Origin of the sequence: Mesorhizobium sp. LMG17149, assembly GCF_024518695.1 — a bacterium.
GTDB lineage: Bacteria > Pseudomonadota > Alphaproteobacteria > Rhizobiales > Rhizobiaceae > Mesorhizobium.
The window spans coordinates 112,420-168,541 of the sequence record NZ_JANIFL010000012.1; the positions used below are offsets into that span (position 1 = coordinate 112,420).

The 56,122-nt window shown below is 61.4% G+C and carries 61 protein-coding genes (1 of these 61 cut by a window edge); 40 read left to right on the forward strand and 21 right to left on the reverse strand.

Annotated features, from left to right (window positions below; genetic code table 11):
• The 4 genes in view from NP945_RS25745 to NP945_RS25760 are tightly spaced (at most 10 nt apart) and all read left to right on the forward strand, a layout consistent with a single transcriptional unit that may run on beyond the window.
• Positions 1-393, forward strand: partial view of a Gfo/Idh/MocA family protein gene (locus NP945_RS25745; protein ID WP_127271524.1) — the 3' portion only. 630 nt of this gene lie to the left of the window's left edge; the window shows 393 of its 1,023 coding nt (coding positions 631-1,023); the start codon falls outside the window, past its left edge; it ends in the stop codon at positions 391-393.
• A gap of 10 nt (positions 394-403) precedes the next feature.
• Complete coding sequence (locus tag NP945_RS25750) at positions 404-1,378, forward strand: ABC transporter permease (RefSeq protein ID WP_256747905.1); 975 nt, start codon at positions 404-406, stop codon at positions 1,376-1,378.
• Positions 1,375-2,181, forward strand: coding sequence for a creatininase family protein (locus tag NP945_RS25755; RefSeq protein WP_256747906.1), 807 nt, complete (start codon positions 1,375-1,377; stop codon positions 2,179-2,181). The genes NP945_RS25750 and NP945_RS25755 overlap by 4 nt, the downstream gene beginning before the upstream one ends.
• Complete coding sequence (locus tag NP945_RS25760) at positions 2,181-3,707, forward strand: aldehyde dehydrogenase (RefSeq protein WP_256747907.1); 1,527 nt, start codon at positions 2,181-2,183, stop codon at positions 3,705-3,707. Before NP945_RS25755 ends, NP945_RS25760 begins: the two co-directional genes overlap by 1 nt.
• Before the next feature lie 43 nt (positions 3,708-3,750).
• On the opposite strand, the gene NP945_RS25765 is transcribed toward NP945_RS25760, so the two are convergent.
• Positions 3,751-5,313 carry a GMC family oxidoreductase gene (locus NP945_RS25765; RefSeq protein ID WP_256747908.1) on the reverse strand — a complete coding sequence of 521 codons (1,563 nt, stop codon included), beginning with the start codon at positions 5,311-5,313 and terminating at the stop codon, positions 3,751-3,753.
• Between the two features lie 418 nt (positions 5,314-5,731).
• Between NP945_RS25765 and NP945_RS25770 the strand changes: the two genes are divergently transcribed.
• The gene (locus NP945_RS25770; RefSeq protein WP_127268257.1) at positions 5,732-6,250 is read left to right on the forward strand and encodes a ferritin-like domain-containing protein; all 519 of its coding nucleotides are present in this window, start codon (positions 5,732-5,734) and stop codon (positions 6,248-6,250) included.
• Between the two features lie 135 nt (positions 6,251-6,385).
• Here the strand turns inward: NP945_RS25770 and NP945_RS25775 are convergent, their stop codons facing one another.
• Complete coding sequence (locus NP945_RS25775; protein WP_013530427.1) at positions 6,386-6,583, reverse strand: hypothetical protein; 198 nt, start codon at positions 6,581-6,583, stop codon at positions 6,386-6,388.
• A gap of 268 nt (positions 6,584-6,851) precedes the next feature.
• On the opposite strand from NP945_RS25775, the gene NP945_RS25780 reads away from it, so the two are divergent.
• From NP945_RS25780 to NP945_RS25790, 3 genes are all read left to right on the forward strand, one after another.
• On the forward strand, positions 6,852-7,250 hold the full coding sequence (locus NP945_RS25780; protein ID WP_245463656.1) for a GNAT family N-acetyltransferase: 399 nt from the start codon (positions 6,852-6,854) through the stop codon (positions 7,248-7,250).
• A 150-nt stretch (positions 7,251-7,400) separates the two neighbouring features.
• The gene (locus tag NP945_RS25785; protein ID WP_256747909.1) at positions 7,401-7,655 is read left to right on the forward strand and encodes a DUF982 domain-containing protein; all 255 of its coding nucleotides are present in this window, start codon (positions 7,401-7,403) and stop codon (positions 7,653-7,655) included.
• A gap of 69 nt (positions 7,656-7,724) precedes the next feature.
• Positions 7,725-8,051, forward strand: coding sequence for a hypothetical protein (locus NP945_RS25790; protein WP_256747910.1), 327 nt, complete (start codon positions 7,725-7,727; stop codon positions 8,049-8,051).
• A 29-nt stretch (positions 8,052-8,080) separates the two neighbouring features.
• Here the strand turns inward: NP945_RS25790 and NP945_RS25795 are convergent, their stop codons facing one another.
• The 8 genes from NP945_RS25795 to NP945_RS25830 all read right to left on the reverse strand — a co-directional run bounded on the left by NP945_RS25795 (position 8,081) and on the right by NP945_RS25830 (position 11,623).
• Positions 8,081-8,413, reverse strand: a complete 333-nt coding sequence (locus NP945_RS25795) for a hypothetical protein (protein WP_256747911.1) — start codon at positions 8,411-8,413, stop codon at positions 8,081-8,083.
• A 2-nt stretch (positions 8,414-8,415) separates the two neighbouring features.
• A complete protein-coding gene (locus tag NP945_RS25800; RefSeq protein ID WP_128307633.1) occupies positions 8,416-8,775 on the reverse strand; it encodes a hypothetical protein in 360 nt (119 codons plus the stop codon).
• Positions 8,775-9,995: an NRAMP family divalent metal transporter gene (locus NP945_RS25805; RefSeq protein ID WP_306283283.1), complete on the reverse strand. Its 1,221-nt coding sequence runs from the start codon at positions 9,993-9,995 to the stop codon at positions 8,775-8,777. Before NP945_RS25805 ends, NP945_RS25800 begins: the two co-directional genes overlap by 1 nt.
• A complete protein-coding gene (locus NP945_RS25810) occupies positions 9,992-10,447 on the reverse strand; it encodes a hypothetical protein (RefSeq protein ID WP_256747913.1) in 456 nt (151 codons plus the stop codon). The genes NP945_RS25805 and NP945_RS25810 overlap by 4 nt, the downstream gene beginning before the upstream one ends.
• Before the next feature lie 157 nt (positions 10,448-10,604).
• The gene (locus NP945_RS25815) at positions 10,605-10,835 is read right to left on the reverse strand and encodes a hypothetical protein (RefSeq protein WP_031212583.1); all 231 of its coding nucleotides are present in this window, start codon (positions 10,833-10,835) and stop codon (positions 10,605-10,607) included.
• 83 nt (positions 10,836-10,918) lie between these two features.
• The gene (locus tag NP945_RS25820; RefSeq protein ID WP_256747914.1) at positions 10,919-11,137 is read right to left on the reverse strand and encodes a hypothetical protein; all 219 of its coding nucleotides are present in this window, start codon (positions 11,135-11,137) and stop codon (positions 10,919-10,921) included.
• A gap of 4 nt (positions 11,138-11,141) precedes the next feature.
• The gene (locus NP945_RS25825; RefSeq protein ID WP_127395837.1) at positions 11,142-11,360 is read right to left on the reverse strand and encodes a hypothetical protein; all 219 of its coding nucleotides are present in this window, start codon (positions 11,358-11,360) and stop codon (positions 11,142-11,144) included.
• Positions 11,357-11,623 carry a hypothetical protein gene (locus NP945_RS25830; RefSeq protein ID WP_027036323.1) on the reverse strand — a complete coding sequence of 89 codons (267 nt, stop codon included), beginning with the start codon at positions 11,621-11,623 and terminating at the stop codon, positions 11,357-11,359. The genes NP945_RS25825 and NP945_RS25830 overlap by 4 nt, the downstream gene beginning before the upstream one ends.
• A 297-nt stretch (positions 11,624-11,920) precedes the next feature.
• Here NP945_RS25830 and NP945_RS25835 point away from each other — a divergent pair, with 297 nt between their 5' ends.
• From NP945_RS25835 to NP945_RS25845, 3 genes are all read left to right on the forward strand, one after another.
• Complete coding sequence (locus NP945_RS25835) at positions 11,921-12,706, forward strand: SDR family oxidoreductase (protein WP_256747915.1); 786 nt, start codon at positions 11,921-11,923, stop codon at positions 12,704-12,706.
• Between the two features lie 66 nt (positions 12,707-12,772).
• Entirely contained in the window at positions 12,773-13,951 is a 1,179-nt protein-coding gene (locus tag NP945_RS25840; protein ID WP_256747916.1) for a zinc-dependent alcohol dehydrogenase, read from the forward strand.
• Between the two features lie 162 nt (positions 13,952-14,113).
• Positions 14,114-14,353 (forward strand): hypothetical protein, encoded by a 240-nt coding sequence (locus NP945_RS25845; RefSeq protein ID WP_256747917.1) that lies wholly within the window; start codon positions 14,114-14,116, stop codon positions 14,351-14,353.
• A 20-nt stretch (positions 14,354-14,373) separates the two neighbouring features.
• Here NP945_RS25845 and NP945_RS25850 read toward each other — a convergent pair whose 3' ends face one another.
• Positions 14,374-14,754 (reverse strand): response regulator, encoded by a 381-nt coding sequence (locus NP945_RS25850; RefSeq protein WP_256747918.1) that lies wholly within the window; start codon positions 14,752-14,754, stop codon positions 14,374-14,376.
• The gene (locus NP945_RS25855; protein ID WP_256747919.1) at positions 14,751-17,861 is read right to left on the reverse strand and encodes a CheR family methyltransferase; all 3,111 of its coding nucleotides are present in this window, start codon (positions 17,859-17,861) and stop codon (positions 14,751-14,753) included. Before NP945_RS25855 ends, NP945_RS25850 begins: the two co-directional genes overlap by 4 nt.
• Before the next feature lie 271 nt (positions 17,862-18,132).
• Here NP945_RS25855 and NP945_RS25860 point away from each other — a divergent pair, with 271 nt between their 5' ends.
• Complete coding sequence (locus tag NP945_RS25860) at positions 18,133-18,789, forward strand: response regulator (RefSeq protein ID WP_128307629.1); 657 nt, start codon at positions 18,133-18,135, stop codon at positions 18,787-18,789.
• Positions 18,790-18,896: 107 nt separating this feature from the next.
• On the opposite strand, the gene NP945_RS25865 is transcribed toward NP945_RS25860, so the two are convergent.
• The gene (locus NP945_RS25865) at positions 18,897-19,169 is read right to left on the reverse strand and encodes a hypothetical protein (RefSeq protein WP_256747920.1); all 273 of its coding nucleotides are present in this window, start codon (positions 19,167-19,169) and stop codon (positions 18,897-18,899) included.
• A 208-nt stretch (positions 19,170-19,377) separates the two neighbouring features.
• Here NP945_RS25865 and NP945_RS25870 point away from each other — a divergent pair, with 208 nt between their 5' ends.
• The 9 genes from NP945_RS25870 to NP945_RS25910 all read left to right on the forward strand — a co-directional run bounded on the left by NP945_RS25870 (position 19,378) and on the right by NP945_RS25910 (position 28,602).
• Entirely contained in the window at positions 19,378-20,484 is a 1,107-nt protein-coding gene (locus tag NP945_RS25870; protein ID WP_256747921.1) for an SDR family NAD(P)-dependent oxidoreductase, read from the forward strand.
• A complete protein-coding gene (locus NP945_RS25875; protein ID WP_256747922.1) occupies positions 20,481-21,554 on the forward strand; it encodes an NAD-dependent epimerase/dehydratase family protein in 1,074 nt (357 codons plus the stop codon). The genes NP945_RS25870 and NP945_RS25875 overlap by 4 nt, the downstream gene beginning before the upstream one ends.
• Positions 21,551-22,843 (forward strand): TIGR04295 family B12-binding domain-containing radical SAM protein, encoded by a 1,293-nt coding sequence (locus NP945_RS25880; protein ID WP_127320997.1) that lies wholly within the window; start codon positions 21,551-21,553, stop codon positions 22,841-22,843. Before NP945_RS25875 ends, NP945_RS25880 begins: the two co-directional genes overlap by 4 nt.
• Positions 22,828-23,928 (forward strand): glycosyltransferase family 4 protein, encoded by a 1,101-nt coding sequence (locus tag NP945_RS25885; RefSeq protein WP_256747923.1) that lies wholly within the window; start codon positions 22,828-22,830, stop codon positions 23,926-23,928. Before NP945_RS25880 ends, NP945_RS25885 begins: the two co-directional genes overlap by 16 nt.
• 2 nt (positions 23,929-23,930) lie before the next feature.
• Entirely contained in the window at positions 23,931-25,061 is a 1,131-nt protein-coding gene (locus NP945_RS25890; protein WP_256747924.1) for a glycosyltransferase, read from the forward strand.
• Positions 25,058-26,152, forward strand: coding sequence for a glycosyltransferase (locus NP945_RS25895; protein WP_256747925.1), 1,095 nt, complete (start codon positions 25,058-25,060; stop codon positions 26,150-26,152). Before NP945_RS25890 ends, NP945_RS25895 begins: the two co-directional genes overlap by 4 nt.
• On the forward strand, positions 26,149-27,252 hold the full coding sequence (locus NP945_RS25900) for a glycosyltransferase (RefSeq protein ID WP_127268455.1): 1,104 nt from the start codon (positions 26,149-26,151) through the stop codon (positions 27,250-27,252). Before NP945_RS25895 ends, NP945_RS25900 begins: the two co-directional genes overlap by 4 nt.
• Before the next feature lie 23 nt (positions 27,253-27,275).
• Positions 27,276-28,322 carry a UDP-glucuronic acid decarboxylase family protein gene (locus NP945_RS25905; protein ID WP_027036338.1) on the forward strand — a complete coding sequence of 349 codons (1,047 nt, stop codon included), beginning with the start codon at positions 27,276-27,278 and terminating at the stop codon, positions 28,320-28,322.
• Between the two features lie 94 nt (positions 28,323-28,416).
• A complete protein-coding gene (locus tag NP945_RS25910; protein ID WP_127268456.1) occupies positions 28,417-28,602 on the forward strand; it encodes a hypothetical protein in 186 nt (61 codons plus the stop codon).
• A gap of 9 nt (positions 28,603-28,611) precedes the next feature.
• Here the strand turns inward: NP945_RS25910 and NP945_RS25915 are convergent, their stop codons facing one another.
• The gene (locus tag NP945_RS25915; protein ID WP_256747926.1) at positions 28,612-30,354 is read right to left on the reverse strand and encodes a hypothetical protein; all 1,743 of its coding nucleotides are present in this window, start codon (positions 30,352-30,354) and stop codon (positions 28,612-28,614) included.
• A gap of 156 nt (positions 30,355-30,510) precedes the next feature.
• On the opposite strand from NP945_RS25915, the gene NP945_RS25920 reads away from it, so the two are divergent.
• The 9 genes from NP945_RS25920 to NP945_RS25960 are packed head-to-tail and all read left to right on the forward strand — an operon-like array spanning position 30,511 to position 38,870.
• Positions 30,511-31,614, forward strand: coding sequence for an inositol-3-phosphate synthase (locus tag NP945_RS25920; RefSeq protein WP_256747927.1), 1,104 nt, complete (start codon positions 30,511-30,513; stop codon positions 31,612-31,614).
• On the forward strand, positions 31,611-32,207 hold the full coding sequence (locus tag NP945_RS25925; RefSeq protein ID WP_127270579.1) for a histidine phosphatase family protein: 597 nt from the start codon (positions 31,611-31,613) through the stop codon (positions 32,205-32,207). The genes NP945_RS25920 and NP945_RS25925 overlap by 4 nt, the downstream gene beginning before the upstream one ends.
• Positions 32,208-32,221: 14 nt before the next feature.
• On the forward strand, positions 32,222-33,322 hold the full coding sequence (locus tag NP945_RS25930) for a glycosyltransferase (RefSeq protein WP_256747928.1): 1,101 nt from the start codon (positions 32,222-32,224) through the stop codon (positions 33,320-33,322).
• Entirely contained in the window at positions 33,322-34,125 is an 804-nt protein-coding gene (locus NP945_RS25935) for a sugar phosphate nucleotidyltransferase (protein ID WP_127320162.1), read from the forward strand. Before NP945_RS25930 ends, NP945_RS25935 begins: the two co-directional genes overlap by 1 nt.
• A gap of 2 nt (positions 34,126-34,127) precedes the next feature.
• Positions 34,128-34,889 carry a TIGR04290 family methyltransferase gene (locus NP945_RS25940; RefSeq protein ID WP_256747929.1) on the forward strand — a complete coding sequence of 254 codons (762 nt, stop codon included), beginning with the start codon at positions 34,128-34,130 and terminating at the stop codon, positions 34,887-34,889.
• The gene (locus NP945_RS25945; protein WP_256747930.1) at positions 34,882-35,814 is read left to right on the forward strand and encodes a beta-xylosidase; all 933 of its coding nucleotides are present in this window, start codon (positions 34,882-34,884) and stop codon (positions 35,812-35,814) included. Before NP945_RS25940 ends, NP945_RS25945 begins: the two co-directional genes overlap by 8 nt.
• A 6-nt stretch (positions 35,815-35,820) precedes the next feature.
• On the forward strand, positions 35,821-36,969 hold the full coding sequence (locus NP945_RS25950; RefSeq protein WP_372337989.1) for a glycosyltransferase: 1,149 nt from the start codon (positions 35,821-35,823) through the stop codon (positions 36,967-36,969).
• Between the two features lie 8 nt (positions 36,970-36,977).
• The gene (locus NP945_RS25955) at positions 36,978-37,952 is read left to right on the forward strand and encodes a GNAT family N-acetyltransferase (RefSeq protein ID WP_256747932.1); all 975 of its coding nucleotides are present in this window, start codon (positions 36,978-36,980) and stop codon (positions 37,950-37,952) included.
• A 3-nt stretch (positions 37,953-37,955) separates the two neighbouring features.
• On the forward strand, positions 37,956-38,870 hold the full coding sequence (locus NP945_RS25960) for a class I SAM-dependent methyltransferase (RefSeq protein WP_256747933.1): 915 nt from the start codon (positions 37,956-37,958) through the stop codon (positions 38,868-38,870).
• A 62-nt stretch (positions 38,871-38,932) separates the two neighbouring features.
• On the opposite strand, the gene NP945_RS32020 is transcribed toward NP945_RS25960, so the two are convergent.
• Entirely contained in the window at positions 38,933-39,142 is a 210-nt protein-coding gene (locus tag NP945_RS32020) for a hypothetical protein (RefSeq protein WP_372337990.1), read from the reverse strand.
• Positions 39,143-39,332: 190 nt separating this feature from the next.
• Here NP945_RS32020 and NP945_RS25970 point away from each other — a divergent pair, with 190 nt between their 5' ends.
• Positions 39,333-39,509, forward strand: a complete 177-nt coding sequence (locus NP945_RS25970) for a hypothetical protein (protein WP_256747934.1) — start codon at positions 39,333-39,335, stop codon at positions 39,507-39,509.
• Here NP945_RS25970 and NP945_RS25975 read toward each other — a convergent pair whose 3' ends face one another.
• Positions 39,510-40,073 (reverse strand): sigma-70 family RNA polymerase sigma factor, encoded by a 564-nt coding sequence (locus NP945_RS25975; protein ID WP_127270591.1) that lies wholly within the window; start codon positions 40,071-40,073, stop codon positions 39,510-39,512.
• Between the two features lie 291 nt (positions 40,074-40,364).
• Between NP945_RS25975 and NP945_RS25980 the strand changes: the two genes are divergently transcribed.
• A complete protein-coding gene (locus NP945_RS25980) occupies positions 40,365-42,476 on the forward strand; it encodes a catalase (protein ID WP_256747935.1) in 2,112 nt (703 codons plus the stop codon).
• A gap of 75 nt (positions 42,477-42,551) precedes the next feature.
• Here NP945_RS25980 and NP945_RS25985 read toward each other — a convergent pair whose 3' ends face one another.
• The 3 genes from NP945_RS25985 to NP945_RS25995 form a co-directional block, all read right to left on the reverse strand.
• Positions 42,552-43,043, reverse strand: a complete 492-nt coding sequence (locus NP945_RS25985; RefSeq protein ID WP_256747936.1) for a hypothetical protein — start codon at positions 43,041-43,043, stop codon at positions 42,552-42,554.
• An 87-nt stretch (positions 43,044-43,130) separates the two neighbouring features.
• Positions 43,131-44,513, reverse strand: coding sequence for an Nramp family divalent metal transporter (locus NP945_RS25990; RefSeq protein WP_306283285.1), 1,383 nt, complete (start codon positions 44,511-44,513; stop codon positions 43,131-43,133).
• A gap of 176 nt (positions 44,514-44,689) precedes the next feature.
• On the reverse strand, positions 44,690-45,280 hold the full coding sequence (locus NP945_RS25995) for a LysE family translocator (protein WP_256747938.1): 591 nt from the start codon (positions 45,278-45,280) through the stop codon (positions 44,690-44,692).
• A 226-nt stretch (positions 45,281-45,506) separates the two neighbouring features.
• Here NP945_RS25995 and NP945_RS26000 point away from each other — a divergent pair, with 226 nt between their 5' ends.
• The 8 genes from NP945_RS26000 (at position 45,507) to NP945_RS32025 (ending at position 54,936) form a co-directional block, all read left to right on the forward strand.
• Positions 45,507-46,517, forward strand: a complete 1,011-nt coding sequence (locus NP945_RS26000) for an ATP-dependent DNA ligase (RefSeq protein ID WP_256747939.1) — start codon at positions 45,507-45,509, stop codon at positions 46,515-46,517.
• 107 nt (positions 46,518-46,624) lie between these two features.
• Entirely contained in the window at positions 46,625-48,379 is a 1,755-nt protein-coding gene (locus NP945_RS26005; RefSeq protein WP_256747940.1) for a thiamine pyrophosphate-dependent enzyme, read from the forward strand.
• Between the two features lie 96 nt (positions 48,380-48,475).
• Positions 48,476-49,357 (forward strand): cytochrome c oxidase assembly protein, encoded by an 882-nt coding sequence (locus NP945_RS26010; RefSeq protein ID WP_256747941.1) that lies wholly within the window; start codon positions 48,476-48,478, stop codon positions 49,355-49,357.
• A 223-nt stretch (positions 49,358-49,580) separates the two neighbouring features.
• The gene (gene coxB / locus NP945_RS26015; protein WP_256747991.1) at positions 49,581-50,585 is read left to right on the forward strand and encodes a cytochrome c oxidase subunit II; all 1,005 of its coding nucleotides are present in this window, start codon (positions 49,581-49,583) and stop codon (positions 50,583-50,585) included.
• Positions 50,582-52,522, forward strand: coding sequence for a cytochrome c oxidase subunit I (gene ctaD, locus NP945_RS26020; RefSeq protein ID WP_256747942.1), 1,941 nt, complete (start codon positions 50,582-50,584; stop codon positions 52,520-52,522). The genes coxB and ctaD overlap by 4 nt, the downstream gene beginning before the upstream one ends.
• Positions 52,519-53,121: a cytochrome c oxidase subunit 3 gene (locus NP945_RS26025; RefSeq protein ID WP_128288175.1), complete on the forward strand. Its 603-nt coding sequence runs from the start codon at positions 52,519-52,521 to the stop codon at positions 53,119-53,121. The genes ctaD and NP945_RS26025 overlap by 4 nt, the downstream gene beginning before the upstream one ends.
• 1 nt (position 53,122) lies before the next feature.
• A complete protein-coding gene (locus NP945_RS26030; protein WP_256747943.1) occupies positions 53,123-53,464 on the forward strand; it encodes a hypothetical protein in 342 nt (113 codons plus the stop codon).
• Positions 53,461-54,936 carry a cytochrome c gene (locus NP945_RS32025; RefSeq protein WP_256747944.1) on the forward strand — a complete coding sequence of 492 codons (1,476 nt, stop codon included), beginning with the start codon at positions 53,461-53,463 and terminating at the stop codon, positions 54,934-54,936. Before NP945_RS26030 ends, NP945_RS32025 begins: the two co-directional genes overlap by 4 nt.
• Here the strand turns inward: NP945_RS32025 and NP945_RS32030 are convergent.
• Together NP945_RS32030 and NP945_RS26040 are read right to left on the reverse strand one after the other, a co-directional pair.
• Positions 54,908-55,114: a cytochrome c family protein gene (locus tag NP945_RS32030; protein ID WP_372337991.1), complete on the reverse strand. Its 207-nt coding sequence runs from the start codon at positions 55,112-55,114 to the stop codon at positions 54,908-54,910. The genes NP945_RS32025 and NP945_RS32030 overlap by 29 nt on opposite strands.
• 580 nt (positions 55,115-55,694) lie before the next feature.
• Complete coding sequence (locus NP945_RS26040) at positions 55,695-55,898, reverse strand: CsbD family protein (RefSeq protein ID WP_023809505.1); 204 nt, start codon at positions 55,896-55,898, stop codon at positions 55,695-55,697.
• Between the last annotated feature and the right edge of the window lie 224 nt (positions 55,899-56,122).

The following is a 56,122-nucleotide window of genomic DNA, read 5'->3' on the forward strand; positions in this document are numbered from 1 at the left end:
ATCTTCTCCACCGTCGAGCTGTCGAACGGAATGAGCGGACAGCTCTATTTCGGCTGGACGCTGCCACCGACCGTTCCGACCGGCATCTGGGCACGCACGGAAATCATCGGCACGGAAGGCATGATCGACCTCGACGTGCGCGACCACGGTCTACGCATCCTGTCGCGTGGACAGTGGTCGCAACCCGACGCCCTGCACTGGCCGACCGTCAATGGCCGTATCACCGGGGATCTCTTCGAGGAGGTCCACCATTTCATTTCGGCGGTTCGCGACGACACCCCTTTCGTGATGCCGGTCGGCGACGCCCTGCGCGCCGTCGCCGTCAATGATGCCATCCTGCGCAGCGTCAAATCAGGCCTGCGCGAACCGGTCGAAGATTGGCACATCCGATGAGAGGATCCTCATGACCCGCCAACAGAACATCTGGTGCAGGCGCTTTCTCGACCTCTCGCCGTTGATCCTGCTGGTCATCCTGCTGGCGATCTTCGCGCTCATCGACGCCCGCATCGTTTCAACCGCCAGCCTCATCAACATCGTCGCCCAGGCGACCCCGATCGCCATCCTGGCGCTTGGGGCTCTGATCGTTCTGCTGACGGCGGGCATCGACCTGTCCGCCGGCGTCGGCGTCGCCTTCTGCGCCGTCTTCATCGCCAGCCTGATCGACGGCGGCGCCGGCCTGCCGCTTGCCCTGCTCGTCGGCTTTGCCGTGATGGTGGTGATCGGCCTCGCGAACGGCGCCGTTATCGCATTGTTGAAGATACCGCCCTTCGTGACGACACTGGCCACAATGGTCGCGCTGCAGGGCGCAACGCTTGCGGTTGCCTCCAAAGGCGTCCTGATGCTGAAGGATCCGACGCTTCGCGCGGTCGGCATCGAGCGCAGCTTCGGCATTCCCAATGTCATCTTCGCAACACTGCTGATCGTCGCCGTAGCAGCAATCCTGATGCGGCACAGCCGTTTCGGGCTGCGTACCTATGCGCTCGGGTCGGATGCCGGAGCCGCGGAACTTGCCGGCATCCCGGTGACGAAACACACGATCCTCGTCTATTGCGCCTCCAGTATCTTCGTCTTCCTGACGGCTGTGATCATGATCAGCCGGGTGCATGTCGTGACGCCCAATATCGGCGGTACCTCGCTGCTTCTGGACGCGATCGCCGCTGGCGTGCTCGGCGGCACCAGTATCTTCGGCGGACGGGGAACGGTGTGGGGCGCGGTCGTCGGCGCCCTGATCGTCAGCCTGCTGACGACGGCGCTTCGGGTGTTCGGCACGGACCCGTCCAGCCTCGAACTCTACAAGGGGGCAATCATCATGGTCGCTCTCCTGGCCGATTCCGGCATGACCTACGCCAAGGCCCGGCTTGTCGAGGCAGCACGATGAGCGAGCCAGTTCCGGCATTGCCGATCCCGCCTGGGTCCAGCTTTGCGCTGATGACCTCGCCGGATACGGAAAGACACGCGACAGCCGGCGTGCATAAACCCGTCGTCATTCTGCCGCTCGGCGCTGTCGAGCAACATGGCCCGCATCTGCCGCTCGGCGTCGATTGCTGGCTTGCGGAAGCGGTTGCGCTCGCCGCGGCGGAAGGACAGGCCTCCATGCGTGTCGCCGAACCTATCGCCTATGGCTCGTCCGAGCATCATCGCTCCTTCTCCGGCACCATGAGCCTCAGCCCGCAGACCTTCATCGCCGTTCTCGTCGATCTCTGCACCTGCCTTGCCGAAGACGGCTTCCTGCCGGTCATGCTGAACGGCCATGGCGGAAACCGCGCCGCGATCCAGGTGGCGATCACCACCCTTGGCCAGCGTGGCATCGTCACCGCGGGTTTCTCGTATTTCGATCTCATCGCCGACGTGGCGGCGGAGGCCCTGCCCGATGCCGCTACAGGCACCGGTCACGCTTGCGCGCTTGAAACCTCGTTGATGATGCATGTGCTTGGCGACAGCGTTCGCCGCGATCTCATCCCGCCGGGCGGCACCCCGCCATCCTGGCCGGATCCTCACCTTTACGCCGCGCCGGCCGTCACCGTCTGGCGCCGTTTCGAAGCCATCCGCGGCAACGGCGTCATCGGTACGCCGTCGCAGGCGGGCGCGGAGGCCGGCAGCAGACTTTTCATCGCAGCCGTGGAACGCAGCCGCGCCGCCATTTTGAACATCCAATCCGAATTCGGCCAAAGGAACGCATGATGACAGTCCATTTCAAATCTTCTCTCGAAGGCCCCAACCTGCGCGGCATGGCGATCGTCTCGGAGCCGGAAGCAGCCGCCCGCATCGGCATCAACCGTATCGGCGGCGAGTGGATTGCCGGCAGCTCCGGCAAGTTCCTGAAAATCGACAGTCCGTCGACGGGCGAGCACCTCGGCTATCTCTCACTTTCCACCCGCGCCGATGTCGGCCGCGCGGTGAAAGCCGCCGAAGGCGCACGCGAGGCCATGCGCAAGATGGGAACCTTCGCACGCGCTCAACTGTGCATGCGCATCGCCGACGCGATCGACAGGCGCGCCGAGGAACTCGCGCGCCTGCTCTGCCTGGAACAGGGTAAACCCTTCCACAGCGAGGCAAAGGCCGAAGCATCGGCGGCAGCTCTCGGTTTCCGCAATGCGGCAGAGCAGATGAAGTGGCTGGAGACGGCGGCGTTTCCGCTTGCCGATGCCAACAAGCGCGCCTTCAGCTTCCTGCAGCCGAAGGGTGTCTTTGCCATCATCACACCTTGGAATTTCCCGCTCGCCCTGCCCTGCCTCTATTATCTCGGACCGGCCATCGCAACGGGCAACACCGTCGTCTGGGTGCCGGCGCCGACGACGTCGCTGATTGCCACGGCACTTGTCGAATGCTTCATCGAGGCGGGCCTGCCGGACGGCGCCATCAATCTCGTTCTGGGTGACGGTGCGGAGGTGGGCGACGAGGCGGTCGTTCATCCGGGCACCCATGCCATCGGCTTCACCGGCAGTTCTGTCACAGGCGCGACGATCGCCCGGCGTGGAGCGGGCAAGCCGCTTCTGCTCGAAATGGGCGGCAACGGTCCGACCATCGTGCTGGCCGATGCCGATATCGACATGGCCGCCGCCCGGGTCGGGGCCGGCTGCTTTGCCAATGCCGGGCAGATCTGCACGGCCACCGAACGCGTGCTGGTGCATAAATCCGTCCATGACCGTTTCATCGAAGGTCTCGTGAAAGCGGCCGCGCAGGTGAAAATGGGCGACCCTTTCGATCCCGCGACGACGATGGGTCCGATCAACAATGCGGTGGCCGTCGACAAGGTGCTCAGCCACATCGCGGACGCCCGCGCGCGTGGCGCCGAGATCGTTACCGGCGGCAATGTGGCGTCGGGTTTTGCCACCAATCTCTATTTCGAGCCGTCGATCGTCACAGGACTGACCCGGGAAAGCCTGCTCAATGTCGAGGAATCCTTCGGGCCGATCGCACCCGTGCTGATCTTCGAGACCGATGAGGAGGCGATGGAACTTGCGGCGTCCAGCCCCTACGGCCTGTCGGCCGCGGTCTTCACCAGCACCATCAAGAACGCCTTTGCCTTTGCTGAAAGCCTGAAGGTCGGCATCGTCAACATCAACGAGATGAGCTGCTATTGGGAGCCGCATATTCCTGCCGGCGGCGCCGCCGGGACGCAGAGCGGCCTCGGTCGCACCGGTGGGCGGCACACGCTGATGGAAATGTGCGACCTGAAGACGATTACCGTGGATATCACCCGCTGACATCCAAGGCCCGCGCCTTGTGCGCGGGCTTGCCCTCGAGCTGTCAGATGGACCGGCGCAGGCTGTCGGCCATTTTCTCGCCAATCATGATCGAGGTGAGATTGGTGTTTGCCTGGCAATCGAGCGGCATGATCGACGCATCGATAACCCGCAGTCCTTCCAAACCGTAGACCCGGCATTCCGGATCGACCACGGCCTCGCCGGGCCTTCCCATGCAACAGCCTCCGATCCCATGCTGCGCATCGGAAGACTGCGCCAGCAGGAAATTGTCGACCTCCTCGTCGCTTGCCGTTTCGAGCCATGACAAAGGCAGATCGGAATCCCCCAGCAGGACGCGCTCGGCGATCGCCTGGATCGGCGCCTGCCGGGCAATCTCGCCAAGGTGGCGATAGGCGATACGCATGCGCTGGAGATCCATTGGATCGTCCAGCATGTTCTCTTCCACGATCGGCTGGTCGAAAGGGTTGGCGGAACGCAGTTGCACGGTGCCGCGGCTCTTGGCCTCCATCAGGATCAGATTGACCATGGCCTCGCCGAACTGGGCGCTGTCGGACTCCACGCCGATACCGCCATGGTTCATGGCGACGTAGAGAATGTCGTCGCGCTCAGCGCCCGGCACGCCCGAACTCATCCGCACACAGCAGTTGGTATGCCGCGCGTCGACATCGGTCGCCTTGAATCCCGGCTTCAGCTTCAGTTCGATGCGGCAATAAGGATGGTCGAAGAAACCTTCGCCGACCGGCAGGTCGGCAAGCACCTCGATGTCCTTTCGTTTCAAGAGAGCCGCGGGACCGATGCCCGAGCGCTGCAGGATGACCGGAGAGTGGATGGCGCCGGCCGAGACGATGACCAGCGGCGCCTCGAATTTGCGAACCTGCCCGGCCACGATGGCCAAAACGCCGATCGCTTTCCTGCCGTCGAAAAGCACCTTGTCCACCGTCGCCTGCCCTATGATGGTGAGGTTCGGCCGGTCGCGGGCAGCTTCCAGATAGCCGTCATTGACCGACACGCGCTTGCCGGCTCGACTGTTGATGGGATAGGTGCAAGCCCCTTCGGCATCCGGAGCATTGAGATCGTCATGCCAGGGATGGCCGAGAGCCATCGCGCTTTGGCGCATGGCCTTGTCGACGCTGCCCCAGCTTTCGACAGGCGCGCGGTAGATCGGAATCGGGCCGTCGCTGCCGTGAAAATTGGCCGCGATCGGGTCATCTTCCAGGCGGCAGAAGCAGGGCAGCACGTCGGCTCCCGACCAGCCCTTGCATCCGATTTCCTCCCAGCGGTCGAATGCATGGAGCACACCGCGAATGGCAATCTGCCCATTGACGGCCGTCGAACCGCCAAGCCCCTTGCCGCGCCAGTAGACCCGGTGCTCCTGCCGCTTCGTGCGACGAGCCATCAGGTCGGGATACATGTATTGCTGCTGAAAATGATCGGGAAGCAGCAGGTTGAAGGGATTTGGGCTCGCCATCTCGGCAGGTTGCTCGCCGCTCCGGTAGTCCGGCCCCGCTTCCAGCAAAAGCACGTTCGTGGCAGCATCTTCGGTTAGCCTGGCAGCAAGAACAGCCCCGGCTGCGCCGGCTCCGATAACGATGACATCAAAGGGCATCCGCACTCCCTACATCCGATCAATGCACGGCTTGCTCGACCGCGACATCATGTTGATTTCATTTGCGCACGATCATCTGCTGGCATTCAGGCTCAGCGATGTACGCCGGAACCAACCACCTTAGCCGCGCTGCACGACTGCAAGATCATCATGATTTGTTTTATATGTAAATATGATTTCGTATATGAACTCCCATCTACTCCATATGGCGCGACGAACCCCGGTGCTCTCCGTCACTGCCGGCGATTCTCACACCGTCATCGTCCATCGCCTTTTGATAGCGATCGGCTCTCGACAAAAGCGGTATTTGGCGTGCTGCCCCTTCCGAGTCGCGCCCAGGGAACAACTGCTTCCATGGAAAGTTAGTCCATGGCTACACCGCCGGTGAGCTTTCATGACAATCCAAGGGAGACAAATCATGGCGACTGCAAAAAGAGCGACGACAAAAGGACTGGAGGCTTTGTTCCTCGATGGGCTGAAGGACATTTACTACGCTGAAAAGAAGATACTCAAAGCCTTGCCGAAGATGGCAAAGGGCGCCGAATCCGAGGAGGTGGCCGCGGCCTTTGAGAAACATCGCATGGAAACCGAAGGCCAGGTCGATCGGCTCGAGCAAGTGTTCGAACTTATGGACAAACCGGCCCGCGGCAAGACCTGTCCGGCGATCGACGGCATTCTTGAGGAAGGGTCGGAAATTCTCGACGAATACAAGGGTGACCCGGCGCTGGATGCAGGACTGGTCGGCGCGGCACAGGCCGTCGAGCACTATGAAATCGCGCGCTATGGCACGTTGGTCGCGTGGGCTGAACAGCTTGGCAAGAGCGACGTGGTCAAGCTCCTCAACGAGACATTGAAAGAGGAGGTCGCGACGGACGAAGCGCTTTCCGGGCTGGGCGAAGGCGGTGTCAATGAGCGCGCCCTGCAGCAAGCTGCCTGATTGGGCGTCGTCGCCCCGGCGCCAAGCCGCCGGGCGACTTCGCGACCCGGCCTCGCGGCCTCTTCGTCGGTACCCTTCAGATGCAATCAGACCCACCCCGATACTTCGGGGTGGGTCTGCTGAAATCACACGCGATCAGCGGTTTTTGTGGCTTTGTTCGCCAGCTTTCACATGCTGTTCGTGGGTTCCACCACGCATGCCGGATCCATCGCCCTGCTGCCGTTGCCCACCACCAGCGGCCTGCTGTTGCTGACGATTTTTATTGTCGGCATTCTTGTGGCTCTGCTGGCCTGCCTTCACATGCTGTTCGTGGCTACCACCTTGATTGGGCATTGTTCTTCTCCTTCACAATCCGCGAGGCGACAACCGCCTCGATTGCCTAAGACGAGTCAGGCGCGAACGTTCCCTCACGTAATATTTTGTGAAGACCATCAGACAAAGCCCACGGCGTTCGAAGGCGCCTGAGATGGATGCCGGATTTATTTCTTGGCGTTGGCAACGAGTTCATCTTGGCCGTGACCGACGTTGCCGGCGGATCTCATACCTGTGCCCACCAGGAGGAAAATGCATGTCATTCCGATCCGAGGGATTTACAACCACTTTGACCTATAGCGACGATGAAAGAGCGCAGGCCGCCGCAGCGCTCTATCAATACAACATCGCACAGACCGGGATCGACGACCGAGCTGATATCGGAGCGGAGCTTCGCGACCAGTCAGGAAAGACCTGGGGCGGGCTTTGGGGCAGGACGGAGCTTGGGCTCCTGTTTCTCGACATGTTCTTCCTGCCTGAGCAGTTGCGTGGCCAATCCTTTGGCTCACAACTTCTCACGACGATCGAGGAAGAAGCCATCCGGCGGGGCTGCAAGAAGGCCGTCGTGGAGACGAGCAGTTTCCAGGCGCCGCTATTCTACATGCAGCACGGGTTCGAGGAATTCGGCAAAGTCGAATTCGGGATCCCTGGACATGCCCGAGTCTTCCTTCGGAAAGATCTGCTGTAAGTCTTGGGACAGGGCGCACGGATGGCCATCGGCTAGTTGTTTCAAACGCCAGATGCTCTGGAACAAATCGACGAGTGCGGAGTTAAACGCGTCGCGACGCGCAGTCTTGCAGCGACGTGTCGAATAGAGTGCATCCCGCTGGAGAGGCATGTGCGTACTGGACATTTCAGAAAGCCGATTAGCATTCAACCTGGCCGGATAGACCGCGACAGGGTTGTGGTTTCGGTGTCGGACGCAGCCGAAGTGCTGCTGCGGGACTGGCCAAAGCCGACATCCGAGAGGCGTCTTGCCGCGATCAGAGCGTGCCTTGCCGTCATGCGAGGCGAAAAGCCTACAAGGACCGCACGACAGGCGTTCATCGTTGCGGCCAAGGACGCCAAGATTCTGCTGAGCGAGCAAGTCTGACCGTGGTGGGTCGCCTCGCCGGTGCCTGCAAGTGCGACTCTGCCGAGATTGGTTCGAAAGGGAGAAATCATGATCAAGGTTTCAAGTCCCACGCCTGCCGCGGCCAGAAGCGAAGTTCAGGCAGGAGCAACGCAGGACAAAACGCCGGGGTTCGATCCCGCCATTGCCCCGCTTGAGACAGACGCCGAGGCCGCGGACACGCAAAATTCGGTCGCTGGGACAAGTCCGCCGCGCACTCGCCCAAAATTCGAAAACGATGCCAGCTTTGCCAATGCCATGCGCCCGGTCGAAGGCGAGCCGGAACTGCGGCCCGGCGTCAACTGGCCGGTGTTGGTAATTGCAGCTGTCGTTTTGATAGCAGCCGTGGTTTTCCTGACGGCAGGCATGCTGCGCTGAGAATGATCCCGACGATGCGGCACCACGACCTATTCCTGGAGGTCTGGTGCGCCCTTCATGCCCGAGAGTTCGGTCATTGGGCACAGCAGCCGCGGTCGCGCGGGATCGGAAATGTCGAGCTTGTTCCAAGGGATGCGATATAGACCGCCGCGGCGGCGCAATCGGAAAAGATCCAGCACTGCCACGCCTATGGCCGAGGCCGAGAGGCGCTCGAAAGCGGCGTAGACCCCGACATGGAATTCGGTGACGACGAAATCGTCACCATCCCGTTCGGCGTGGATCTCCTCGATATAGCCGACATTCTTGCCGCGCTGCGAGAGTACGCGTCGCCCAGCCAGATGCTCAAGATTGACGGTGGTCATCATCAAGCTCCCGGAATGCGCCCGATGACATGGTCGCGCAACCAGTCCTGCCAGGCGAAGATCGACGTTTCTCGCACATCGATGTCGAACTCGATATCGATGCCGATATCTTTTACCTTGTGCCAGGCGATCCGATGGGGCTCGCCATGCTGCTTGCCACCCAGCTTGACCGCGAGCCGCGCCATCCACCGCCCAGGCCGTGCGCCGAGGCGACGTGCCAGGGTGATGGAGCCGAGCTCGATGGCAATGATCCGAGGCGGCTTGCCAGGCCGTAACTCCGCCACCAGCCCGTCGACCTTGCCGATCTTGATCTGCTCGCGGTCGACCACCTGCTTGTCGAGGAGATCACGCAGCAACTTCATCATGTGCCTCCGAATATCTGCAGCGGGATGGTCACCACCGCCAGTACGAAGCCGAGCGCGATGATGAAGATGACGGCGGCATTCGACAAAATGCCATTGCGATGCTCGCCGACATAACGTTTGTCGTTCAGCAGAAACAGGAAAGGAACGACCGTCAGCGGCAGGCTGGCTGCCGTCAGCGCCATGGAGAAGATGGTGAGCCTCAGCGGATCGAGACCAAGCGCGATGGGAATAGCCGCCAAAAGCAATGATATCGTGTAGGTGGCGCTGAAACCCGGATCGTCGCGCGGCTTGCGATCCTCGCCCCAATTCCAGCCGAAACCTTGGGCCACAAGATAGGCCTGTTGCAACCCGACCTCTAGTGCGGCGCCGAAGCAGGCAATGGCGAGGGAGGCAACAAACAGCACGAAGCCCCAGAAGCCGAATATAGGTATCAGCATCAACGGCAACTGGTGATAGTCATCCACTTGGGTGACGCCATGCGTGGCGAGCACGAGAGCGGCCACGATCAACACGCCGATCGAGATGGTCCCCCCGAAAGTCATGCCCAACCCCGCTATGGCCCGATTGGCTCCGAGATAGCTTTTGTCCCACCGGTCCTCGATGGCCCCCGAGGAATAGAACATGAAGAGGTAGGGCGATATCGAGGCGCCGAGAATGCTGACCGCCATGAACCAGTAATTGGCGGCATCGTGGACCGGCAGCGAAGGCACGGCGCCCCTTGCGACTGCCGTCCAATCGGGTCTCAGCATCACCGCTCCGACGACGAAACACAGCGTCACCAGACCGAGAATAGATACGCCCTTCTCGATGAAGCCGAACGTGCCTTTCCAAAGCAGCAGCCACGCCAACAAAGCCACCGGCAGTGCCCACCACTGGAAGCCTATGCCGGTGGCAAATTCGAGTGCAATGGCGACGCCGCCGATCTCGGCGGACAGCATCAGGAAATTGACCAGCAGGGCGGCAAGCAACGGCCATAGAAAGACGTTGAAGCCGAATCTCTCGCGGATGCCGTCGGAGATTGTGTGATGGCTCACGGCCGCGAACCGGCCGGACATTTCGACAAGGAAGATGATGCAGATGGTGCCGAGCACCACCGCCCAGATCAACTGGAAGCCAAACATCGCGCCTGCCTGCGCCGCCGTCGCCATGGACCCAACTTCGAGGAAGCCGCCGACGCTGGTGACGACGCCGAGGGATATTTCCATGAGCTTCTTCATGGCTTTGGCGCGAAATATTTGGCGTAGGCGGTAGCGAGCGAACGCGACGCCAGCCGTAGATCCTGTTGCGCATCTTGGACTTCCGGCCGGTCGCCCGCCTGCAATCCGGCCTCTGCACGTGCCACCGCGACCGACAAATCGTTGACTGCCTTTGTCAGCGAAGCTTGCTCGGCGGGTTCACTGGTTTCGGCGGACCGGATTTGCTCCCCGGCATCGGCAAGCGTCTTGCCGATCGATTGCAGCGTACCCGCCGTGTATGCGGTCGGCGCCGCCCCTGCCGCCCAGGCGTCCAGCGCCATTAACACGGTCTGCGATGCGGAGGCCGCTGTTCGTGATTGCTGCTCGATCTGATCGGAAGATGAGCATGCCGACAACATCATCGACAGCAAGCACAAGCAGTCGAGCCTGAGATAGCGGCGTCTAACGATCAAATCAGGCGTTTGGTGCGCCACCGAATAGTCTCCCCCGACCCAACAAAACCGTGGCCGGCGTAAATCTGATCTAGAGCGCTCGTCGGGTCCGTCAACGACCGCGCCCGCCGATCCGGAGCACGCGGCGGCGAGCCAGGTCCCGATCGGTTTCAATTGCCGCATCAGCGTAAGCTGAAGGTTAGGCAGGGCGATCCCCGTTCGGAGCGTCTTGGATTCTATATTCGTGAATGAGGCCGAGAACCTGAGTTCTGACTGTGTCGCGCGCGTCGGGCTGGATGAAAAACATCAGCCGTTCGACCGCTTCAACGACTGCTTCGGGCAGATCCGAAACCGCATCGGTGAATTCGCTGCCATGCTCGTACATATTGTCCGTCAGTTTCTTGTCGAGGTCGGAAAGGATGCCCATCATCCACACTCCAGATCCGTGCTGTATCGAACTCACTTCGGCACCGTCACCGCGACGTCGCCTCGCCTGTTGCTGCCGGCCGTCGATCACTGCTGCCCCGGCATTTCCGTGTTTTCCCTAGGATTTTTCTGGACGCCGGCAGCCGGGGCGGTGTCCGCGGGGGCATTGCCGCCCTGGTTCTGCTCCGGCGCGCGTTTCAGCGGCGAGGTCTGCCAGCCCATATCGACGTAGAAAAAGCCCACGACGAAACCAACAATGATGACCGCCGCTATCATCAGCGAGATTATTGCGTTGCGTCGCTCCATAGGCCTAGCCACCACTTGGCTTGGGAGATGCCGGCTGGGTTGGCTGCGTACCTTGCTGGTCGCCGCCGGTGCTGGTCTGCGGTGTTGGGTTGGTGTCCGTCGTGGGATTCTTGTCGACCGGCTGGCTGTTCGTAGTATCCGTCTTGGACTTGGCTGGATCGGCATTGTCGTTGCACCCCGCCAAGGCGAGCAATGCCGCTGACATCAAGAACACTCCCCTCATGCTGATTTCTCCTGGCTGAGTCCGGGCGAAGCCGCCTGCCAATGACCTATCCGGTCGAACCGCACCGAGAGCCCCTGTTTGACCGCGCTTCTAGCCAGCAAATGGTCTAGCTCGGCGTCTTCGATCGGACTTCGTACGACTTGGCGAATGGCCTTGCAGGCAAGTTCCGTCGAGACGAAATCATATCTCCTGCTCCTGGCGACGACATATTGTTCGACCAGCATTTTCACGCGCCTGAGCGCGATTTCTTCGGCGTATTGCATTTTATTCCTCCTGCGCCCCGAACTGCCGAACGGGTTTGTTGTTCCCTCCTGGATCTCAAAACATCACCGTCGCCATCAGGAAAAGCCCGCGCCTCCCGGACAGGGCACGCGCGGGCTGGACCAGGCTGAGGGGACCCGATCATGCAGCATCAAAAAGGGGGAGCAACGACGCTGCACGGACATCGAACTCGCATCGACCTGAGTTGTTCCGTTCATGGCTCGGATGGCCGCGCATCAAACCGCACGGAACAATCAGCCCCGACAGTGGTTCGGCCGAAGCGAGGTTCGGAGGACGTGATGAAGAATGAAAAGTTGGCCGTGGTGACGGGCGCCTCAAGCGGCATCGGCAAGGAACTCGCCAAACTGTGCGCCAAGGACGGCTACCACCTGATCATAGCCGCCGACGAGCCCGCGATCCAGCAGGCTGCCGCGGCGCTCGGTTCGCATGATGTGACCGTTGAAGCCATCGAGACCGATCTGGCGACCGAGGAGGGTGTCGATCGTTTGATCGCCGGGATCGGCGATCGCGATGTCGACCTGTTGTTCCTGAATGCCGGACGTGGGCTCGGCCGTGGTTTCGTCGATCAGGATTGGAAAAAAATCCGCCGCATCATCGACACCAACATCACCGGGACCGTCTATCTCGCGCATCAACTCGGAGCCAGGATGGCACGCCGCGGCCGAGGCCGCATCCTCTTCACAGGATCGATCGCTGGTTTCATGCCCGGCACTTTCCAGGCGGTCTACAACGGCACCAAGGCATTCATCGATTCCTTCTCGATCGCACTGCGTCATGAGTTGCAGGACACAGGGGTCACAGTCACCGTGCTGATGCCCGGGGCAACGCAGACGCGGTTCTTCGAACGCGCCGAAATGATGGATACCAAGGTCGGCACCGATGAGAAGGACAATCCCGCCGATGTCGCCAAAGCAGGCTACGAGGCGATGATGGACGGTGAGGAACAAATCATCAGCGGTTGGAAGAACAAGCTGCAGGTCGCCGCAGCGCATGTGACGCCGGCAGGCACGCTGGCCGAACAGCACCGCAAGATGGCCGAGCCGGGTTCGGCGTCCAAAGACTGACCTTCGGCCTTCAAGCAAACCCCAAAAAAATGTCCGGCGATCTTCTTCCAAGACAGGAGCACCATCATGAAAGCGCTCACATGGCACGGCAAAGGCGACATTCGATGCGATCAGGTGGCTGATCCCGCCATCGAGGATGATCGCGACGTCATCATCAAAGTCACCTGTTGCGCCATATGCGGCTCGGACTTGCATCTGATGAACGGATATATGCCGACGATGAAATCGGGCGATGTGCTCGGACACGAGACGATGGGCGAGGTCGTGGAAGTCGGCAGCGGCCATTCGAAGTTCAGAAAGGGCGACCGCATCGTGGTGCCTTTCAACATCTCATGCGGCGAGTGCTGGTTTTGCCAGAAGGGGCTGTTCTCGCTTTGCGACAGGTCCAATCCCAATGCCAAACAGGCTGCCGAAGTGATGGGACAATCCCCGGCTGGCCTGTTCGGCTATTCGCATCTGGTGGGCGGCTATTGGGGAGGGCAAGCCGAATATCTGCGCGTTCCTTTCGCCGACGTCGGTCCGATAAAGGTGCCCGAGGGAATGGACGACGAACAGGTGCTGTTCCTCTCCGACATCTTTCCAACCGGCTATATGGCAGCTGAAAACGCCGGCATCGAGCCAGGCGAAACCGTCGCCATCTGGGGTTGCGGTCCGGTTGGTCAGTTCGCCATCCAGAGCGCATGGATGCTCGGCGCCGGCCGCGTCATTGCCATAGACAAGGTGCCGGAGCGGCTGGCGATGGCTCGCGAGCACGGCAAGGCCGAGACGCTCGACTTCAGCAATTCCGATATCTACGACGCTTTGATGGCGATGACCGATGGCCGCGGTCCGGATCGCTGCATGGACTGTGTCGGGACCGAGTCGGATCCCGCCGCCAGTGCCGACTCCATGCTCGACAAGGTCAAGGCTGCCGTCTATCTCGGCACCGATAGGCCGCATGTATTGCGCGAAGCAATCTACTCCTGCCGCAAAGGCGGCACCATCTCGGTGCCCGGCGTCTATATCGGCCTCGTCGATCATATTCCGTTCGGCGCCGCCATGAACAAAGGACTGACCTTCCGGATGGGTCAGACGCACACGCAACGCTATCTCGAACCGCTCCTCGCCATGGTGCAGAAGGGCGACATCGATCCCTCCTTCGTGATCACGCACCGGGCAGACCTCGAAGCGGGACCGGACCTCTACAAGACGTTCCGTGACAAGCAGGATGGCTGCATCAAGGTGGTAATGCGACCGCATGGCTGAGATGTCGGCATCTCGCACCAGGTCTGCCCTGAGCAAGTTCGCTGCCGTGAACCGCAACGGACCCGTTGGCGATCTGGAACCTTCGATCGCGGCAGCGGTTGACCTGCAGAATTCACGGCGGCGAGACCGCCGTGCCCCACCGGCTGCAAAGGAAGGTGTTGCATGACCAATGAGAATTCCACATCCAAACCTAGCGTCCGGTCTCCGAACGCCGATGGTCTGCCGCACCCAAAGCGGGATGCCAATGGCACCGATGCCGGTGGCAAGCCGGAGACGCCGAAAACCGCAGGCACATCCCGGCCGTCGACCGCGCCGCTGGACAATCCGGTTGCCAATCGCAACGCCGGGCGGCCGCGTCAGGCGAGCACCACGCCTAGGCCGACGGACAAGCCCCTGGACTGATCGAAACCGGCCTCTTGAATTCATAACGAGTGTTTGTCGGGACGAAGCGATGCCAGGTCGGCCAGGGCGTTGAGAAGTGCAGCGTCGCCTGCCGGCTTCGGCACGAATTTGCAGTTTCGGAAGGGTGTGGGAACGTCGCGCGGCCCAAATCCGGTCATGAAGGCGAAGGGGATGCCGCGAGCCAGCAATGTTTCGGCCACGGGCAGACTTGTTTCACCGTTCAATTGAATGTCCAGCAGCGCCACGTCGGCTTTGCCTGCATCGATAAGCTGACGAGCCGCGGCGGCCGACGAGACCGGGCCGATCACCGGATAACCCGCCGCACGCAGGCGTGACGCGATGTCTTCGGCGATCAGCCATTCGTCCTCGACCACCAGAACGCGCGGCTTGTCGTCGCTCACGGCGCCTCCTTGTGGTTTGCCGGAAACGCGATCTGGACGCTGAGGCCGTCCTTGTGGAACGCGGTTTCGACGTGGCCGCCGAGCCTGTAACCGATTTCTCCCTGCAATAGGGTCAGGCCAAAGCCGTTGTCCAACGGCGCCTTTACAAGAGGGCCGTCCTTTTCTCGCCAGCCAAATGTGAAACTGTCGTCCTCGATCGACCATTGCACACTGACCTTGCCATCGGTTTTTGACAAAGCGCCGTATTTGGCCGCGTTGGTGGCCAGTTCATGAATGGCCATACTCAGGGAAAGCCCCTGTTGCGGACCTAGTTTGACATCCTCGCCATCGAGTTCGATCCGCTCGATGCCGAATGGTTCGAGCTCCTGCTGGAGCAATTCCCTGACCGAGGCTTCCTTCCATCTCTCCCGGGTAAGCAGGCCGTAGGCCCGCGACATGGCATGCAGGCGACCGATCAGCGCATCCGCGAACTCCTCCTTCGTATCAGAACTTTCCCGCGTGCGGCTTGCAATGCTGGCAATCACCGCAAGCATGTTCTTGACCCGGTGGTTGAGTTCCGAGATGAGCACCTGTTGATGCTCTTCCGCCTGTGCCAGCGTGGTGACATCGACAAGTGTCACCACCACGCCCTGGATCCTGTTGCCCTTGTCGCGATAGGGATTGATGCGGACCATGTGGAACAGGCCCCTGGCATCGCGTGCCAGATGGTGATTCAGGATCTCGCCCGTCTCGAACACCTTGTCGATGTGCTGCTTCAACTCGGGATAGTCGAGTTGGCTCGACAGATCCGTCAGCGGCCGGCCGACATCGGAGGGGCGCAGGCTGAAGAAAGATGACGCCGCCGGCGTGAAAGTGCGGACCACAAGGCTGCGGTCGAGGAAAATAGTCGCGATGTCGGTGCTTTCGAACAGGTTGCGCAGATCGCCGTTGGCGTGGTCGAGCTCTTCTATCTTGGCCGTCAACTCGGCATTGATCGTGTTGAGCTCCTCGTTGAGCGACTGCATCTCTTCCTTCGAGGCTTCGAGTTCCTCGTTGGTGGATTGCGCCTCCTCATTGACGGAGACGAGTTCCTCGTTCGACGATTTCACCTCCTCCAGCGCGGTCTCGTACTCCTCGATGGTCGATTGCAGGCGCTCTCTGGTATCGCGCAGTTCCCGCTCGAGATCGGCGGTGCTGTCACTGTCACGGCTGCCGCCATCTTCGTTGGACCGGGCCTGGGTCGGCCCCGACGGCTCGAAAAGGACAAGGTAGAGCGGCTCGCCATTGCCGCGTTCGGCGAGCGGCTCGATCGTCAGCCTGATCGGCTGGACCCGCTCGTCGTCTTCCTCCACGGTGAGGTTTTCCCGCACCACTGTGCGGCGCGTGGTCGTCGCTTCGCGCAGTGCGGCGCGGAGGTCCAGCCGCAACCCACGCCTTGCCATCGTCAGCAACTGCCGGCTGGGAATCCCTTGTGACGCTTCGAGATATCTGCCGGTCCTGGCCGAATAATAGACGACATCGCCGTCGGCGTTGACCAGGACATGCGGCGGCGCGAACCGTTCCAGCACCTGCGCCTCGACCGCCTGCCGCAGGGGATAGCCGACAAGTCCCTTCTTCGAGCCGGCACTTTCGGATGGGAAGACGTTGGAATGGCTTTCTCCGATCAGGGCCGGCAGTCTGATGTGCGGTGAGGCATGCTCCCGCGCCTGGAAGATGCGATGCTTCTTGTCGACGGTGGCGAACAGATCGTCGTGCTGCCCGACGCTTTCGGAGGTGCCGAGGAAAAGGTATCCGCCGGGCTTCAGCGCATAATGGAAGACAGGGATGACGCGATTTTGGATGGTCGGGCCGAAATAGATCAGCAGATTGCGGCAGGAGACCAGATCCATGCGCGAGAAGGGTGGATCGCGAATGACGCTGTGCGGCGAGAAGATGCACAGTTCGCGTATCTCATTGCTGAGGACATAGCTCTCGCCATCGCCGTTGAAAAACCGCTGCTTGCGTTCAGGAGAAAGACCTTGCAGCAAGGCTTCCGGATAGCGTGCCGCCCGCGCCACCGCCAGCGCCGGCTCGTCTATGTCGGTGGCGAATATCTGGACGCGCGGAACGACCGTAAGCGTCTCCATGTGTTCGCGCAGCAGGATGCCGATGGAGAACACCTCCTCGCCCGTGGCGCATCCCGGAACCCAGACCCTGACGGTGTCGCTGGCGGTCTTGCCTTCGAACAGGTCCGGTATGATCTTTCGCTCGAGCAACTCGAAGGCATCGGGGTCGCGAAAGAAGTTGGTGACGTTGATCAGCAGATCGCGAAAAAGGTTCATCACCTCGCGAGCATCCTTCTTCAGCCAGTCTATATAGCCGCTGATGGAATGGACCTGGGCGATCTGCATGCGTCGCTTCACGCGGCGCAGGAACGTCTTGGTCTTATAGCCCGAGAAGTCATGGCCGGAGTGGCTGCGCAGAATGGCGTAGATTTGTTCTCGCACCTTGTCGATGTCGGGCGTTTCATCGCCATCGTCTTCCGCCAACCCGTCCAGCGTGTCGAAGCCGCGGGCGAAAGCCTCCAGCTTCGCCCCGATCTCCTCGGCAGTCACTGCGACATCGACGAGCCCACTGGCAATAGCGCTCTGCGGCATGTCGGGATTGCGCGGCCCGTAGCCGTCCGGCGCTTGCGCGACGATAAACCCGCCCCGCTCCTTGATGGCCTTGGCGCCCAGGGTTCCATCGGAATCACCGCCCGACAGGATAACGCCGACGGCATATTCGCCCTGGTCTTCACCCAGTGCGCTGAAGAAGATATCGATGGGCTTGCGCTCCTGGGTAAGCCCATTGGGCCGACGCAGGTGCAGCACCCCCGATTCAATGGCCAATGTCACGTTTTGCGGCATCACATAGACGTGGTCAGGTTGAACCACCGTGCCATCCTCGACCACCGAAACAGGCATCTCGGTGTAGCGGCTGACAACCTCATGCAACAGACTCTCCCTGTTGGGGCTGAGATGCGTGATGATGACGAACGCCATGCCGGGCTGGCCGGTCACGCCCTTGAAAAGGCCCTCCATCGCGGGAATGCCGCCCGCGGACGCGCCTATGCCCACGATGGGAAATCTAGTCGATCGGGCAGTCACGGCATGTCCCCCTTTCGCCGACCCGACATGAAGTCTCCTCAAGGCCGGATCGAACAGGACACAACCATATAGCGCGCAAGACGGATGGAACAAGACGTCAGGGATGACGTTGAACCCGATATCAATGGTGGTTCAATGGCAAAACGATCTGCTGACATAAAACTCCCGACGCCGGTGGTATCAGGAGCGCCTGGATCGCTCGAAGGTTCCCATGCGGGGCCCGTCCCGGATCGCATGCTGACGCTTGCGAAACGGTTGCAGGCGGCCTTGGATGACAGAATTCGGAAAGCAAATCCTCTGCATTCTAACCTCCGTTCCAAGAAAGGATGACGACGTGCGCGACCTGCGGGGGCTGCATATTCTGATAGTCGAAGACGAATGGACGATGGCGGGAGATCTTGCGCGGTTTTTCAGCAATATGGGCGCCATAATCCTTGGTCCCGCTGCAACCGTCGAACAGGCTTCCAAACACACCGGGACGGCCGAAGCTGCAATCCTCGACGTCAATCTCAATGGCCGACGCGTGTTTCCAATCGCCGATGAGTTGATGCGCCGGGGTGTCCCCTTCGTGTTCTTCAGTGGCGATGACGACATCGCCATTCCCGATCATCTCCGCTACGCCAGCAATTTGCGGAAATCCTCGGGCAGCCAGGCGGTGTTCAACGCACTCTTTCCCCCGCAGGCATCGGGGCGGGCGACCCCCGGACCGGACCCGTCCGACGACGTCTTCGCGCTTTTGCCCAAACTGCGACTTGCGGCGCGCCTTTTGCTGGGAGACGTCGACGCATCGGATCGGCTCGTCGAGAGGACGCTCGAGCAAGCGATCCTGGATGTCGACCGCAGACAGCTTGGTCAATCCACTGAAAACTGGCTCAACGGCATCATGCGAGAGATGGCGAAAACCCGCGGCGCAAAACTGATGCATTAATTTTACCTTCCAAGGCCTCTCAGGCTGAAGTTCCAAGCCGCGGGGCCGTCATTGTTCACCACATCTCGAAAACTTGGCCGTACAGATAGGCCGCTTGACCGGCGTCATCAGCCCTTCTGATTGCGCTCGACGAATTTGTTGAAACGGCTGGCTTTCCCCTCACCGGTCTTGGCCTGATACAGAAAGGCCAGATCATTCTCGTCGAATATCCGGAAGAACTCGTCCCATTCGATGGGCTCGAATGCTTCCTCGGGCTCGCCGAAGTCGATCCGCAGTATACCGCCCTCGCCTTTGGTGCGCACCACCGCCGGCCGGCCGTCCCGCTCCTCGGCCCATTTGCGAATTTTGTCATGGTTGGTGGTCGTTTGCGACTGAGACATTGAAATCTCCTTTGATCGGCGTTGCCACATGGGACGCGCGGGCTGTCGGGCGTCCTAACAGCACAAGGGCGTCAATGTTCCAGCACAGCGCGGTGATCGCGGCGCCGGCTCCCAACGAAGCCGGCCAAAGGAACTTTGTTGAAGCAAAGGGAACAAACCTTTTGCCGAAAAGTTCGGGGCGCCGAGGTTACTTGTCTGAGGAGTCGTCGTGAAACGCATATTGGTTACAGGAGGCTGCGGCTTCATCGGCCGGCATGTCGCACAGGAACTCGTCGAGCAGGATTATTCGGTTCGCATCCTCGATGCCTTGCTGGAGCAGGTGCATGCGGGCGAAGCCGTCGCGCTTCCCGCCGGGACCGAGCTGATCAAGGGCGATGTCCGGGACCGGGAGGCGGTCGCCAATGCGCTGGAAGGCGTTGACGCGGTCATTCATCTGGCGGCGGAAGTCGGCGTCGGACAATCGATGTACGAGATCGCGCGCTATGTCGGCGCCAATGATCTCGGCACCGCAACGCTGCTCGAGGCGCTGATCAAGCACCCGGTCGAACGGATCGTCGTCGCCTCGTCGATGAGCGTCTATGGCGAAGGGCTCTATGCAACGCCAGACGGCCGGCGTATCGACAATGCTCGGCGCAAGGCGAGCGACATCAGGAGCGGGCAATGGAACCCGCTGTCGCCAGGTGGAGACGCCCTCTCGCCGCTGCCGACGGACGAAGAAAAGCCGGTCGATCTCGCCTCCATCTATGCGCTGACAAAATACGCCCAGGAACGCGCCGTGCTGATCTTCGGCGAGGCATATGGCATCGATGCGGTCGCGCTGCGCCTGTTCAATGTCTTCGGCGCCGGCCAGGCGTTGTCGAATCCCTATACCGGCGTGCTGGCCAACTTCGCTTCGCGTCTCGCCAACGGCCAACGGCCAATGATCTTCGAGGATGGCGAACAGAAGCGCGATTTCGTCCATGTGCAGGACGTCGCCCGCGCCTTTCGCCTTGCTCTGCAGCAACGCCAGGCAAAGGGTCATGTCATCAACATCGGCAGCGGCCGCGCCTACGCGATCAGCGAAGTCGCGCGATTGCTGGCCGAGGCCATGGGGACACCGAGCCGCTCGCCGGAACTGCTCGGCAAAGCCCGCTCCGGCGATATCCGCAACTGCTTCGCCGATATTTCCAAGGCCCGTGAGCTGCTCGGTTTCGAGCCGGTGCGGCAACTGGAGAATTCGCTCGGCGAGTTCGTTTCCTGGGTGCGTAACACGTCCGCCGTCGACCGCGGCGCCGACATGAAGCGCGAGCTCGAAGAACGCGGGTTGGTCTCATGAACACACGCAATCGACGCGACGCGCCGGTCGCCATCATCGGCGGCAGCGGCTTCATAGGATCGAACCTCGCCGACAGCCTGTTGTCGGATGGCGAGCCGGTACTGGTGATCGACAATCTCAGCCGTCCGGGCGTCGAGCAGAACCTTGAATGGCTGGCGCAAAAACACGGCGGTCGCCTCACGGTGGAGACGGTCGACGTGCGAGACGCCAACGCCCTGGCGCCTGTCTTGATGGTTTCGAAGGCAATTTTCCATCTGGCCGCGCAAACCGCCGTCACCACAAGCCTGGTCCAGCCGGGCGAGGATTTCGACATCAACCTTCGGGGAACGTTCAACGTTCTGGAGGCGGCACGACTGAGCGGCGAGCGTATCCCGGTGATCTTCGCCAGCACCAACAAGGTCTATGGCAGCCTGCCTGACGTCGCGGTCCGCGAGGACGGCGATCGCTATGTGCCTTGCGACAGCGTCATCCAAGCGCACGGCATCGATGAGGCTCGGGGCCTGGACTTCTGCACGCCCTACGGTTGCTCCAAAGGCGCGGCGGATCAGTATGTGCTCGACTATGCCAAATCCTACGGCATGCCGACGGCGGTGCTGCGGATGAGCTGCATCTATGGACCGCGCCAGTTCGGAACCGAGGACCAGGGCTGGGTCGCACACTTCCTGCTCAGCGCGCTGACGGGACGCCCAATCACCATTTACGGCGACGGCAGGCAAGTGCGCGATATCCTGCATGTCTCCGATGCCGTTGCCGCCTACAGGGCCGTGCTCGATCGCATCGAGACCATCAAAGGCCAGGCATTCAATCTTGGCGGCGGCCCGGAAAATGCGGTCAGCCTGCGCAGGCTGTTGAGCGAGATCCGTAGCCTGACCGGCCATGAGCTTTCAATCCGCCATGATGGGGAACGCACCGGCGACCAGCCCTTCTTCGTCGCCGACACCCGCAAGATCAAAACCGCGCTTGGCTGGATGGCCCATGTTTCATGGCGCGAAGGCGTCCGCGACCTCGCCGACTGGCTGCAGCGCCATCGGCTCGAGCCTCGCCCTGAAGCCGTGAGGTACGTCGCATGAAAATCGCTTTGGTAAACCCATTCTGGACCTACGACGACAGCATCTATTTCGGCTGCCGCCAACCACATCTGCCGCTGGAACTCGGCTATTCGAAGGCCCTGCTCGAAGCCGCCGGACATGAGGTGCTGATGCTGGATGGGCAGTTGCAGAGGCTCGATAATTCCGGTCTCTGCGAGCGGGTGGCTGATTTCGCCCCGGCTATGACCGTCGTCAGTACCGCCCCGACCTATCTGTTCTGGCGCTGCGCACCGCCGGAATTGCGTGTGCCGGCCGATTTCCTCAACCGTCTCGCCGGGCGCGGTGGACGCACGGTCGCGGTCGGGCCGCACGGCTCGGCGACGCCCGCGCCGACCTTGCGCAAGCTCGGCGTCGACATCGTCGTGCGCGGCGAATGTGAAGAAGTCGTCGAGCAACTTGCCCGGCGCGACGATTGGAGCGCCGTGCCCTCAACCGCTTATCTGCGGGATGCCAGGGTGGTTTCGAACGGCGGCGTCCACGCCAGCTCGTTTGTCGATCATCCGCCACTCGAATGGCCAGCGGACTGGATCGCAGCCCATTCGCATCACCATCACAGGTTTGACGACAATCAGGTGGGGTTCGGTGCGGAAGTCGAGGCATCGCGCGGCTGTCCCTACAATTGCAGCTTCTGCGCCAAGATCGATTTCCGTGATGCCTATCGCCGTCGAAACCACGAAGCGGTGGTGGCGGAGATCGATCGGCTGATTGCCCAAGGTGTCGGCTACATCTACTTCATCGACGAGATCTTCCTGCCGCAAAAAGCGTTGCTGGAAGCCTTGGTCGATCGCGACGTGAAATTCGGCGTACAGACCCGCATCGATCTGTGGAAGCCCGAGCTGCTGGAATTGCTGGGCGCCGCGGGCTGCGTCTCCATCGAGGCCGGTCTCGAAAGCCTGACCGTCGAAGGTCGGGCAATGCTGGCCAAGCGCTGCCGGCTGGGTACCGAGGAACTCGCCGCGCTGCTCGTCGATGCCAGACGTCACGTTCCATTCGTTCAGGCCAATCTGATCGGCGTGGTCGAGGATGATCCCGCCCTGGTCGAGCACTGGCGAACCCACCTGATCGACCACGGCGTATGGGCTAACGAACCTGTGCCGCTTTATCCGTATCCGAGTTCGCCCAGCTACCGCGAGCTTTGGGGCGAACCCGACGACCTTGCTTGGGAACGCGCCCATGACCACTACCTCGCATCTTTCCAGAAATTCAGTGACATCCAGGAGAGGCGGCCGCGGCCGCTGGCGGAACTGGAGGCGACATGTTGCGGACACTGACGCCGCGCTCGCGGCGCATCCTGATGACCGTCGATGCCGTGGGCGGCGTATGGCGCTATGCCCTCGATCTGGCAGGGGAACTTGTGAACGGCGGCGACAGCGTGGTGCTTGCCGGCCTCGGTCCGCAACCGTCGAGGCAGCAGGCCGAGGAGGCGGAGGCTTTCACGACGCTGATCTGGTTGAATACGCCGCCGGATTGGATGACCCGCAGCGGCGGCGACCTCGACGCGCTGCCGCGGGAATTGCTTGCGCCCATGCGCGACCACGCCATCGACCTAGTCCATTTCAACGCGCCGACGCAGGCATCGGGATTCGATGCGCCATGCCCAGCCGTGGTGGTCTCCCATTCCTGCGTGACGACATGGTTCCACGCCGTCAGGAAACAGGCGGTGGATGGCGCATGGGCTTGGCAGAAGGAGCGCAACAGGCGCGGCTTGGATCGGGCCGACGCAGTCATCGTGCCGAGCCGCAGCCATGCCGACATGCTTGAGACCTGCTATGGCCCGATCGCGCGTCTGAGTGTGGTCGGAAATAGTGCAAGTCCGGTGCCGAAGACCGAAAAGCGCCAACCGTTCGTCTTCGCCGCTGCCCGCTGGTGGGACGAGGGCAAGAATGCGGCGGTGATCGACCAGGCCGCGTCGCTGACGCAATGGCCCGTTTTTGCCGCCGGTTCGATGCACGGTCCCAACGGCGGGCGTACCAGCTTCAGCTATGCTGTTCCTCTGGGAGCACTGCCGTCTCACGAGGTGCGCTCCTTGATGGCGCGCGCCGGCATTTTCGTGTCGCCATCAATCTATGAGCCATTCGGTCTGGCCGCGCTGGAAGCTGCCATGTCGGCGACGCCCCTGGTGCTTTCCGACATCGCAACCTATCGCGAACTATGGGACGAGGCCGCGATGTTCTTTGACGCGCGCAATCCGCACGACCTCGCTGCCTGCCTCAATCGTCTCTCCAGCGATGCCGAGCTCAGGCGAGAGCTCGGCCAGGCAGCCCTGCGACGAAGCCGCCGGTTTACACTGGCCAGGCAAGCGGCGGCCATGCGAGGCATCTACGACAAGGCGGCCCTGGCCATGGCGGGGCGCTGACCATGCGCTTTCTGTTCTACACCCACTCGGTCGTTTCCGACTGGAACCACGGCAATGCCCATTTCCTGCGCGGTATCATGCGGGAACTGGTCGCGCGCCGGCACCAGGCGGTCGCGCTGGAGCCGTCCGACGGCTGGAGCCGTTCGAACCTGCTGGCTGAGAAGGGATCCTTCGCCATCGAACGCTTCCGCAAGGATTTCCCAGAACTGATGCCGGTGACCTATGATGCCGGGTTCGATCACGAGGCCTGGATCGCTGAGGCCGACGTTGTGATCGTTCATGAGTGGACGGATCCGGAGCTTGTCGCACGTATCGGCCGTGCCCGGGCCGCTGGCGGCAACTTCATCCTTCTGTTTCATGACACCCACCACCGGGCGGTATCGGCGACCGAGGCAATCTCGGCGCTGCGGTTGGAGCACTATGACGGCGTTCTCGCCTTTGGCGAGGCCTTGCGCGAGAGCTATCTGCGCGCCGGCTGGGGCAAGCGCGTCTTCACTTGGCATGAAGCCGCGGACGATCGCCTGTTCAAGCCACACCCGGAGATCCACTCCACGTCCGATCTGGTCTGGATTGGAAACTGGGGCGACGATGAGAGGACCGCCGAACTCAAAGAGTTTCTAATCGAGCCGGTACACGATCTCGGTCTCGATGCCACCGTGCACGGCGTACGCTACCCCAAGCCCGCACTTGCGGATCTGGCCACCGCCGGACTGCGCTATGACGGATGGATCGCCAATGCCGACGTGCCGAAGGCGTTCGCCGCGCATCGTGTCACCGTCCACATCCCGCGGCGCCCCTATCGTGAGGGTTTGCCTGGAATTCCGACGATCCGCATGTTCGAGGCACTCGCCTGCGGCATTCCGCTGATTTCAGCACCATGGTCCGATGTCGAGCAGCTGTTCAGGCCCGGCGTCGACTTCCTGTTCGCCCACAATGGCTCGCAAATGCGGCAACACCTGCGGGCGGTGTTGGCCGATGCGGATTTCGCGGCTTCCCTGGTGACTTCGGGTCTCGAGACCATCCGCTCGCGGCACACCTGCCAGCACCGCGTCGACGAGTTGTTCGGCGTGCTCATGGAATGCACAACCGAACATACCATCAACAAGACCACCGCAAAGGAAGCCGCCGCATGAAGATGGCATTCTATGGATCGAGCCTCTTGTCGTCCTACTGGAACGGTGCCGCGACCTACTATCGCGGCTTGCTGAAGGCGCTTGCCCAATTGGGCTACGAAATCACCTTCTATGAGCCCGACGTCTACGACCGGCAGAAGAACCGCGACATCGAGGCCCCTGACTGGTGCACTGTGGTCGTTTATGAAGCGACCCAGCACGCGTTGATGCAGGTCGCGGCACGCGCCGCCAGCGCCGACATCGTCGTCAAGGCGAGTGGCGTCGGTTTCGAGGACGAGGCGCTGCTGCGCGCCGTTCTCGACCATGCCCGCAGCGACGCGCTGGTGGTATTCTGGGACGTGGACGCTCCGGCAACCCTTGCCCAGCTGCGCGACGAACCGGACCATCCGCTCCATGGCGCCCTGCAAGAAATCGACCTTGTGCTGACCTATGGCGGCGGCGACCCCGTCGTCTGGGCCTACCGTGCCATGGGGGCGAACGAATGCGTGCCGATTTACAATGCGCTCGATCCCCAAACGCACCACCCGGTCGCCAGCAATGCGCGTTTCGCTTGCGATCTGGCGTTCCTCGGCAACCGGCTGCCGGATCGTGAGGCGCGTGTCGAAGCATTCTTCCTCGATCCCGTAAGCCAGCTGCCGAAACAGCGCTTTCTGCTCGGCGGATCGGGCTGGGGGGACAAGCCGCTTCCCGCCAATGTCGGCTGGCTCGGTCACGTTGGCACCCGCGATCATAATGCCTTCAACGTCACTCCCAAGGCCGTGCTGAACATCAGTCGCGACAGCATGGCCGTAAACGGTTTTTCACCGGCCACGCGTGTCTTCGAGGCGGCCGGCGCCGGTGCCTGCCTCATCACCGACGCATGGCTGGGCGTGGAACTGTTCCTGAAACCAGACGAGGAGATCCTGGTGGCACGGGACGGCGGCGATGTCGCCGAGATCATGCGCTCGCTGACCTCCAGTCGGGCGAAGGCAATCGGCCAGGCCGCACTTTGCCGCGTGCTGGCCGACCATACCTACGCGCTGCGGGCGGACGTGGCCGATGCCGTCTTCAAACGTCATTTCGAGCAGGGGACCGTGGAGGCAGCGGAATGACCAAGCAATTGGACATCGTCTTTCTCGGCCTGTCGCTGTCCTCGTCCTGGGGAAACGGCCACGCCACGACGTTTCGAGGCCTGCTGAAAGGTCTGCACGAACTCGGCCACCGCGTGACCTTTCTGGAGCGAGACGTGCCGTGGTACGCCAACCACCGCGATCTGCGAGATCCGGATTTCTGCGCCTTGCGCTACTACGAAACCACTGCGGAGTTGCAAAGCGACTACGCCCGGTGCCTGGAGCAGGCCGACATTGTCGTCATGGGCTCCTTCGTGCCGGAAGGGCGCGTGGTCATCGACATCGTCGCTTCATTTTGCAAAGGGCGCTTCTGCTTCTACGACATCGACACGCCGGTAACCGTGGCGCAGCTTTCAGCCGATGATTGCGATTACCTGAGCTGGCGGCAGATTCCGTATTTTGATGTCTACTTCTCGTTCACCGGCGGGCCGATGCTTGGCCGTCTGGTGGAGGAGTTCGGCGCGCGCCGCGCCGAACCGCTCTACTGCTCGGTCGACCCGGAACGGCACCACCGGACCGGCGATCCGATCCGCTGGGATCTCGGCTATCTCGGCACCTACAGTGCCGACCGGCAGGCAACGCTGAACGCGCTGCTGCTCGAACCAGCACGGCGTATGCCGGACCGCCGTTTCGTCGTAGCCGGCTCGCAATACCCATCCGACATCACCTGGCCGGACAATGTCGAACGCATCGAACATTTGCCGCCGGCCGATCATGCCGCGTTCTACAGCCGTCAGCGTTACACGCTGAACGTCACACGCAGTTCCATGATCGCTGCCGGATGGTCACCCAGTGTGCGCCTGTTCGAAGCGGCTGCTTGCGGCACGCCCATCATCAGCGATCGCTGGCCAGGGCTCGACAGCTTCTTTCCCGCATCGGCGATCCACAACGCCGGGGAAACGGACGATGTCATCGAAATCCTCTTCGGCGAGTCCGAGCGCACACGCCTCGCCATGGCCCGCCGGGCCCGCGAACGCGTCCTCGCATCCCACACCGGTGCGGCCAGAGCGCGCGAATTCGTGACGGCGTTGACACAGCCAAGGGCGGCGGCCCTCGATTTCGACATCGGAAGCGCAGCATGACCGGCATACAGGAGAAAACGACGATGCGACAAAAAAGAAACGCGCAAAGGGCAAAGGCAGTGCTTGTCGCCGGCGGTGCGGGATTCCTCGGTTCGCATCTTTGCGAAGCATTGCTCCGCGACGGCTGGCGCGTGATCTGCGCCGACAATTTCCTGACAGGGCGCATGGAAAACATCATCTCGATCATGGATCAGCCGGGTTTCCGATTGATCGAGCAGGACATCTGCCGGCCATTGGATCTCGGCGAGCCCGTGGATCGCATCTACAACCTGGCATGCGCTGCCTCGCCGCCGCGTTACCAGGCCGACCCGATACACACCACGCGAACCTGCGTGATCGGCACGCTCAACCTGCTCGAACTCGCTGTCCGATATGACGCGCGGCTGCTACAGGCCTCGACGAGCGAAGTGTATGGCGATCCGGAGCAACATCCCCAGAGGGAGGACTATGTTGGCCATGTGAACTGCACAGGCCCGCGCGCCTGCTACGACGAGGGCAAGCGCACTGCCGAAACGCTTTGCTTCGACTATCTTAGAGCCGGCAAAGCCGACGTGCGCGTCGCGCGCATCTTCAACACCTACGGTCCGAGAATGGATCCGGCGGATGGCCGCATCGTCTCAAACCTGATCATGCAGGCGTTAGAAAAACGTCCTCTGACGATCTTCGGCGACGGCTTGCAAACGCGGTCCTTCTGCTATGTCTCCGATCAGATCGATGGATTGAGGCGACTGATGGACATCGACCCCAATCCGGGCAAGCCGGTCAATCTGGGCAATCCCGGAGAATTCACCATCGTGCGACTGGCGGCGCTGGTGAAGGCGATGACCGGCACCAAATCGGATTTGAGATTTCTGCCGCTGCCGCAAGATGATCCTCGGCGCAGGCAGCCCGATATTTCGCGTGCAAAAGCGCTGCTCGGCTGGACACCGAAGGTGCCCCTCAACGAAGGGCTCAAGCTGACGATCGATTATTTCGCGGCGCTCGAAGGCAGTCGCATCGGCGATCAGATGACAGGCTTTGCCAAAAGAGCGAGGCCGGCATCCGGCGGGCTGCAGAACCTTCCGGCGTGATGCGAGACGGCCGCCGAATCTTTCCCGAGATCGCGCGGAACATCCGCCCAAGCTTGTGGTTTGGCGGGAGGAACCGATACGGAGGATCATCCTCATGCAACCCAAGCGACCCGCGAGGGATATCGACCAGATGGCCGAACGCGAGACGGCTGCCTATCTGCGGCGCGCCTCGATCACCTATCTCGAGTGCTGCGTCAGCTTGATGATGACGCATCTGCAGCGCGAGGAAGTGGCCGCTATTCTCGAGCAGGAAGCAGACATGCTGCGAAGGCTGGACTGATCGGAACGATCATATCAGCCATTCGTCCAGGAATCCTATCAGTCGCATCCTATATCGGTCTGCCGTCGCGGCGAGCCTTGCTTCTTCCCGGCCATTTTCGGATTGCGCAGCCGTGCTCCAGAGCCCGAGCTGGAATGCCAAATAGCACGGTTCGAAAAAGCCGATGTGGCCGTTGTCGATGGCAAGCTTCATTCCTTGGACCAGGGTCGTCACATCGCTGTCGGATAGCCCGTACTCGACACGGGCGCCGGCAATGTCCCACTCTATTGGCTGGCAGCCGATCAAATCGTGTGCCCGGCAATGGTCGACAGCATCTGTCTTGAGCACCCTGCCGTCGGCACGAACGAGAAACTCCCATGGTTGGAGCTTTCCATCGATTTCAACGCGCTGCAGCCCGCTCGCGGGGGCCTGTTTCGAGAGCCAACCGCGCAAGGCTGCCGCGCGTATTTCGCCCAGGGCTTCCGACGTATTGGAAACAGCCATCTCCGCGAGAGCAAGCAATGATGCACCCGGTTCGCAAGTTCGAAGATTGAGCGCACGCCAGGCCAGGTAATTTGTGAACTCCGCGATCAGTCTTTCCCTGGGTAGCGGCGCCTGATCCATCGTGGTGCCGTCAATCCACCGTTCAACCAGAAAGCCATGGCAAAGCGCGACAACTTGCGATCCGAACTCGGCTTCATGCAACATCGTCGCGGTTCGTTTCTTGCGCCGTCCGGTTTCGCCGAGGCCCGCGAATTTGACGAGCCAGCGGTCACGCCCGGCGGACGCCAGGAATTTACGCCGCTCGGTACCGCGAGGGCTCGGCGGCCAGCGCCCTTCGTCGGCGTAGTGGGCGGCCCGCCACTCGCCGCCAGATAGCTCGGTCAGGCCTAATTCCGGCCTGCCGACCGCCTCGGCCACCCAATCGCGCAACGTGGGAATTTTCGAGCTTTCGGAGAAGGTGCATTCAAACGCCGTCGCCACATGCTTCGGACAGCGCGACCATGTCTCCCGAGCCTCCCGCGACGCTTCGATGCCCGGGCCGCCTGAATGGCTGGGAAACAGGTGAATGCGGTCCGTATCGATACCCAGTTCACGCAGCCACACGATAACGGCATGCATCGAACTGCCGGACAGGCCAGGACCCTCGTCGACAACGGCGAAACGCGCCGATGGATTGTTCATCCAAGTGGCGATCGACTGCGGATCGGCGTTGATATACCTGCGGAAGGGGTGGCCGATCGGGCGAACGCTGAATGGTGCCGGCGCACCAATCGAGGCCGCCACCATAGCTGCCAGCCCGAGGCCGATGCTGCGGACGCCGATCACGCATGTGTTCGCATCGAGACCCGACTTCTGCGCCGCGTCCAAATAGCTTTCGGGATAAAGCGCATAGTGCGCATAACCCTCGGCAGAGCCGGTCACAACCTCGGCCTGGCAGTCGAGCCCGGCCAGCTGTTTGAGAAGTCCCGGATCGATGCCACCGCCGACGTCGAAACCGCTTCGCCACGACTTCGCCACCTCTGCCGCAAGTCCCACCAGCAACCTGGCACCTTGCTGTTGCCGCGGCGAAAAGATGTCGATGCCGCTGGTTTGGAAATCGACATCGGCAAGCGCCTGAACCAACTCCGACACGCTGATGAATAGTCCGACCAATGCAGCATGGCGTTGGACGCCATGAGACATCCGATCCAGGCTTTCGGCCATTTCGTTTGCTGCTTCCCGAAGCTGCTGTGCGCTCTCGGTCTGCCTGTGGTCGCCGTAGACGATCATCGATCGGTTTTCCAATGCTTGCCGTGCGGCAACGCATCGAATGCAGCTTCGATCCATGCAGTCTCGCGCAATTTTTCGATGGGCGGAGGAACATTCCGGCACGCTGATGGTTCGGCGCCAGGAACTTACCTTTGAACAACATAGGGTGGCGGTTTCGTGGGATCGAAAAAGGTTCGTGTTGGTATCGTTGGGGTCGGCAACTGCGCATCCTCCCTGGTGCAGGGCCTCTCGTTTTATCGTAACGCGAAAAGCAACGAACCAATCCCTGGGCTGATGCATGCCGACCTTGGCGGCTACCATGTCGACGACATCGAGATTGTCTGCGCATTCGATGTCGCCAGGAGCAAGGTTGGCCGCGACGTCGCGGAAGCGATCTACGCCGCCCCGAACAACACGTTCCGCTTCGCCGACGCGCTGACAACCGGCGTTCGCGTCGAGCGCGGGCCGACGTTGGACGGGATCGGCAAATATCTGCGCGACGAGATTGAAGAAGCTCCGGAGCCGGTTGCCAATGTCAGCGAGATCCTGCGCGACAGCAACGCTGACGTGCTGGTTTCCTACCTGCCGGTGGGTTCTGAGGAGGCAACTTGCTTCTATGCCGAATGCGCACTTGAGGCCGGCTGCGCCTTCGTCAATTGCATACCAGTTTTCATCGCCTCACGCCCGGAATGGCGCCGGCGCTTTGAGCAGCGAGGACTGCCGCTGGTCGGCGACGATATCAAGAGCCAGGTCGGCGCGACCATCGTGCACCGGCTGCTGGCCAACCTCTTTCGCGAACGCGGCGTACGCATCGACCGGACCTATCAGCTGAATTTCGGCGGCAACACCGATTTTCTCAACATGCTGGAACGCGAGCGGCTGGAATCGAAGAAAATCTCCAAGACGCAGTCCGTGGCCAGCCAATTCGACGTTCCGCTGGAGCCGGGCAATATCCACGTTGGGCCCAGCGACCACGTACCGTGGCTGACCGATCGCAAATGGGCCTATATAAGGGTGGAAGGCACGACCTTCGGCGGCGTGCCCCTCAACGCCGAGCTCAAGCTGGAAGTCTGGGATTCTCCAAACTCGGCCGGCGTGGTGATCGATGCGGTACGCTGCGCCAAGCTGGCGCTCGATCGCGGCATAGCCGGTGCCCTGACCGGTCCCTGCAGTTATTTCATGAAGTCGCCTCCCGAACAGTTCACCGACGCCGAAGCGCGGCAGCGCACGCTCGCTTTTATCGCAGGCAAGGACGAGCCTTTGCTCGATGCTGCCGAATGACGACGACCTTCTTTCTGATCCGCCATGCGGCACACGACAATGTCGGCTCCTATCTGGCAGGCCGTATGGACGGCGTTTGCCTCGGGGATGCTGGTAAGGCGCAGGCAACGCAGCTTGGCTGCCGCATGGCCCGGGAGCCGATTGCAGCGATCTTGTGCAGCCCGCGCGAGCGGACCCGGGAGACGGCCCTGCCAATCGCGTTCGCCTGCGGCGTCGGGGAAATCGCGATCTGTGCCGAACTCGACGAGATCGACTTCGGCGACTGGTCGGGAAAGACCTTCGATGAGTTGAGCGGCAACGCCGGCTGGCGAGCCTGGAACGACCAGCGGCAGGAGGCCAGGACACCAAACGGCGAAACCATGCTGGATGTCCAGCAGCGCGTCGTCGCGGTGATGAACGCTGTCCACGAGCAGCATCAGAATCAGTGTGTCGCCCTGGTCAGCCACGCCGATGTGATCAAGGCCGCTGTCTGCAAAGTCCTTGGCTTGCCGGCCGGCGACTGCTTTCGCTTCGACATCGATCCCGCCTCGATCACCACGATCGTGTCGGGCGACTGGGGGGCGAAGCTGATCCGATTGAACGAAGTTGCCTGACGAGGATTTGCCGGATGCAGATGGTCATTTTCGGTCTTACCGTCACGTCTTCATGGGGTAACGGCCATGCCACCTTATGGAGGGGACTGATCAGAGCCCTCGCCCGGCGCGGCTGGTCCATCACCTTCTTCGAACGCGACACACCCTACTATGCCGGAACGCGCGATCTTGATCATCTGGACGGCGGCAACATCGTGCTCTACCCGGACTGGGAGGATATCCGCCGGGTCGCGGAGCAAACGATCAAACGATCGGATGTCGTTATCGTCACCTCTTATTGTCCAGATGCCGTGGACGCCTCGCGGCTGGCGCAGCAGGCAGGGCCCGGACTGCGGGTCTTCTACGATCTGGACACTCCGGTCACGCTTGCCCGCATCGAACAAGGTGAGCGTCCACCCTATTTCGGCCCCGAGGGTCTTGCCGATTTCGACATCGTCCTGAGCTACACAGGCGGCCCGGCGATCGACGAGCTGAAGGCGGTTCTGGGCGCGCGTCACGTGGTGCCGCTCTATGGGCATGTCGATCCGGATCAACACCGGCCGGCTACGCCGCGGGCCGAGTTCAAGGCCGATCTCTCCTATCTCGGAACCTACGCGCCCGATCGCCAGGCGGCCGTCGAGAATCTGCTGGTTCGCCCAGCTGCGCGCTTGCCGGACCAGCGCTTCATCATCGGCGGCGCACAATATCCGCAGGAATTCCCGTGGAGCGACAACATCTTCTTCGTCAGGCACCTTCCGCCGGCCGATCACCCGGCGTTTTTCTCATCCTCTCGTCTGACACTGAATGTGACCCGCGAGGCGATGGCGCAAAAGGGCTGGTGCCCTTCGGGCCGGTTGTTCGAAGCAGCGGCATGTGGAGTGCCTATCGTAACCGACACATGGCCGGGCCTAAGCAGCTTCTTCGAACCCGGCAGCGAGATCCTGCTGGCCCACGACACCGATGACGTGGTCGCGGCGCTCGCCTTACCCGCAGGAGAACTCGATGCTATCAAAACCCGTGCGCGCCAACGGGTTCTCGACGAACACACATCTGGCCGGCGCGCGGCGGAGCTGGACCAGATTCTAAACGACGCCTTTCAAAGATCTCCCGGCGAACCGATGATGGAAGCAGTCTGATGTTGGGCATTGTGCCCGCTGCCGGGCGCGGCAGCCGCATTCAACCGCTCGGCTTCTCGAAAGAGCTGCTGCCGGTCGGCAGCCGGATCGATGGACAGACCGAGCGTCCCTGCGCCGTGAGCGAGTATCTGGTGCGGCGGATGGTGCACGCTGGTGTCGACAAGATCTGTTTCATCATTGGATCGGGCAAATCCGACATCCTCGAATATTACGCTGCCGGCTATGGTGACGCCGCGGCTCTCTTCGTGGTGCAGCCCAATCCCGTTGGACTTTGCGATGCGATTTTTCGGGCAGCGCCTCTCGTCGCGTCCGATGAGGTCGTCCTGGTCGGCCTTCCCGACACGATCTGGTTTCCCGAGGACGGCTTCTGTCATTTGCCTGACGATCAGCTTTCATTTCTGCTCTTCCCGGTGGATCGTCCGGAATTCTTCGACGCCGTCGTTGTCGATGACCACGAGCGCGTGATCGAAATCCAGGTCAAGCAACAGGACGCCGCCACGAACTGGGTTTGGGGTGCGTTCAAGATGCCGGGCCAGATCCTGCATCAGCTTGCGGCACTCTGGCGTGAACGGGAATGCCGTGACGAATATATCGGCACGTTGGTCAACGCCTACCTTGCGGCCGGAGGTCAAGCCTCCGGCGTCAAGGCTGGGTCGGCCTATGTCGATGTCGGCACTTTCAACGGCTATCGCACGGCTCTGCGGCTGCTCGAGGACGGCGCCGCACCCGTCCATCACCAACCCGCCACGATTATGCCAGGTGCCCGTTCGCATGTGCCTGTCGTTCCCGGCGAAGGAGCCTGATCATGCTGCATTCCCATGCCGAAATCCGCCGACGTATCGATGCTCTCGGCCCATGGTTCCACAACATGGAACTGGCGGGTGTCGAAACCGCTCCCAACCATTTTCTCGGCAATTATCCGCTGATCAAATGGCGCAAATTCGCCGAGGCCATTCCCGCCGATCTGACAGGCAAGACGGTGTTGGATATTGGTTGCAATGCCGGTTTCTATTCCATCGAGATGAAACGGCGAGGTGCTGCCCGTGTCCTCGGCATCGATTTCGATGAGGCCTATCTGGCGCAGGCCCGCTTTGCCGCCGAGATCGCCAATTGCGAGATCGAATTCCAGAAACTTTCGGTCTACGACGTCGGCGCCCTGAGTGAAAGGTTCGATGTCGTGCTGTTCATGGGGGTGCTTTATCACCTGCGCCACCCCTTGCTCGCGCTCGACCTTATCCGTGAGCACGTCGCCGGTGACCTGATGATCTTCCAGTCCATGCAGCGCGGCAGCACAGATCTGCCCGAGATGGAAGAGAACTATCATTTCTGGACGCATGACCTGTTCGACCGGCCGGAATTTCCCAAGCTCCATTTCATCGAGCACCGCTATGCCGATGACCCGACCAACTGGTGGATACCCAACCGCGCCTGCACCGAAGCGATGCTGCGCAGCGCCGGTTTCGAGATCGTTCTGCACCCCGAACAGGAGGTCTATTTCTGCCGCGCCGCCGGCGACGCGGCCAGTGGGGGTCCCGTCTACCCCTCGAAAGGACAGCGCCATGATTGAAGCCGCGATGATCTGGAACGAGCCCAATAACAAATCGCATTGGGATCCCGAGCTCGACCCCGATTGGAGCCGCTTCGCCGGGATGGCAATCCTGGCGGCGGACGCAATCGCATCTGGAAACCCGGCTTTGACCAAAGTGCTCGGTGGCATCTCGCCGATAGATCCGGGGTTCATCACCCGCATGAAGGGATTCGGCGTGCTGGACCATGTCGACGCCGTCGCCGTGCACGGCTTTCCCCTCGACTGGAACCTGTGGCAAATCCAGGAATGGCCGCAGAAGATCGGCGAGATCGCGACCGTCACCGACCTTCCCATCTGGGTCAGCGAAGTCGGCGTATCGACCTTCGGCGCCGAGGAAATCCAAGTCTGGGGGCTCAAGCGCACAGCTGAATTGCTGCTCGGCAATGCGCCACGCATCCAGTGGTACAGCCTTTACGATCTTCCGCGTGAATGGGAAGCAACGACGCGTCACCGCGAAGCCGAGGGCTCCTCTTACTATCGGCATTTCCATATGGGGCTGCTACGCCAGGACGGCACGCCAAAGCCCGCGCTGGAGGAATTCCTGCGCCATACACCCGCAATGGGCCTGGTGCAGTGGTTTCATTTCGAAGACCCGCGGCTGGACGATGCCGTCGCCTGGATGAAGCGGCTGGGTGTCACCAATATGCGTACCGGGCTTTCCTGGGCGGACAGTTTTCGGCCGAATGCGCTGGACTGGTTCGACCGGCAGATGGAAGCACTCGCCGATTTCGATGTGACGGTCACCTTCTGCTTCACACCTCAGCACCGCGGAATGATGCCCCACCACACCAGCCCGCCCCTGGTGCCGGAGGAGTTCGCTGAATTCTGTTCAACCATGATCCGCCGCTATGCGCCTGGCATGACATCCGCCTCGCTCCCCACGCAGCGGGCCTCGGCCGCGTGAAATGTCATGCTGCCCATGCATCAGATGCAGGACTTCGCGACGCCGTTGACAGGTGGAGATACGGCGCGGGGCAACGAGACGCGCCCAGGCGAGACACTCACCGTCCTCAATGTCGCCTACCCTCTCGCGCCCGTCGGTCCCGACGCTGTCGGCGGTGCCGAACAGGTTCTGTCGATGCTCGATCGGGCACTGGTTCAGGCCGGTCATCGATCTATCGTCATTGGCTGCCGAGGCTCCAGAACGAGTGGCACGCTTGTGGAAATACCGGCCGAAAACGGCGTACTCGACGAGGCGGCGAAGAGCCGCGCGCAACAGGCCCATCGCGAGGCGATCGCGGCTGCCCGCGCCCGATGGCCCATCGACGTGGTTCATCTGCACGGCATAGATTTCGACGCTTATCTGCCCGACGATGGTCCGACCTTGGTGACCCTCCACCTGCCATTGGATTGGTATCCGGCCGCGGCATTGCGCCAGACGCGCGGTGATCTCTGGCTCCATGCGGTCTCGCCCACCCAGCAGAAAACCGCGCCATCAGACGCCCGGCTGACGGCGCCGATTCCGAACGGCGTTGACATCGAAGCACTGACCCTGCTGCAGTCGAAGCGCGGCTTTGCCCTTGTTCTAAGCCGGGTTTGTCCGGAAAAGGGCGTCCACCTGGCGCTCGACGCAGCCAAACAGGCAGATGTGCCGCTGGTCATCGGCGGCAAAGTCTATCCCTATGAAACGCATACGCGGTACTTTCGCGATGAGGTCCAACCTCGCCTCGATGGCCGCCGCCGCTTCCTTGGCCCTCTCGGCTTCACCGCCAAGCGACGCATTCTCAATGCGGCGCGCTGTCTGGTCATTCCGAGTCTCGCAGCCGAGACCAGCTCGCTTGTGGCCATGGAGGCCCTCGCCTGCGGTACTCCGGTGGTCGCCTTTCCAAATGGTGCGCTTCCCGATGTCATAGAGCACGGCAGGACGGGCTTTCTCGTCGATACGGTCGACGAGATGGCCCAAGCCATTCTTGCGGCGCCCAGCTTGGATGCCGAGACATGCAGGGCCGAAGCGCGACGGCGGTTTTCGCTGGAACGGATGATCTCGTCTTACATGGACGCCTATCAAGCGCTGGCACGGCTTGGCACTGGTCGCCGGCGCTTCGCGGCGACGCCGTGAGCTAAACTGTGCTGCGCAGCGAAATCATCGGTGACCTCACACAATTGGACGCCTTAACGCCGCACTGGTGGAAACTGTGGCAGCAGAGTCCCTCGGCGACTCCGTTTCAATCTCCCGCCTGGCTGGTGCCGTGGTGGCACGCATTCGCACCTGGTGAACTGGCGACGGTCGCGGTCTGGCGCGGCGGCGATCTGGTCGGGCTGGCGCCATTCTACCTTGAGCATGGGATATCCGGTTCGAAGCTGCTTCCGGTCGGCATTTCGCTCAGCGATTATCTGGACATTCTGGCTGTCCCTGGGAGCGAAGCCGAGGTCGTCGACATTGTCGCCGAGTCGATCCTCTCGATCGGGTGGGCGCAATGGATCTTGTCGGACTTGCCGCAGGACAGCCTCTCCCTTGCGATGACGCATCCCGAGATGGATTGGCCGACCGCCCATGCCGCCTGCCCCGTGCTCGCCCTCGCCGGCGACGAAACGCTTGCAGGCTGCGTCCCCGCAAGACGCAGACGCCAGTTGCGTCGGGCGCGTCAAGCCGCATCAAGATGCGGCCGGATCGCGCTGTTGTCGGCAAGCGGCAGTCCGCAAACTTTCCTCGATCAATTGATCCGCCTGCACAATATGCGCTGGGCCGAACAAGGAGGCGGTGTGTTGGCCAACGCCGCCGTCGAGCAATTCCATCGGCTCTCACTTCCCTTGCTCGACGCTCACGGTCTGGTGCGATGCTGGCTGTTGGCGATCGATGGCGGAACCGTCGGCGCCTATTACGGATTTCACCACCGCGGCCGTGCCTATGCTTATCTCGGTGGCTTCGACCCTGCTTATGCCGAGGAGAGCCCAGGTGCGATCCTGATTGGCCACGCAATCGCGGAAGCGATCCGCGAAGATGCGCGCGAGTTCGATTTTCTGCGCGGCCAGGAGGCCTATAAATATGGCTGGGGCGCCGTCGACAGGTGGACGATGCGCAGGGTCTGGACGCGGAGTTGATGCATGAGTGTAACCGCACCGAAAGCCGCCCAGCGCCGGACATCGGTCAGGCTGGCGGTTGAAGACTGCATGGCCGATGGCATTTGCGCCGAAGGTGTTCTCGTCAGGCTGGCGCTCCACCTGCCGCCCACAATTGGAGCGGCGGAATTGGCGGAGGTCGTGCTGAAGGTCCAGCCGGCGGATGCCGGCGACGCAGCAAGGCTGCGAAAGGTCGCCGGACTGCTGCGCTGCAAACCAGACGTCTTTGCCATGTTGCGGGCAACGGGTGGCGCCGTTCGGCATGAGCGCGATGAGGACGAGACGAATGTCGCTGTCGTCATGCGGCTGGCCTCCAGCTTCGATGCCGCGGCAGCGATTTCGGGAGCCGCGAGTGTCCAACTGGCATCCCTCGGCGATGAGGCAAGGCTCACAGTCACGACCAACGAAATCGTCGCATGGCTGGAGGCGCGAGAATTCACCGGAAGGGAACGGAGCATTCTCGACATCGGTTGCGGCATCGGCCGTTTCGAGCGCGCGCTGTGCAAATCCTTCAAGTGGATGGTCGGCATCGACATATCGCCGCGGATGATCTCCATCGCCTCCGAGCAATGCGCCGCACTCGGCAATGTCGAGTTGCGACAAACCTCCGGTCTCGATCTGTCCGAATTCGCCGACGCCAGTTTCGATTGCGTGCTGGCGGTGGACAGCTTTCCCTATCTGGTTCTGGCCGGCATGGCTGATCGGCATTTCGACGAAATTGCGCGCGTTCTGAAACGGCCGGGCTGGCTCGCCTTGCTGAACTATTCCTATCGCGGATCACTTCTCTCAGACCGCGATGATATCGGCCGTCTGGCGCAAGCTCGTCAATTGCGGGTCCTCATCGACGGCGAGAAGCCGTTTCGATCGTGGGATGGCGACGCCTTTCTGCTCGCTGGGTGAAGCGGAACATTACAGCGCGATGCCAGTTCGGACGTCGAACAACGGGCACCGACGAGTGTCCCCTATTTGAAGGAGGATATCATGGCATCCGGCGGTAAAAAACAATTCGGCCGCAGCAGCCAGGCAAGAGTGCCGGCGCCGGCGCGATGACCTCCCTGGAGAGGGACAAGATCGAAGAAAACGCGGTCTTGTCGAATCGCAACAAGAAGCAGCATGGCCAAGAGCGCGGGCTGGACGGCAATCGGATCAAGCCCGATCAGTATCAGGATCACGCCGCTGACCGATTGCCTAGGGATTGAACGCCACCGCCGCGCGTCCATGGCCCGGGACGACGAAGGAGCAGCAAGGAAATAAACCTGTGCAAGGGGCCGCTGGTGAGCTTCTTGGCGGTGGACACCGCCTTGTAATGCCAGGCGCTTATCACCACACTAGGATCAAGGGACCCGCTATCAAGAGAATGTGATGTCTCGTTCGAGCGACGATACCCCGGATACGCATGTCGAGATGGCTGTGGATCAGGAGATTGCTTCCCTGCTGGCCGCCATAGAGCAGGAAAAAATTCCAGACCGCCTGACCAAGCTGGCGATCGAATTGCAGAACGCGCTCGTCGAGAAACGTCGGCGCGACGTGAAGAACTGACTATCTGCGGCCGTCGACCTCGACATCGAGCTGACCATCCGACAGCTGGTTTCGTCTTTCTATCAATGTCTGCAGCGAACTCTCCCCCAGGAATTCAAGGATGTTGGCGCGCGCACGGTTCAGGCGGCTTTTGACCGTTCCGACCGCGCAACCGCATATGTCGGCAGTTTCCTCGTAGCTCACTCCCAAAACGCCGATCAGCATCAGGACCTCGCGTTGGTGTTCAGGCAGCCTTTGAATGGCGCCGTGAACTTCCTTGCTCTGAACGGTCCATTCCTGGGTGGCTTCCGAAATTGGCCTCGAAGAGGCGCAGTCGAGCAGGCCGGGCGCCTCCCGGGCAGCGATCTTGACCCGGGTGTAATAAGTGTTGCGCATGATGGTGAAGAGCCACGACTTCATGCGCGTACCGGGTTCGAACTTGTCGATGTTGGCGAGACCCTTGGTCAGTGTCTCCTGCACGAGATCGTCAGCGTCGTCGGGGACGCGGCAGAAGGTGCGCGCAAATGCCCGCAGGGCAGGTATCAGGTCAACGATGGAAACTTCATTGGTTTCCTGGTCGGCCAAAAGGCAGCCTCCGGATGACAATGGTCCAGCTCCCAGAAGAAAGAGTGTGTGAACGCAGCCCCAGCTAAATGCATGGAAGTTTGGTTCGTTCCTCGTGCCGGAGACAACTCTTCATAAATTGTGCGCAGGTTGAGCTATCTGTCATCCGATCGGCGCGCACCATCGCCGCAGCAGCCACGGCTCCTCCGACAGCGGTGTCTCCAGCGTCCATTTTTTACGGGAACAAAGCTGCTCACCGGCAGTTTGATGGCTTGACCACTTCAACCTTCCGGTATCGATCGAGGATCTGTCATGGCCAAATCCGCTCGCCCCTCCGCTCGCCAATCGGCAAGTGGACTGGATCAGAATAGCGCGCGCGGAAATGGCGGCGAGTTGCACCAGATCGCGGGGGACGACACGCCTGCCCTTACGACGGCGCTCGGAACGCCTGTCTCCGACGACCAAAACACATTGCGGATCAGTGAGCGCGGACCATCGCTGATCGAAGACTTTCACTTTCGCGAGAAGATTTTCCACTTCGACCACGAACGCATCCCGGAAAGGGTCGTTCATGCCCGCGGCTATGGCGCGCATGGTTATTTCGAGACCTACGAGTCACTTGCCAAATACACACGTGCCGACATTTTCCAGCGAGCTGGTGAAAAGACGCCGGCATTCGTTCGTTTCTCGACGGTTGCCGGCAACAAGGGCTCATTCGATCTCGCCCGCGACGTGCGCGGCTTTGCGGTCAAGCTCTACACCAAGGAAGGCAATTGGGACCTGGTCGGCAACAACATCCCGGTCTTCTTCATCCAGGACGCCATCAAGTTTCCCGATCTGATCCACGCCGCCAAACAGGAGCCCGACCGCGCCTTTCCGCAGGCACAGACGGCGCACGACAATTTCTGGGACTTCATCAGCCTGATGCCGGAATCAATGCACATGGTGATGTGGATCATGTCGGATCGCGCGATCCCGCGTTCCTTCCGCTTCATGCAAGGCTTTGGTGTGCACACGTTCCGCCTCGTCAACGCGAAGGACGAATCCACCTTCGTCAAATTCATCTGGAAACCGAAGCTCGGGCTGCAATCGGTGGTCTGGAACGAGGCGGTCAAGATCAATGGTGCCGATCCCGACTTCCATCGCCGCGATTTGTGGGAGGCCATACAGGCCGGCAATTTCCCGGAATGGGAGTTGACGGTGCAACTGTTCGATCAGGCATTTGCCGACAGTTTCGACTTCGATATCCTGGATTCAACGAAGATCATTCCCGAAGAGGTCCTCGAACCAATTCCGGTCGGTCGGCTGGTGCTCGACCGGATGCCGGACAATTTCTTCGCCGAGACCGAGCAGGTGGCGTTCATGACGCAGAATGTGCCGCCCGGAATCGATTTCTCCAACGATCCGCTACTGCAAGGCCGCAACTTCTCTTATCTCGATACCCAATTGAAACGGCTGGGCAGCCCGAACTTTACCCATCTGCCGATCAACGCGCCGAAGTGCCCGTTCGCCCATTTTCAACAGGACGGGCACATGGCCATGCGCAACCCGGCCGGTCGTGCCAACTATGAGCCGAACTCATGGGGACTGGGACCGCGCGAGGATCCGCAGCGTGGCTTCCGTTCTTTCGCCGATGCCGAAGAAGGGCAGAAAGTACGTCTGCGCGCGGAGAGCTTCGCCGATCACTACAGCCAGGCCCGGCAATTCTTCAACAGCCAGACACCACCGGAGCAGCGTCACATCGCGATGGCGCTGACATTTGAACTGAGCAAGGTCCAGGCGCCGGCGATCCGCGAGCGCATGGTTTCGCATTTGTTGAACATCGATGAAACGCTGGCGACCACGGTCGCCGATAAGCTCGGCATCCGTGACATGCCCGAACCTGCCGAAGCCGCCGTTCTGCCGCGCGATGACTTGCCGCCGTCGCCGGCGCTTAGCATCATCCAAAACGGGCCTGACAGTTTCGAAGGCCGCAAAGTCGGTGTCATGCTCAGCGATGGAGCCGATGTCGCGCTGTTCGAGGAACTTCGTTCCGCCATCGAAGCGGAAGGCGCGGTGATGGAGGTGGTTGCGCCCAAGGTGGGCGGCGTCGAAGCCGACGACGGCACCCACATCGAGGCAAGGCACATGATCGACGGGGGCCCGTCCGTATTGTTCGACGCTGTGGTGCTGCTCCTCTCCGAGGCGGGCGCCGAGCTACTGGTCAAGGAGGCCGCCGCGAAGGATTTCGTGTCTGATGCGTTTGCGCATTGCAAGTTCATCGGCTTCACCCCGGGGGCCGAGCCGCTCCTGGCCAAAGCAGGCGTCGCTCCCGATGCCGATGAGGGGCTGACGCGGCTGGATTCGGCAGCTTCGGTAACTGCATTTGTGCGGTCATGCCGGAAGCTGCGGCTCTGGGCGCGGGAGGCGGCTGTCAAGCTTTGATGCGATGACGTCAGCTGTTTTCCGCTGGCATGTCCGAAGGCTTTGGTTTGCCGCCAACCCAGCCCGCACCCCGATCTACGAGCGATCTTCCTTGCTGGACGCTTGCCGCTGCTTTTCCAGGACCTCGTCGGTCCCGACCAGCTTCTTTGCTCCGCCTGAAATGGTCGTGGACACCACTGAGGGCGGATCGCTCGCCGGAAAGGAATCCTCCAATCCCGCCTGCAGTTGGTCCTCGAGCGTGCGTGGTTCTTCGGAACGGCCGGGCGTTCTGCGCGTGTCTATCTTCTCAAGCGGCTGTTTCCTCTTTGGCGAATCGTTGGCGTTCCGGACCAGGGCGTAAAGTTGCTCGATCGCGAATTCCTTGATCGTTTCGAAATCGGCGCGATCGTCCTCTGCCGCCTCGATCTGATCAACCATGGCTTTCTCGAAGCGGTCGAGGCTGTCGCCTCCGCAGGCATGGGAAAGGCGCAACAGGGCTTCGTTCAGCATCAACGGAGCAAAATGTGCTGAAGCTTCAAGCCTGAGTTGTCTTAGACGATCCGGAGTGGCGGCCTGCAACTTTGACATGGACAACCTCCTTTCTCCCACAAGCGTCTCAACGACAATTGACCGCCGATGTTCCACCGCGCCTGAACATCCTTCCCGCCCGGCGAGCTACAGGAACCAGCTTGCCACCAGTCCCGCCGACGCCGCAAAAATCGCCAGGGTCGTCACGCCGCCCAGGATGTTCGTGCTTGTGCTGTTGACCTTGTCGCCCATGATCTTGCGATTGTTGGTCATGATCAGGATGAGAAGCAGCAGAGGTGGCGTTGAAAATCCTTGCACGATGCCCGACCAGACCAGGGCCTTCATCGGGTTGAAGCCGAAGAAATTGAGGCCCACCGCCACCAGCGTTATGATCCCAATCACGATGTAGAATTTGGGAGCCTGGCGGGGTTTGGCATGCAGGCTATTCTTCCATCCCATCGCCTGAGCGAAATCGAAAGCGGCGCCAGCGGTCATGATCGGCACGGCCAGAAAGCCAACGCCAATTACACCGGCCGCAAACAGAATGCTGGCAGCGTCGCCGGCAAGCGGCCGCAGCGCTTCGGCCGCCTGCGCCGCTGTCTCGATCTGCGTCTGCCCGGCCTTGTAGAGCGTCGAACCTGTCGAAAGAATGATGAAATACATGATCAGATTGGAGAACGTCATGCCGATCAGGATGTCGCGGCGGGATCGGCGCAGTTCGCTCTCCGTGGCGCCTTTGCGCTCTTCGAGGCTCGTTCGACCCTTGGCTATCTCCTCCTCCACCTCCTGATTGGACTGCCACGTGTAAAGGTATGCGGAGAGCGTGGTCCCGATGATGGCGACGAGGATGGACAGGTATTCGCGGCTGAATTCGATTTTTGGCAACAGCGTGCCGCGCAGGACAGAGGCTGCATCCGGTTTGGCAAGCACCGCGGAGACCACATAGGCAAGCAGAGCCAGAGCCAGCCACCGGAACACATTTCGGATCAATTTATACGATCCGAACACCTGCAGGGCAAAAATGACGACCGCAACGGCAATGACGACCAAGGGAGCAGGCAGAGGAACGAACAGCACGATGGCCGCCGACATGGCGCCAAGATCTGCGGCTGCCTCGATCGTGTTGCCAATCAGCACGCCCACCAGCACGGACCATAGCAGCCAACGCGGATAGAAGTCCGATATGACCTTGAAAAGCCCGCGACCCGAAACCTGGCCAAGCTTGGATGAAAGATAGACGACGACATACATCATCGGCAGCGTGACAGGTGCCGTCCACAGCAGGTCAGGCCCGAACCGCGCTCCGGCGCTCGCGTAGGTACCGATGGCCGAGCAGTCGTCATCGGCCGCGCCGGTGATCAGACCAAGCCCGAGAGCCCGAACGACGCCGCCCTTTTTTTGCCCGCTTGCCCTTTGGCCGGCATTGTCAGACGGCTTGTTCATTGCAGGCGCGTCTTTACCGGGGCCACGCAAGAAATCATGACGAAAATTCCAATCGGATGCCGATGAAGCAGCCGTTTCAAGCTGCATCGAGATCGAGTTCGAACCTCTGGTCAGTCTTTTTGTTCCTGGACACGGTTCCGGCCCGCGACGGCGATTTCGGCGGAGCCGAACCTCCAAGCGAATGCTCGGTCCTCTAAAGAAGAGAATGCTTGTGTCGAAGCCTGTCCTTCAGGCGACGTGGCACAAAAGCTATTCCTTCAAAGTCAGCGGCTCGTACCGCCGCCGATGACCATCCGTAAGCCGAGGCCGATGATGAGACAGCCGGCGAGCCGCTGCTGCCAAAGCCTTGCGCGAGGGTGCCGCATGACCCATGCCCCGGCCGCGCCCGATGCCAAGGCATAGGCTCCCAGCACCAGCACACCGGTTATCTTCTGTGTTGCGCCAAGCAGCACCAGCTGCAACGTGACGGAGCCCCTGTGCGGATCGACAAACTGCGGCAGGAACGCAACCATGAACATCAAAGGCCAGGGATTGCTCAGATCGGCGATCATTCCTTCCCGGGCGGCGGCGATCGGCCGCAGGGCCTTGAGGTCACCTGTGGGAATGGTTGCCGAGGGTGAAAGCAGCAGCCGGACACCCAGCCAGACGATGTAGGCCGCCCCGGCCCATCGAAGCAGATTGAACGCCAGGGGCGAGGCGTGGACAAGCGAGGACAGGCCGAATGCAATCAGCGGAAGCTGCACAAGTCCGGCGCCCAGCGTCATGCCGAGCACCGTGAACAGCGCCACGTCGCGCCCCTGTCCGATGCCGCGGGCCATCACCAGCATGCTGTCGGGACCGGGCGGCACCTGCATGAGAATGACGGTTCCGACAAAAGCTATCCACAATGAGGGATCGATGGGGCATCTCCGTTAGCGCTGCCGATGACATCAAAGCGGCCAGCCGTCATCCGGGTTCCGCGGCAAATGAAAAAGTCCCATCGCGAAGAACCAGGCATGAACCGTCAGATGGAACGCGGTGCCAGTCCTGGAAGTTGAAAAAAGCCGGAGCCGTTCCTGAACCGGCTTTGGAGGCCTACCCGTGCATGAACCAATAAACGCCTTCCCGCTCCCGCTGGACACGTCTCCGATGGAGGCCAAGCTTGCCGATGAAATCCCCCGGGATGGAAACCGCTGGCAGTACGAGCCCAAATGGGACGGGTTTCGCTGCCTGGCTTTCAAGAGCGACGACACCGTTGACCTGCGCGCCAAATCCGGCAAGCCGCTCGGCCGCTATTTTCCAGAAATCACGGACATTTTGCGTGACCTCAAGTGCGGGCACTTCGTCATCGACGGCGAGATTGTCATTGAGGTTGACGGTGAGCTTTCCTTCGCGGCGCTGCAGATGCGCCTTCACCCGGCACAAAGCAGAATCCGCAAACTGAGTTCGCAGACGCCTGCCAGTCTGATCCTCTTCGACATGCTTGCCAGGCCGGGCGGCGAGGTCATCACGGGCAAGCCACTTGTGGAAAGGCGGCGAGCGATCGAGGACTTCGTGACCTCCTCGAACAGTCCAGATCTTCGCCTGTCGAAGTGCACTTATGATGCAGCCACGGCGGCTCGATGGCTACACGGCTCCGGCCATGCATCGACCGACGGCATCATGGCCAAAGTGCTTGATGAGCATTATCTGTGCGGGGAACGTGCGATGGTGAAGGTAAAGCCGAGGCGCACCGCCGATTGCGTTGTCGGCGGTTTCCGCTATCTCGCGGACAGTCGTGAGGTTGGCTCGCTGCTCCTCGGCCTCTACAATGACGACGGCAAGCTCGATCACGTCGGCTTCACGTCGACCATCGCCAGGACCGACAGAGGAGCGCTCACGCGCCGGCTGGAAGGGCTGCGGTCAGGGCCCGGATTCACCGGCAAGGCGCCCGGCGGCCCGAGCCGCTGGAGCACGGAGCGCAGCGGACAATGGGAACCCTTGCAGCCTGAACTGGTGGTGGAGGTCCGCTTCGACCACGTTACCGGCAATCGGTTCCGCCACGGCACCAAACTGCTGCGCTGGCGCCCCGACAAGGCGCCACGGCAATGCACGTTTGAGCAGATCGAATAGACCGCTCCTGGAAGATCGCTTCCAGAAACCTTGTCACGATTTATTGTGACGAAGGAACCAACTCGGGATTCACCGGTTCGGACACCATCCACCGGAGCTACCCCGACATGCCAAATGCAGCAGAAATTCTCATCGATACGCTCGTCGCCTGGGACGTGGAGGTGGTGTTCGGCTTGCCGGGAGACGGCATAAACGGCGTCATGGAAGCGTTGCGGACGCGGCGCGACAAGATTGCCTTCGTTCAGGTCCGGCATGAAGAGTCGGCTGCCTTCATGGCATGTGCGTATGCCAAGTGGACAGGAAAGCTGGGCGTGTGCCTTGCGACGTCCGGTCCCGGCGGAACACATCTTCTGACCGGCCTCTATGACGCCAAGCTCGACCAGGCTCCGGTGCTGGCGATTACGGGCATGCAGTTCCACGATCTGATCGAGACGTTCACGCAACAGGATGTCGATCTGACGCGCGTGTTCCACGATGTCTCCGTTTACAATGCACATGTCGCCGACGCCGCGCATATGGAAAACGTCGCCAGCCTTGCCTGCCGAACCGCGCTGGCGCGCAAGGGCGTCGCCCATCTTTCGATTGCCAGCGACATCCAGGAGCAGGAGAGCGATCCGTCGAAGCGCTCCAAGCGCAATCGCCCGGCGCACACGCCGCAGGATATGTTCGCCGGTCACAGCGTACCGCTGGAGGTTGAGCTCGACAAAGCCGCCGCCATTCTCAATGACGCTTCGCGGGTTGCGATCCTGGCCGGACGCGGCGCCATCGGCGCGGCCGCCGAACTCGAACACACGGCGCGCCTGTTGCAGGCGCCTGTCGCGAAGGCCTTGCTGGGCAAGGCGGTGCTGCCGGACGACCATCCTTACACCACCGGCGGGATCGGCATTCTTGGAACCCTGGCTTCGCAAGAGGCGATGGAGAGCTGTGACGCGGTGCTGATTGTCGGTTCGACCTTTCCCTATATCGAATACTACCCGCAGCCCGGGCAGGCCCGTGGCGTCCAGATCGACTGCGATGCGCAGCGGATCGGCTTGCGCTTTCCGGTCGAGGCCGGCCTTGTCGGCGACGCGGCCGAGACATTGCGCGCGCTGAACCAACGTCTGACGCAGAAGCCCTCCGATGAGTTCCTGCACCGTTCCCAGGAGACCATGAGGAAATGGCGCGAGATGATGCGGCAGTCGGAAGACATGCAGGCGCAACCCTTGAAGCCACAGGCGATTGCCCGGGCGTTCGGACAACGGTTGGCCGACGACACGGTGCTGGCCACGGATTCCGGTCAGAACACGGAACTGGCCGCCCGCCATGTCGATCTTCGCAGCGGCCAGGCATTTGGGGTGTCCGGATCGCTGGCATCGATGGCTTGCGGTCTCGCCTACGCCATCGCTGCCGGCATAGCGTTTCCCGGTCGACCGATTGCCGCCATCGTCGGGGATGGCGGCTTTGCCATGCAGCTCGGCGAATTCTCGACGGCGGTGCGCTACAAGATCCCGCTGAAGGTTCTGGTGATCAAGAACAACATGCTCAATCAGATCGCCTGGGAGCAGATGATGTTTCTGGGGAATCCGCAATTCGGTTGCGAATTGCAGCCGATCGATTTTGCCATGGCGGCGGAAGCAATGGGCGCAAAGGGTTTTCGCATCGAGCAGGCCGATCAGATCGAGACGGTTCTCGACCAGGCTTTCGCCACGGAAGGCCCTGTCGTGATCGAAGCGCTGGTAGATGCGTATGAGCCGCTGATGCCGCCCAAAATGCCGACAGATTACGCCAAGAACTTCCGCCAGGCCCTGCCGCGGACACCGGGACACGAACGCATAGAAGAAAACATCGCCCGGGAGCCGGCGAAATCGATGATGGACGCCTAGAGGCACGGAGGTGAGAACAGCGCCTCAGTGGCTTCAATCTGGATCTTTCCAGATGAACCGGAGTTCCGGTGCTCTTCCGGCTGACGGATGCGGATCATGAGCTTCGACGCGCTCTTTTCGACCGCGATCTGCTATGGCAACGGCGCCCCGCAAGCCGGTTGGACACTGGCGCTTCCCATCACATTGCCTCTCCTGGCAGTCGTGTCGCTCTATACAGCGGGCGCCAGCCGACTGTGGCGACGGAGCGGACGCGGACGTCGCTTGCGATCACGGCAGGCCTTCCAGTTTGCTGCCGGCTGGGCCGTCCTGGCGTTCGCCCTTGTAAGCCCGATCCATGCGTTGGGCGAACATGTGTTTGCGGCGCACATGATCGAGCATGAATTGCTGATGGCGGTCGCAGCGCCTCTGCTGGTTGCCTCCCGCCCGACAGCGGCGATGATGTGGGCACTGCCGGTACAGCTGCGCCAGATATTCGGAGCGGCCGGACATGCAAATACGCTTCGGGCGATCTGGGCGTTCATCAGCCGCCCTGTGGTCGCGACCGTCCTGCACGGAGCCGCGATATGGATCTGGCATGTCCCGGCGCTGTTCGAGGCTGCCCTCCAGCAGGGTTTCCTGCACTATGCCCAGCATGCGAGCTTCCTCGGTACCGGGCTTTTGTTCTGGTGGGTGCTGCTGCCTCGCCCTGGCCGCGAGCACGCTTGCGGCAATGCGGTGATGCATCTCTTCTTCACCTCGCTCCACACCGGGCTGCTCGGGGTTTTGCTCGTCGTCTCGCCAAAGCTGTGGTATCCGGCTAATGCCGTCGGCTCGGATCTGTGGGGGCTCAGCCCGCTCGAGGACCAGCAACTTGCAGGCTTGATCATGTGGATTCCCGCTGGCCTGATCTATGGCGGAGCCGCACTGCTCCTGGTCGCTTTCTGGATTCAAACGAGCAGTCGGCGGCGTCAGCCTCCCCAGGAGTTGCGCATCGTCTAACCCGCACCGCTTCACGTCGGTTTTCACCGGGCGGTGTTGCCAAGCATCCTTTTTCAGCCAGCTGCGTTATGGCCTTGGCAACGATGGTGGATCCTTCATGGCGAGGTGCATGAGTCCGTTGGCCCGCTCTCGCAGGCGGACATGACCGCAAATGTCGCTTGCCTTTACATGTCCAACGCAAATCCTGACTGGCATTGTTCCGGGAAAGGCTGCGCAACCGCGTTTGAGGTGGGTCAGCGCAGCGTTGACGTTGGTATTGGCAGGATGCGGCGATCGGCAATCGGCCCTCCATGCACACGGTGCGAACGCCCGGAGAATCCTTGATCTGATCTGGTCTTTCAGCGCAGTCGCGGCGGCCGCGTGGCTGCTTGTCATGCTGGTCTTGGCGGCAGCGCTTTTGCGTCGCCGCCTCTCCGAGACAACGCGCTCGCCGCTCGAGATCGATTCACATCAGGAGCGCCGATTTACCCGCGCTGTCGGCAGCGCCGTTGCGTTGACCGTTCTGGTGCTCGTCATGATGACGATAGCGAGTTTTTTCGCCGGCAAATCCATTGCTTCGCTGAGCGGAACGGAAACGCTTGCCGTGCGGATCACGGGGCACCAATGGTGGTGGGAGGTCCGGTATGCCGGTAATGATCCCTCGCAATCGATCGTCACGGCAAATGAAATCCATGTCCCGGTTGGCGAACCGGTCAAGGTCGAACTCGATTCGCTCGATGTTATTCATAGCTTCTGGGTGCCGAACCTTGCCGGTAAGCGCGATCTCATTCCGGGCCGGCCAAGCCAGCTTACCCTCATCGCCGATAAGCCCGGCATCTATCGTGGCCAGTGTGCCGAATTCTGCGGCTATCAGCACGCCCATATGGCCATCACCGTCATCGCGGAAAGCCGCGAAGCGTTCGACGCATGGCAATCCAGGCAAAACGCCGTCGCATCCGCCCCTGGCGGCGAGGAAGAACGCCGCGGCCAACAGGCATTTCTTTCCACCGGCTGTGCGCTCTGCCATACGATAAGAGGCACGCCTGCCAGCGGAACGGTCGGTCCTGATCTTACGCATCTCGCCAGCCGACGTGCACTGGCCGCAGATACGCTGGCCATGACCCCTGGCGCGCTCGCCGCCTGGATTGCCGATCCACAGTCGATAAAGCCCGGCGCCAAGATGCCGCGCATTGCCCTTAGCGCCGACGATCTCAACGCGGTCGTCGCCTATCTCGGAAGCCTCGAATGAGCGGCATTGGGGGAAAGCCGGCCGAGCATACCCAGGAGGGCCTGAAAGGCATCCGTGACACCGGCCTCGAAGAGGTGAGACTGCGCGCCTTTCTGGCGCATGCCTGGCGAACGCCGAAAGGCTTCTACGGCTGGCTGGTCACGGTCGATCACAAGCTGATCGGACGGCGCTATATCGTGACGGCTTTCCTGTTTCTCGCCCTTGCGGGTCTATCAGCGCTCGCCATGCGTTTCCAGCTTGCCCAGCCGGAGGCCGGCCACATCGGCCCCGATCTCTACAACCAGCTGTTCACCATGCATGGCACGACGATGATGTTTCTGTTCGCCGTGCCGGTGATGGAAGCTTTCGCCATTTACCTGGTGCCGCTGATGATCGGCACTCGCAATGTCGCCTTTCCGCGGCTCAATGCATTCAGCTACTGGGTCTATCTTTCCGGCGGGCTGATGATCTGGATCGCCTTCGCCTTCGAAACCGGTGCGGATGCCGGCTGGTTTTCCTACGTACCGCTCGCCGGACCCGAATATGGCATCGGCAAGCGCCCCGATTTTTGGGCGCAGATGGTGACCTACACTGAAGTGTCCGCGCTCGCGGTAGCGGTCGAGATCATCGCGACAGTGTTCAAACAACGTGCTCCCGGCATGTCGCTTGACCGCATCCCGCTCTATGTCTGGTCCGTCCTCGTCACGGCTTTCGTCATCCTGTTCGCCATGCCGGCCGTGATGGTCTCGAGCACAATGCTGATCCTGGACCGCCTGGTCGGCACGAAATTCTTCGATCCCGCTGCAGGCGGCGATGCACTGCTGTGGCAGCATCTATTCTGGTTCTTCGGCCATCCCGAGGTCTACATCATCTTCATTCCGGCGACCGGCTTCGTCTCCGCGATCCTGCCGACCTTCGTTCGCCGCCCGATCTTTGGCTATCTCGGGATCGTCCTGTCGTTGATCGCGATCGGTTTTCTTTCCTTCGGCCTGTGGGTGCACCACATGTTCGCTACCGGCCTGCCGCAGCTCGGCGAAAGCTTCTTTACCGCTTCCTCGATGATGATCGCCATTCCGAGCGGCATTCAGATCTTCTGCTGGATTGCGACGATCTGGGGCGGCCGGCCGATCTTCGCCACGCCCATGCTTTTCGTGCTCGGCTTCATCTTCACCTTTGTGATCGGCGGCCTGACCGGGGTCATGGTCGCCTCGGTGCCGCTCGACCTGCAGGTACACGACACCTATTTCGTGGTTGCCCATTTCCACTATGTGCTGGTCGGGGGCGCCGTCTTCCCCCTGCTCGGCGCCGTTTACTACTGGTTTCCCAAGATCACCGGACGCATGCTGTCCGAGAGGCTCGGCCGCTGGAATTTCTGGCTCGTCTTCCTCGGGTTCAATCTCACCTTCTTCCCCATGCATATTCTCGGTCTGCAAGGCATGCCGCGCCGCGTTTATACGTATCCGCCGGCGAGCGGCTGGGGCGAGATGAACCTCTTCATCAGCCTCTCTTCACTGGTGGTGTTCGCTGGCTTTGCGCTTTTCTTCCTGAACCTCCTGCTCAGCCTTCGCAACGGCCGCATTGCCGGAGACAATCCCTGGGGCGCGAGCACGCTCGAATGGGCGACGACGTCGCCGCCACCCTCCTACGATTTTTCGCGGCTGCCCGTGATAACTCACCGCGAACCGCTTTGGGCCGAGCCCGATACGCTTCCCGTGGTCGAGGGTCTGCGTGTCGACGCACGCGAGGTGCTCGCCGGCACGGTCGCCGATGCGGTGCCGCAACTAAGGGTGCCATCGGCTGACAACTCGATCTGGCCGCTTCTGTCGGCCATTGCGGTGGGCGGTGCATTTCTCGGTTCGATATACACGCCCTGGGCGGTGGTCTGGGGAGCGATCCCGGTTTCGATCGGCTTCATCTGTTGGTTCTGGCCGAAAGGCGAGCCGGAGGACGAGGAATGAGGCACCGTCCCGTCGCCGACGTCAGCCACCTGCCCACATATGATTTCGGGTCGGCGAGCCCGATGTGGTGGGGAACCCTTGCCTTCATTGCTCTCGAGGCAACAGGCTTTGCCTTGGCGATAGGCACCTACTTCTATTTGGCCGTGCTGGCCCGGCATTGGCCCATTGGAGCGCCGGCGCCAGATTTGCTGCCGGGCACGGCAGTGTTGATCATTCTGGTTGCGAGCGTCGTGCCCAACCACCTGATCGAGTTTTGGGCGCGTCGCCAGGACCTCGCGAAAGTTCGCCTTGGCATGGTCGTCATGTCGGTCGTCGGGATTCTTCCGCTGATCGTTCGCATCTGGGAATTTCCGGCGCTGCGGATTTCCTGGGATCAGAACGCTTACGGATCGATCGTGTGGTTCCTGCTTGGACTGCATACCACGCATCTTCTTACCGATGTCGGCGACACGATCGTCCTGGCGGTTCTCATGTTCACGCAAAAAGGCAAGGCGGGCCGCCGCTTCAGCGACGTCTCGGACAATGCGTTCTACTGGGACTTCGTCGTCGTCTCATGGGTCGTGCTCTATCTTGTTATTTATTGGGCTCCGAGGATGTGAGATGCAGGCGATCCGTACCGGCGTTTCCTGGGCAGGTCTGGTCAGCGGGCCAGTTGCATGGGCAATAGCCCTGCAACTCGATTACTCCATTGCATCCTGGCAGTGCCATGCCGGCTTTCGTCCCACTGCCTTGTTCTCATTGATAGGCGCCGCTGTCGCCCTGGCAGGCACGCTCCTGTCGTGGCACGCCGTTCATGACCGCGGACATGGTACGATCCCGCCCCGGAAGGCGCGCACGCGTGCGTTCCTTGCCAGGACTTCGGTGGGCATCGGGGCGCTGTTCACGCTCATCTTGCTGGTGCAAGTGGTGGCAGGACTGATCTTCAGCGGATGCGAACTGTGACGACGCCAAAGACCTGGAGATTGGCCATCCGCCGGTGCGCGCTTTGGCCTGCCATGGGCATTCCATTCCCGGCCGTCACCTCCCGGGCGGTCGCGCTCGTCTTGGCATCGTTGCCCCTTTGCACCGAGCTGCGGGCGAGCGAAATCCAGAGGGGTGAATATCTCACGCGAGCGGCCGACTGCATCGGCTGCCACACGTCCAATCCGAGCCGCCCCTTCGCTGGAGGCTATCGCGTGCCGACACCCTTCGGCGATGTATACTCGACCAACATCACACCAGATCTCGAAACGGGCATCGGACGCTATTCCGCGGACGAGTTCGTGCGAGCCGTCCAGAAAGGTATCAGGCGCGACGGAGCCGATCTCTACCCCGCCATGCCCTATGACAGCTTCGCCGCAATGAGCCGCGAGGACGTGCTTGCGATTCGGGCCTATCTCCTTGCGCAGCCGCCGATTTCCCAGCCGCGGCCGCGAAACATTCTGCCTTTTCCATTCAACCAGCGCTGGACGGTTGCGCTGTGGAAGCTCGCGAACCTCCAAAGCGGCAGTTTCACGCCTGATCGGAGCCGGACCGCCGCATGGAACAGGGGAGCCTACCTTGTCGAGGTGCTCGGCCACTGCGGTGCCTGCCACACGCCAAGGAATGCGACGTTCGGCATGGATGAAGACCACAAGCTTGCCGGCGGCACCGCCGGCATCTGGCACGCCTTCAACATCACCAGCGACAAGATCGCAGGCGTCGGCGGCTGGAGCAACGAAGAGCTGTCTCGATTCCTCAAAACCGGCGCCGTGCCCGGGAAGGCCTACGCGGGCGGGCCGATGGCGGAAACGGTCATGAACAGCCTGCAGCATCTTTCCGACGACGACATCCAGGCTATTGTCGCCTATCTCAGGGACGTGCCCGCCCAACCGGGAGACGAGAAGCAGCCGCGTTTCTCATGGGGTAACGCGGCCGCGGCCGACGGCGATGCTGGAACCGAAGGGATGACGCAAGGCAGCGGAACCGCAACCGGCGATGATCTCTATCGATCGCTCTGTTCGACGTGCCATGGGGCGAACGGAGGCGGATCATCAGACGGATCCTATCCGTCCTTGACCCGCAACAGCACCCCCGGCGCGGCCACGCCCGAGGATGTCGTCATGACCATCCTTGAAGGCGTCAAAGCTGGTGACGTGGCCGGGCGTCAATCGATGGCGGCCTTCGGCGGCTGGCTGGACGATGGCCAGGTGGCAGCTCTTGCAAATTACGTCACCGCGCGGTTCGGAAATCCCGACCTCAGCGTCACCGCGGCCGATGTACGCCAGATGCGGGCAGGAACGACAACCAGCAAGGCGATCATGATTCTGGCGGCTCAATCACTTGTAGCGGGCGCCGCCGTGTTGATGCTTGGCCTGCTGCTTTTGCTGGCAAGACGCCTGCGCCGTGGGGCGACTTCAGCGCGCCTCATGTTCGCGCATAGAGATAGGCGGTAATGTCGCGCGCCTCTTGAGGCGACAGATTTGTATTGGGCATGGCCGTCTTCGGGTCAACGTCCCGCGCCCTGCTGATCCAGCGCATCATCGCATCCGGGGTGGCTCGCGACGGCCCGGTATATCCTCTTTCGACGACGCCTTGCAGGGACGGACCGACGGTGCCACGGGCGCCGGGCACTCCCGGGATTTCGTGACATCCGCCACAGCCGTTGCGGTATCATTGCCGGGACGGCCCGGTCAGGGTCGCCACCGATGGCCTGTGCAATGGTGGTTTCCCGGAGATTGTCGCCGCGGACCAAGTTGACGGCGCAAACTACCGGAACAATGGCGATTGCCGCGGATACGCCTGCCACCCAGGGCAGCGCGGATGGCATCAACCTGACGGGTTGTCGGCTCATCCGCGCCTGCTGCCGCAGTCGCAAGACGCGGCCCGGTGGCCGCTGCAAGCGCCCTCAAACGCCCGATCATCCCCGGATCTCGCTGGAAACAACTCAATCATCGGCGATGAAAATCATACCAGCGGGCCGAACACGAATGTAGCCAGCAGAACAAGGAAAATCACAGCAGTAACTGCGATCGCCCACATGACGATCCTTCTTGTCCCCCGTTGCTCTTGCTTGCGAGAGATATCTTCTGACACAGTACGAAATCCTTGCTGCCAAATTCAACTGACGATAAGGCTCGGCATCTGCATGAGCCGGACCTGCCGGACTGTTGGGCCGCGTCTTGGAATTGGCCGCGGCCCGGGGCTCACGTGCTTACCAGCCCTGCCGACCGTACCAGTCATCGATATCGCGCCGCACACGGTCCTTTTCGAGGCCGTAACGCTCCTGGATCTTGCCTTCGAGTTGATCGCGCTTGCCGGCGATGCGGTCAAGGTCGTCATCCGTGAGTTTACCCCACTGCTCCTTGACCTTGCCTTTCACCTGTTTCCAGTTTCCTTCCACGCGGTTCCAGTCCATGACACCGTTCTCCTTCGGTTTGAAAACGTCTAACCTCGGAGAGCAAACGCAAATCAACGACGGATGTTCCTGGAACTCGACGCTCGTCTTGCTCTCACAGGCCGCGATCCATTCCTTTACGCTCAGCCTGCGTCATCAATTGAGGTCGTCCTGCTCGAAGGCGACGCCATGACCTTCGACCCAAGACGCCTCCACACCTTCCGCAACAGTTCCGCCACCAAGCA

Coding starts and splice junctions, on each gene's coding strand:
- NP945_RS25985 (WP_256747936.1), bottom strand. CDS start 43,043: ATGTCAAAGTTGCAGGCCGCCACTCCGGATCGTCTAAGACAACTCAGG.
- NP945_RS25925 (WP_127270579.1), top strand. CDS start 31,611: ATGACGACGACCTTCTTTCTGATCCGCCATGCGGCACACGACAATGTC.
- NP945_RS25890 (WP_256747924.1), top strand. CDS start 23,931: ATGCGCTTTCTGTTCTACACCCACTCGGTCGTTTCCGACTGGAACCAC.
- NP945_RS25815 (WP_031212583.1), bottom strand. CDS start 10,835: ATGATGGGCATCCTTTCCGACCTCGACAAGAAACTGACGGACAATATG.
- NP945_RS25845 (WP_256747917.1), top strand. CDS start 14,114: ATGACCAATGAGAATTCCACATCCAAACCTAGCGTCCGGTCTCCGAAC.
- NP945_RS26025 (WP_128288175.1), top strand. CDS start 52,519: ATGAGGCACCGTCCCGTCGCCGACGTCAGCCACCTGCCCACATATGAT.
- NP945_RS25865 (WP_256747920.1), bottom strand. CDS start 19,169: ATGTCTCAGTCGCAAACGACCACCAACCATGACAAAATTCGCAAATGG.
- NP945_RS25805 (WP_306283283.1), bottom strand. CDS start 9,995: ATGAAGAAGCTCATGGAAATATCCCTCGGCGTCGTCACCAGCGTCGGC.
- NP945_RS25885 (WP_256747923.1), top strand. CDS start 22,828: ATGTTGCGGACACTGACGCCGCGCTCGCGGCGCATCCTGATGACCGTC.
- NP945_RS25905 (WP_027036338.1), top strand. CDS start 27,276: ATGCGACAAAAAAGAAACGCGCAAAGGGCAAAGGCAGTGCTTGTCGCC.
- NP945_RS25840 (WP_256747916.1), top strand. CDS start 12,773: ATGAAAGCGCTCACATGGCACGGCAAAGGCGACATTCGATGCGATCAG.
- NP945_RS25990 (WP_306283285.1), bottom strand. CDS start 44,513: ATGCAGCTTGAAACGGCTGCTTCATCGGCATCCGATTGGAATTTTCGT.
- NP945_RS25915 (WP_256747926.1), bottom strand. CDS start 30,354: ATGATCGTCTACGGCGACCACAGGCAGACCGAGAGCGCACAGCAGCTT.
- NP945_RS26040 (WP_023809505.1), bottom strand. CDS start 55,898: ATGGACTGGAACCGCGTGGAAGGAAACTGGAAACAGGTGAAAGGCAAG.
- NP945_RS25910 (WP_127268456.1), top strand. CDS start 28,417: ATGCAACCCAAGCGACCCGCGAGGGATATCGACCAGATGGCCGAACGC.
- NP945_RS25950 (WP_372337989.1), top strand. CDS start 35,821: ATGCTGCCCATGCATCAGATGCAGGACTTCGCGACGCCGTTGACAGGT.
- NP945_RS26005 (WP_256747940.1), top strand. CDS start 46,625: ATGCCAAATGCAGCAGAAATTCTCATCGATACGCTCGTCGCCTGGGAC.
- NP945_RS25775 (WP_013530427.1), bottom strand. CDS start 6,583: ATGCCCAATCAAGGTGGTAGCCACGAACAGCATGTGAAGGCAGGCCAG.
- NP945_RS26030 (WP_256747943.1), top strand. CDS start 53,123: ATGCAGGCGATCCGTACCGGCGTTTCCTGGGCAGGTCTGGTCAGCGGG.
- NP945_RS25940 (WP_256747929.1), top strand. CDS start 34,128: ATGCTGCATTCCCATGCCGAAATCCGCCGACGTATCGATGCTCTCGGC.
- NP945_RS25945 (WP_256747930.1), top strand. CDS start 34,882: ATGATTGAAGCCGCGATGATCTGGAACGAGCCCAATAACAAATCGCAT.
- NP945_RS25820 (WP_256747914.1), bottom strand. CDS start 11,137: ATGGAGCGACGCAACGCAATAATCTCGCTGATGATAGCGGCGGTCATC.
- NP945_RS25800 (WP_128307633.1), bottom strand. CDS start 8,775: ATGAAGTTGCTGCGTGATCTCCTCGACAAGCAGGTGGTCGACCGCGAG.
- ctaD (WP_256747942.1), top strand. CDS start 50,582: ATGAGCGGCATTGGGGGAAAGCCGGCCGAGCATACCCAGGAGGGCCTG.
- NP945_RS25765 (WP_256747908.1), bottom strand. CDS start 5,313: ATGCCCTTTGATGTCATCGTTATCGGAGCCGGCGCAGCCGGGGCTGTT.
- NP945_RS26010 (WP_256747941.1), top strand. CDS start 48,476: ATGAGCTTCGACGCGCTCTTTTCGACCGCGATCTGCTATGGCAACGGC.
- NP945_RS25970 (WP_256747934.1), top strand. CDS start 39,333: ATGTCTCGTTCGAGCGACGATACCCCGGATACGCATGTCGAGATGGCT.
- NP945_RS25960 (WP_256747933.1), top strand. CDS start 37,956: ATGAGTGTAACCGCACCGAAAGCCGCCCAGCGCCGGACATCGGTCAGG.
- NP945_RS25790 (WP_256747910.1), top strand. CDS start 7,725: ATGATCAAGGTTTCAAGTCCCACGCCTGCCGCGGCCAGAAGCGAAGTT.
- NP945_RS25995 (WP_256747938.1), bottom strand. CDS start 45,280: ATGCAGGTGCCGCCCGGTCCCGACAGCATGCTGGTGATGGCCCGCGGC.
- NP945_RS25860 (WP_128307629.1), top strand. CDS start 18,133: ATGACAGAATTCGGAAAGCAAATCCTCTGCATTCTAACCTCCGTTCCA.
- NP945_RS25835 (WP_256747915.1), top strand. CDS start 11,921: ATGAAGAATGAAAAGTTGGCCGTGGTGACGGGCGCCTCAAGCGGCATC.
- NP945_RS25930 (WP_256747928.1), top strand. CDS start 32,222: ATGCAGATGGTCATTTTCGGTCTTACCGTCACGTCTTCATGGGGTAAC.
- NP945_RS25770 (WP_127268257.1), top strand. CDS start 5,732: ATGGCGACTGCAAAAAGAGCGACGACAAAAGGACTGGAGGCTTTGTTC.
- NP945_RS25750 (WP_256747905.1), top strand. CDS start 404: ATGACCCGCCAACAGAACATCTGGTGCAGGCGCTTTCTCGACCTCTCG.
- NP945_RS25880 (WP_127320997.1), top strand. CDS start 21,551: ATGAAAATCGCTTTGGTAAACCCATTCTGGACCTACGACGACAGCATC.
- NP945_RS25830 (WP_027036323.1), bottom strand. CDS start 11,623: ATGCAATACGCCGAAGAAATCGCGCTCAGGCGCGTGAAAATGCTGGTC.
- NP945_RS25755 (WP_256747906.1), top strand. CDS start 1,375: ATGAGCGAGCCAGTTCCGGCATTGCCGATCCCGCCTGGGTCCAGCTTT.
- NP945_RS25935 (WP_127320162.1), top strand. CDS start 33,322: ATGTTGGGCATTGTGCCCGCTGCCGGGCGCGGCAGCCGCATTCAACCG.
- NP945_RS25980 (WP_256747935.1), top strand. CDS start 40,365: ATGGCCAAATCCGCTCGCCCCTCCGCTCGCCAATCGGCAAGTGGACTG.
- NP945_RS25900 (WP_127268455.1), top strand. CDS start 26,149: ATGACCAAGCAATTGGACATCGTCTTTCTCGGCCTGTCGCTGTCCTCG.
- NP945_RS25875 (WP_256747922.1), top strand. CDS start 20,481: ATGAACACACGCAATCGACGCGACGCGCCGGTCGCCATCATCGGCGGC.
- NP945_RS25795 (WP_256747911.1), bottom strand. CDS start 8,413: ATGACCACCGTCAATCTTGAGCATCTGGCTGGGCGACGCGTACTCTCG.
- NP945_RS25895 (WP_256747925.1), top strand. CDS start 25,058: ATGAAGATGGCATTCTATGGATCGAGCCTCTTGTCGTCCTACTGGAAC.
- NP945_RS25760 (WP_256747907.1), top strand. CDS start 2,181: ATGACAGTCCATTTCAAATCTTCTCTCGAAGGCCCCAACCTGCGCGGC.
- NP945_RS25825 (WP_127395837.1), bottom strand. CDS start 11,360: ATGAGGGGAGTGTTCTTGATGTCAGCGGCATTGCTCGCCTTGGCGGGG.